The sequence below is a fragment of the Methylobacterium sp. R2-1 genome (assembly GCF_014191355.1).
Classification (GTDB): Bacteria; Pseudomonadota; Alphaproteobacteria; order Rhizobiales; family Beijerinckiaceae; genus Methylobacterium.
Genome location: NZ_JACHWM010000017.1, coordinates 54,035 through 108,755, shown reverse-complemented (window position 1 = coordinate 108,755; position 54,721 = coordinate 54,035). Strand labels below are relative to the sequence as shown.

The following is a 54,721-nucleotide window of genomic DNA, read 5'->3' as shown; positions in this document are numbered from 1 at the left end:
TCGGCGCCCAGGTGACGAGCTTGGCGATCATCGGATCGTAGTGGATCGCGATCTCGCCGCCCTCCTCCACGCCGGTATCGTTGCGCACGATCGCCCCGCCAAGCGGGCCTTCCTCCGGCGGCTGGTAGGTCGTCAGCCGGCCGATCGAGGGCAGGAAGTTGCGGGTCGGATCCTCGGCATAGACGCGGCTCTCGACCGCCCAGCCGTTCAGCTTCACCTGTTCCTGCGTCAGCGGCAGCTGCTCACCGGCGGCCACCCGGATCATCAGCTCGACAAGATCGAGCCCGGTGATCATCTCGGTGACCGGGTGCTCCACCTGGAGGCGGGTGTTCATTTCGAGGAAGTAGAAAGACTTGTCCTGACCGGCGACGAACTCGACCGTGCCGGCGGAGTCGTAGTTCACGGCTTTGGCGAGCGCGACCGCCTGCTCGCCCATCTTGCGGCGGGTCTCCTCGTCGAGGAGCGGCGACGGGGCCTCCTCGATGACCTTCTGGTTGCGGCGCTGGATCGAGCACTCGCGCTCGCCGAGATAGATCACGTTGCCGTGCTTGTCGCCGATCACCTGGATCTCGATGTGGCGCGGATCGGTGATGAACTTCTCGATGAAGACGCGGTCATCGCCGAAGGAGGACGAGGCCTCGGACTTGGCGCGGGCGAAGCCCTCGGCGACCTCGTCGGCCGACTCGGCGATGCGCATGCCCTTGCCGCCGCCGCCGGCGGAGGCCTTGATCATGACGGGATAGCCGATCTCGTCGGCGATCTTCACGGCATGCTCGGGGCTCTCGATCACGCCGAGGAAGCCCGGCACCGTCGAGACCTTGGCCGCAGCCGCAGCCTTCTTCGACTCGATCTTGTCGCCCATGGCGGCGATGGCGCCCGGATTCGGCCCGATGAAGACGATGCCGGCTTCGGCCAGCGCCTTCGGGAAGGCCTCGCGCTCGGAGAGGAAGCCATAGCCCGGATGGACCGCCTGCGCTCCAGTCTGCCTGCAGGCGTCGATGATCTTGTCGATCACGAGATAGGACTGCGCAGCGGGTGCCGGGCCGATATGCACGGCCTCGTCGGCCATTGCCACATGGACCGCGTCACGGTCGGCGTCGGAGTAGACGGCCACCGTCTTGATGCCCATTTTCCGGGCCGTCTTGATGATACGGCAGGCGATTTCGCCCCGGTTGGCAATCAGGATCTTATCGAACATCGCAGCCGCTTCTCGAGGGAGACTGTCCTGGCCTGCCCCTCCCGAAGGCAAGCCCGAACGCATCCCGATAAAGCAGTTATGCGAGAGACGGAAGCTGTGCCGCACAGCCCAAAAGGCCAGCCTCGGTGAAATCCGATTGAGGGGCTGTCAATTCGAATTTCGGCGATGCTCAGTTGCTGGCTGCGACGCCGATGCCGATGGCGCTGCTGACCTCAAAACTGAATTCATCATGCAGCGCAAGGCAGGCGACCGGCGCGGCATTCGACGGGCTTGGCCGTCGCGCTCTTGGCCTTGAGGGCGAAAGCGATCAGCACCTCGTCGCTGGTCTCGGCCTCGCGCACGATCTCCATGGCGATGCGGCCGCCCAGCGCGGTCGGACCCTTGCGGCCGGCGATCGAGGCAGAGAGCCACGCGGACATCTCGCGGGTGATGATCCCGGTCGGGCGCTCGCCATAGACGGCGAAGTTCACGACTTCCGCCGTAACGAAGGCAGCAAAGCCCTCGTGGGTGTCGGCGACGGCGCGGTCGAGCGCCAGCAGCAGGTCCGCCTCGTCACGGCCCATGATGCCGTCGGGCAGGATCTCGCGGGCGAGCTCGCGAACGTCGTCCTGGGTCAGGCGGCCGGCATCGACGATGCGGGTGCAGAACAGTTCAAGCGCAGTGTTGGTCATGGTTTGATGCCTCCCCGGCCCGTTGTTGCCGGTGTTTGTCCGTGTCTGTGCTGACAATACGGACCGCAACGCTCGAAGAGGTTAATGGCCAAATCTGAACCCGTGTTCAGGTAAACGCCTGCTCACGATTGAGCCTTTCGGAATTCTTGCCTTCGAGAAGTAAGACTCTCTTCATCGCACCACGACCTTCGTCCCGACCGGGACGCGATCGTAGAGGTCCATCACGTCCTCGTTGAGCATGCGGATGCAGCCCGAGGAGACCGCCTGTCCGATCGTCTCCGGCTCGTTGGTGCCGTGGATGCGGTAGAGCGTGTCCTTTCGATTCTGCGCGAGATAGAGCGCGCGGGCGCCGATCGGGCTGAAGGGGCCGCCTTCCAGGCGTGGCGGCAGGTCGGGATGGCGGCCGATCATTTCCGGGGCCGGGTTCCAGTCCGGCCATTCGAGCTTGCGGTCGATCTCCGCCCGTCCGGTCCATTCCACACCCGCCCGGCCGACCGAAACGGGGTAGCGCAACGCCTTGCCGCCGGGCTGCACGAGGTAGAGCCGCCGCTCGGTCGTATCGACGACGATGGTGCCCACGGCCTCCCGCGTCGCAAAATCGACCGTGGAGCGGGCGAGCGCCGGATCGATGGGCGCTTTCGGCGCGAGCTTCATCCAGGCCGCGTCGCGCTCCGGCCCCGGCGGCAGCGGCGGAACGGCGGGCAACGCGGCCACCGCCTGAACCGGCGCCGTCTGCGACTGACAGGCGGTCAAACCGGCGGCCACCGGGAGGAGGCCCGCGAGGAGAACGAGGGCGGGCGATGGACGCATGGCGGGTGGCCGGTCGTACGAGGAATCGACCGCAGGTTGAGCGAGCGTTTATGGCCAAGCTTGGGCTGGCAAGCGGCCTGTTGTGGAAGAAGGCGATCCGGGCCGTCGTCCCGGTTTGCCCTGTTGCATGCGGGCGACAAGATCGACAAGTTCGAGACAACAAGAACGGTCGCTCCGGCGAAAGCCTGAAGCGCCGCATCGGCAACAACAAGGTCGCCCTGCCTCCGCAGGGCGGCGCGTGACGAGGCGGGAGCGCCGAGGCTCGGCATCACCGTTTCGCGCACCCGGGAGAAACGGCCCTGAGCACCCTGTACGTCACCCATCCGAGCGCAATCGAACACGCGGTCCCGACCGGGCATCCGGAGCGGCCCGCCCGCATGCAGGCGGTGGAGCGCGCCCTTGAGAACGAGCGCTTCGCCGCCCTCGTCCGCTGCCACGCCCCAAAGGCGGAGGCTTCTGTCGCCGAACTCGTCCACGCGGCGGCCTTCGTCGAGACCATCGTCGCCGCTTCGCCCGACGACGGCTTCTTCCAGATCGACGGCGATACGCTGATGTCGCCGGGCTCGCTCAACACCTGCCTGCACGCGATCGGCGGATCGAACCACGCCGTCGATGCGGTGATGAAGGGGGAGTGCACCAACGCCTTCGTCGGTATGCGCCCGCCCGGCCACCACGCCGAGCGCGACCGTGCCATGGGCTTCTGCCTGTTCAATCACGCGGCCATCGCTGTGCGCCACGCTCAGAAGGCGTTCGGCGCCTCGCGCGTCGCCCTGGTGGATTTCGACGTCCACCACGGCAACGGCTCGCAGGACATCTTCTGGGCCGACAAGAGCGTGATGTACGCCTCGACCCACCAGATGCCGCTGTTTCCCGGCTCGGGCGGGACGGGGGAGCGGGGCGACCACGACACCATCGTCAACGCGCCGCTCAAGGCCTTCGACGGCAGCGAGATCTTTCGGGAAGCCTTCGAGGCGCGGATCCTGCCGCGGCTCGACGCCTTCGCGCCGGATCTCATCGTGATCTCGGCGGGGTTCGACGCGCACAAGCTCGACCCGCTGGCCAACATCCAGCTTGAAGAGGCGGATTTCGGCTGGGCCACGCGCCGGCTGATGGAGGTTGCCGACCGCCACGCGGGCGGCCGGGTCGTATCGATCCTGGAGGGTGGCTACAGCCTCGACGGGCTCGCCCGCTCGGTCGCCGCGCATGTGGACGCGCTGATGGGGCGGTGACGGGCACTGCCCCTACTGGGCAGCCTATCGGTGCGTCAGGATCAGGGTGATGAGCACGGCCGCGAAGCTGACGAACATCACGCTACCGAGGATCGCCCCGGTGATCGCGTTGGCGGAGACGTAGGTCCCGGCGACGCGACCGAGGGCCGGCACGAGCCCGTGCCGGTCGGTCTGGCGGCCGGGATGCCCGCAGGACGGGCAGGCGACGGCCTTCTCAGAGATTCGGTGATCGCAGGCGGGACAGGCGACGAGGACCATGCGCGCTCCTTTTCCGCAGACGGCAGCCGGAGGGGCCGCCTCAGAAAGGAACTGGGAACGGCCGCGCTTGTCCGCAAGGGGCAGCGCCGCCGCTGTCCTCAGCCCTCCAGCGGCTCCTCGCTGACCAGCTCGATGCCGAAGCCCGACAGGCCGACATAGGCGCGGGACGACGAGGACAGGTTGCGGATCGAGACCACACCGAGGTCGCGCAGGATCTGCGCGCCCAGCCCGACTTCGCGCCATTGGCGCACGCGCTGCGCCTCGGCGCCCTCCTCCGCGTAGCGGTTGAGCGGCACGCCCGCCGTTCCGTCGCGCAGATAGACGAGGATGCCCCGGCCTTCCTTGGCGAAGCGGCGCATCACGCTCTCGATCTGCCCGCCGCCCTCGATCACGTCGGCGACGACGTTGGAGCGGTGCAGGCGCACTGGCACGTTGCGGCCGTCGCCGATGGCGCCGTGGACGAAGGCGAATTGCTGGATCGGCTCGAACGGCGTGACGTAGGCGTAGCCGGTCATCGCGCCGAACTCGGTCTTGACCGGGAAGGTGCCGACCCGCTCGACCAGCCGGTCGCGGGCCTGACGGTAGGCGATGAGATCGGCCACCGAGACCCGCTTGAGGCTGTGCTGCTCGGAAAACGCGTCGATCTGCGGCCCCTTCATCACGGTGCCGTCGTCGTTGGCGAGTTCGCAGATCACGCCGACCGGGGGCAGGCCCGCGAGCTTGCACAGATCGACGGCCGCCTCGGTATGGCCGGAGCGCATCAGCACGCCGCCATCGCGGGCGATGAGCGGGAAGACGTGGCCGGGCCGCACGAAGTCGCCCGCGCCCATATTGCCGTTGGCCAGCGCGCGGACCGTGTTGCAGCGCTGTTCGGCCGAGATGCCGGTGGTGAGGCCGTGGCGCACGTCCACGGTCACGGTGAAGGCGGTGCCGAGCGGCGCGTCGTTCGAGGCCACCATCGGGTCGAGATGGAGGCGGCGCGCCTCGTCCAGAGTGATCGGCGCGCAGACGATGCCGCAGGTGTTGCGGATGATGAACGCCATCTTCTCCGGCGTGCATAGCGAGGCGGCGACGACGAGATCGCCCTCGTTCTCGCGATCGTCGTCGTCGGTGACGACCACGATCTCGCCGCGGGCGAAGGCCTCGATGGCCTCGGTGACGCTGCAATGGGGCACGGGCTTCGTCTCGTTCAGCGGTTCGAAAGGGGCAGTCAGGCGCGCTCGCCGTTCTGCCCGCGATGGCGAAGATAGTGATCGGCCAGCACGCAGGCCATCATCGCCTCGGCGACGGGTACGGCGCGGATGCCGACGCAGGGGTCGTGGCGGCCCTTGGTGATCAGGTCGATCTCGTCGCCTTCGCGGTTCACGCTCTGGCGCGGCGTTAGAATCGAGGAAGTCGGCTTCACGGCAAAGCGCACCACGATCGGCTCCCCCGACGAGATGCCCCCCAGGATGCCGCCGGCATGGTTGGCGAGAAAGCGCGGGCGGCCGTCATTGCCGGCGCGCATCTCGTCGGCGTTGTCCTCACCGCGGAGCGCCGCTGCGGCGAAACCATCGCCGATCTCGACGCCCTTGACCGCGTTGATCGACATCATCGCGGCGGCCAGATCCGCGTCGAGCTTGCCGTAGATCGGTGCACCGAGGCCGGGCGGCACGCCTTCGGCCACCACCTCGATCACCGCACCGACTGACGAGCCGTCCTTCCGGATCCCGTCGAGATAGGTCTCGTAGAGCTGCGCCGCCTTCGCGTCGGGACAGAAGAATGGGTTGTTGCCGACCTGCTCCCAATTCCAGTTCGCGCGGTCGATCGCGTGCGGCCCCATCTGCACCAGGGCGGCGCGGATGGTGATGCCGGGGATCACCTTGCGGGCGATGGCACCGGCCGCGACCCGCGCCGCGGTCTCTCGCGCCGACGACCGGCCTCCGCCGCGATAATCGCGAAAACCGTACTTGGCGTCGTAGGTGTAATCGGCGTGGCCGGGGCGATAGCTGTCGCGGATCTCGGAATAATCTTTTGAGCGCTGGTCGGTGTTCTCGATCATCAGCGCGATCGGCGTGCCGGTGGTGAGCTGGCGTCCGCCGGTGCGGTCGTCACTGAACACGCCCGACAGGATCTTCACCTGATCGGGCTCGCGCCGCTGCGTGGTGAAGCGGGACTGGCCGGGCTTACGCCGGTCGAGTTCCGCCTGAATCTCGTCGGCTTCCAGGGCGAGGCCGGGCGGGCACCCGTCCACCACGCAGCCGAGTGCTACCCCGTGGCTCTCGCCGAAGGTGGTGACGCGGAACAGGTGGCCGAAGGTGTTGTGCGACATGGCGTGCGTGCCTTAGCGCGGGATGCCGGGCGGTACAAATTCCCCCCGATCTTCGCTCCACCGAACGCAGTCGGGTATCAGGTCGACCGGAATGCCTGTTGCAGGAATGTAGCCCATAGGCTACGTTCCGATATGCCGGAGATTGTCCGAACCCGCTTCTTCGCGGACTGGCTCAGAGGTCTTCGGGACGATCGTGCCAAGGCACGGATCGCCTTGCGGCTCGACCGCCTCGCACTCGGCCATGAAGGTGATTCGAAGCCTGTTGGCGGAGGCGCCAGCGAATTGAGGATCGATTACGGGCCGGGCTATCGGATCTACTTCACGTATCGCGAGAGAACCCTCGTCATCCTTCTTTGTGGAGGGGACAAGGCCACTCAGAAGCGCGACATCGCCCGTGCACAATCCCTCGCGGCGGCGCTGAAAGAAAAACCATGACAGAGATGAGCCCCTACGATTCGGCTGAATTCCTCGACAGTGACGAGGCCGTCGCCGAATATCTCGCTGCGGCTATCGAGGAGGGCGATGCCGCGCTGTTTCGCCGGGCGCTCGGTGTCGCGGCGCGTGCCCGCGGCATGACCCAGATCGCGCGCGAGACAGGGCTATCGCGGGAAAGCCTCTACCGGGCGCTGTCAGATGACGGCAATCCGAGCCTCGACACGGCGTTACGCGTCCTCAACGCGCTGAATGTTCGCCTCACGGCCTCCGTGATCTCATCCCACTGACGCTTCAGCGTTGCACTGGAAGATCGAGCCCGCCTCGCACCTTCAGAGCCCGGTAGGCGGCGACGCTCGTGGCGAGGTCGGCGTGCAGCCGCCGCTCGTCGGCCAGCGCATCGAGATCATAGGTCCGGCCGAGAATGTGGGCCGCTTCGTAGCCCTCGGGCAGCTCGCCCGCGCTGCCGAGCGTGATTGCCGTCACCGGCAGATCGGCGGCGAAATCCGAGAGGCGTTGCCGCAGCCGCACGCCGCTGTCGCGCAGATAATCGCCCGAGCGCGGCCCGTGCTCGCGGATCGCCGCCACCGTCCCCTGGGCCAGCGAGAGATGCACCGCCTCCTGGTGTGCCGGGAACAGGTAGACGAGGTAGTAGCCGCGGGTGGCGCTCGTCGTCACGGCGGGGTCGAACACCGCCAGCCACGGCACCGTTGCCCAATGACTGCCGCGGCCAGAGCTTCCCTTGACGAGGAACGGGCCTTGCAACGGCGCGAGTGCCTGGCGCAACTCGTCCGGCGCTCCCTTTCGGATCACGTGCGCGAGCGGATGCCCGGCCGGCGGGTCGGTGCGCGCGAGCGGGTATTCCTCAACGATGCGGCGCAGGGCGTGACCGAGACTCACGGCTCGGAGACGATCCCGCCCGTGACCGGCGCGCTCACCCCCGTGGTCGTCGGATAAGTGAGGGGCAGCCCTTCCAGCGAGCGGAGCGCGAGATAGGCGAAGGCCTGGGCTTCGAGGAAGTCCGAGGACCAGCCGATCGCGTCAGCATTCAGCACCTCGGCGTCGAGGAGCCGCTGCAGCATCGCCATCAGTGTCCGGTTCTTCGCGCCCCCGCCCCCGACGATCCAGCGGGTCGGGCGCTCGCTGGCGAAGGCAAGGCTGCGGGCAACGGCATGGGCGGTGAAGGCAGTGAGCGTCGCCGCCCCGTCCTCGACCGTCAGGTAGCCGGCGAGCCGATGCGAGAACCAGTTCCGATCGAGGGATTTCGGCGGCGTGCGCAGGATCAGTGGATGGCCGAGCAGGTTTTCGAGCAGGCCTGCGTCCGCCGTGCCGCGTGCGGCGGTCGCACCGTCCGCGTCGAAATCCTGGCCGACGCGCTCCTTCATCCAGTCGTTGATCGGCCCGTTGCCCGGGCCCGTATCGAAGGCGAGCATGTTGCCGCTCGAGTCGATCAGGGTGGCATTGGCGAGCCCGCCGATGTTGAGGATGCCGAGCGGGCCGGCAAAGCCCGCAGCCTCGGCCAGTGCCTTGTGGAACACCGGCACCAGCGGCGCGCCCTGGCCGCCCTGCGCGACGTCGTTGGCACGCATGTCGGACACGACCCGGATGCCGAGTCGCTCCGCCAGGGCCGCGCCGTCGCCGATCTGAACCGTGATGCCGAGCCTCGGCCGGTGGATCACCGTCTGGCCGTGGAAGCCGATCACGTCGATGTCTTCCGGCCGGAGGCCGCTCTCGGCCAAAAACGCTTCGACGGCTTCGGCATGGGCGCGGGTGACGAAGGCTTCCGCCTCGCCCAGGCGTCCGGGCCGGTCGCGGCGGCCGCCGATAGCCTCGGCGTCGCGGGTCGCCTCGCGCAGCAGTGCCTTCTCATCCTCGCCGTAGGCGCGGTAGCCCGTCGGTCCGAGCGGTGCGATGAGGCCGTTGGCGGATTTGACGATTCGGATGCGCTCGCCGTCGCTCTCGATCAGCGCCACGTCGATCCCGTCCAGCGACGTGCCGCTCATCAGGCCGATCGCGCGCTTCATCGCCATGGCCGTCCCCCTCCGATGCGCCGGCTCGTGCCTTTCGCACGCCGCCCTGCTAAGAGCGCGCGCGAGCGCTTCCCCTCGCGGGATAGCATTCCGGCCGCGCTCCTGTCGCGCCGCCAAACAATCCGAGACCGATCACGATGACCGCCGAGAGCTTCGCGCCGAAATCCGACTTCATCCGGGTGCTGCAGGAGCGCGGCTATATCCATCAGGCGTCCGACCTCGCCGGCATCGATGCGCTGGCGGCGGAGGGTGGTCTCACCACCTATACCGGCTACGACTGCACGGCGGCCTCGCTCCATGTCGGCCACCTGCTCTCGATCATGATGCTGCACTGGCTGCAGAAGACCGGCGGCAAGCCGGTCGTGCTGATGGGCGGCGGCACCACCCGCGTCGGCGACCCCTCGGGGCGCGACGAGGCGCGCAAGATCCTGACGCTGGAGCAGATCGAGGCCAACAAGGAGGGCATCAAGAAGACCTTCGCGCGCTTCCTCTCCTTCGGCGAGGGCGGCAACGATGCCGTGATGGTCGACAACGCCGAGTGGCTGACGAAGCTCAACTACATCGAGATGCTGCGCGACATCGGCCGTCACTTCTCGGTCAACCGCATGATGTCGATGGACAGCGTGCGGATGCGGCTGGAGCGCGACCAGGAACTCTCGTTCCTGGAGTTCAACTACATGATCCTCCAGTCCTACGATTTCGTGGAGCTGAACCGCCGCTTCGGCACCCGTCTGCAGATGGGCGGCTCGGACCAGTGGGGCAACATCGTCAACGGCATCGATCTCGGCCGCCGCATGGGCACGCCGCAGCTCTACGCCCTGACCTGTCCGCTCTTGACGACGTCGTCGGGCGCCAAGATGGGCAAGACGGCGGCCGGCGCCGTCTGGCTCGACGCGGAGATGCTCTCGCCCTACGACTACTGGCAGTTTTGGCGGAACACCGAAGACGCCGATGTCGGGCGCTTCCTCAAGCTGTTCACCCTTCTGCCGCTTGCCGAGATCGAGCGCCTCGCCGCCCTTCAGGGCGCCGAGATCAACGAGGCTAAGGCGATCCTCGCCACCGAGGCGACTGGCCTGATGCACGGAGCGGACGCCGCCGCCGCCGCCGCAGAGACCGCCCGAAAGACCTTCGTCGAGGGCACGCTGGCGCAGTCCCTGCCGACGATTCCGGTGCCGTCCGCATTGCTTGAGGCGGGCCTCGGCGTGCTCACTGCCTTCGGCCCGGACTACGCGAAGCTCGTGCCTTCGACGAGCGAGGCCCGCCGCCAGATCAAGGGCGGCGGTCTTCGGATCAACGACGTGCAGGTGAGCGACGAGAAAGCGGTGCTGCGCTTCTCCGACCTGACGGCGGAGGGCGTGATCAAACTCTCATTCGGGCGCAAGAAGCACGTGCTGCTGCGGCCGGAATAGCCGTTTTCACAGCTCGCGACGCAGGTATGGGTCAACCTCGCATCATCGCAACGTTCCGGCGGCGCGTTCCGGCGCCGCCTCGTCCGGAAATGTATCTGGACGTTCGATCCTGCAGGTTGCGATGACCGAAGAGGATGGGGGAGCGAGACCTCGGGGTGAACCCGCAACCGAGAGGTCCGCGCGTTCGAAGCACTTGATCCGTTGTCGGTCCGAAATGTCGCGCGACCGGCACTTAAGGGCGCGACAGCGCAGCATCTGCCAATCCCCTGCGGCAGCTGTCCATCAGGTCAAGTGGACCGAGTACTGATCCTAGCGCTCCGGCCCGTCCTGCGCCGAACCGTTGGTGAAGGCGTCGCCGCTGCCGGCGCCGAAGAGCTTGCGCAGGAAGCCCGGCGCGACGGCCGAGAGCGGGTTCACGTTGACGGTCGGCTTGGCGATTGGTCCCGAGACGTTGAAGTTCACCGCGAACAGGCCCTCGTTGCTGCCGCCCGCGAGCAGCGGCCCGAACAGCGGCACCTGCGCCACCACGTTGTTGAGGCCGTAGAGCGGGACGAAGGTGCCGTCGATCTGCGTCCGCTCCTTCGCGGTGTCGAGCCAGCCGGCGGCGGTGAAGCCCATCGCCGGGTTGGAGATCGCCGCGTCCGAGAAGCTCACCCGCGGACCGTTGCGGGTGAAGTTCGCCCGCATTTTGTCGAAGCCGACATCGTTGGCGTTCGGGGCCATGCGCCGGCCGTCCGCAGGCGGCGGTGCCTGGGCGACGATGCTCGATAGGGCCGGCTCGTTGCGCAGGGCAAAGTCCTTGATCTGGACGACGCCGGCCTGCGGGCCGTCGTTGAGATAGACGTTGAGCGCGAGGCGCCCGCCATACATCCGCTTGTAGATGTCGAGGAAGCGCAGGGTCGCACCGGAATCGGCGGAGTCGAGGGTGAGCAACGGCGCGCCGCGCTCGTTCCGGACCACGGCGCTGAGCGGGGCAGCGCCGAAGCGTCCCTTGAACTGGGCGGCGCGCAGGTCGCCGCCCTTGAAGGTCGCCTTGAGAGTCGCATTGGTCAGCGACTCGCCGTTGAAGCCGGAGACGATGCTGGCGGCAACGTCCGCCTCGATGTCCTTGCCCGGATCCTTGCCGGCCTTGCTGTCGTCCGTCATGCCCTTGAGGAAGGGCCGCGCGTCCACGACTGCGCCCTTCACAGCCACCTTGTAAGCCGAGCCAGCCCGATCGAGGCTGACGCGCATGTCGTCGCCGGGCGAGAGTTTGAGCGCGGTGAGATCCGCCCGCTCCAGGTTTCCCTCTGCCGAGATCATGGCGCTGCCGCGGGCGAGTGCGGGGGCGGCGTCGAGGGCGATGTCGCGCAGCTCCATCCCGCCGCCTGCCGCCTCCACCAGGGTGAAGCCGAGACGCCCGGCCTTCCCCGCGGGTTTGGTCCAGCCGGGCAGCAGGCCGTTGATCGAGGCTCGGGTCAGATCCGCCTCGACCCGAGCCGGCGGCTTGCCGGCGGAGGTCGGGCGGCCTACCGGCACCACGACGCGGGCGGGGATCACCCCACCGAGTTGCGGTGCGGTCGGCAGGCCGCGCTTGGCCCGGAACGCGTCGTCGAGGTTGAGGCTCAGCACCGCCTCGCCGGGGCTGCCGGGCTTGGGCTGCTTCAGGTCGATGGCGACAGCCGCTCCGAGCAGCTTTCCGTCGCCCTTCAGGGCAAAGCCGCCGCGGTCGAACGAGATGGTGAAGCGGCCCGCCTCGAAGCGGTCCTTGCCGACCGCCCTGTCCATGCTGAACTCGGTCAGAGTCCCGGTGAGCGTCACCGGCATCTCGGCCAGAGCGGGCACGTGCTTGAGATTGATCGGCACGTCGAGCCGGAGGTCCGCCTTGCCTTTGATCGCGGCCGGGTCGATGTCGGCCCCAGTGAGCCCCTTGAACATCGGGGTTTCGAGGAGCGCGGCCAGCGAATCGGCCGATCCGGACAACCGCAGGCCGAGCTGGGCGATGATCTTGTCCGGCTGCGGATCGCGGATCAGGAAGGAGCCGTCCGAGATCGTCAGGGCCCGCGTGTCGGAGAGGCGGATCTCGGCGGTCGCGTTCTGGATCGTTGTGCTGCGACCGGTGATCGTGCCGGTCACCCGGCCGCGGCTCAGGGGCGGTGCGTCCTGCGAGACCGTGAGGCTCGCGTCCGAGACCGCAAAGGCGACATGGAGCGCCTGATCCGGCATCGGGTCGCCGCGGGTCGCGGCGGCGAGTTCCGGGCCGCTCATATCGATCTGGATGTCGGCCTGATCGAGCTGTCCGCCGCGGAGCTCGTCCACGAGGTAGTTGCGCACGCCGGGCGCGATGTTCTCGGGCCAGAGCCGCATGGCCTTGCGACCGTCAGTTTGCGTGGCGACGATGTGCAGGGTGATGCCGTCATCGTCGGCACGGGTGCCGACCGTTCCGCTCAGGCGGCCCTGCAGGCCGTCGCCGGCGATCGCGATCGAATCGATGTTCACGCCGCCGGCCCGGCCGGTGATCCGTCCGCTGATCTCGCCGATGCGGAAGGACGGGTCGCTGCGGGCGGCGCCGCGCAGCAGGGCATCCTTACCGGCAAAATCTAGGGTCCAGGCATCCTCGGCACCGGGTGGGCCGATGGCGAAGGCGCCGGTGAGGTGGGCGTCGTTGCCGCCACCCTTGTAATCGATCGCCGAGATCGCGAGGGCACGCCGCCCTTCGTCCCAGGCCGCCTCGGCGCGCAGTTCGTCGATGACGACGGGGTTGAAATCCTTCTCGTCGATGAGGAGCGTGCCGCCGCCAGTCTTCACCTCGGCTTTCATCGTCTCGATGCGTCCGCCCGACAGCGCCACGTCGGCCTTGGCCGAGAGCTTGAGGTCGGTGTCAACCGGCATCTTCGAATGCCCGGACAGAAGGAGCAGATCGGTCACGGGCAGGTCGTCCAGGGTGATGACGCCTGCGCGTCGCCCCTCCCCCGCCTCGTGGACGCGCCCACCGAAGCGCCACTCCCCGTTGGGCCCGTCGATACGCAGCTCGAACACCCGCGAATCGTCGCTCGTGCCGCGGCGGAACAGCCCGTTCACTCTCTCGAAGCTCGCCTGGTGCTGGGCGTCGTCCACGAGGGTCAGACGTCCGTTGGTGATCCGCGCCCGGTCGAGGGCGCCGATGACCCCGGCGGGATCGAGCACGACGCCGAAGATCGAGGCGACGGCCGCCGAGACCGGCGAGACGGTGCCGCGGGTGGCGTCGACGCTCGGCAGCGTGTGGGGCTTGGCGGCCTCGCCCTGTGTCGGCGCGGAGGCGGCGAAAGCGATGGAGCCGTCGTCGTGGACGAGGGCGGTCATCTGAATGTCGCGGAACTCGATGGAGCGGGGCTGCACCGAGAGGCGCAGCAGGCTCCAGGTGTCGAGGCTGACCACCGCGAGCGGGGCGCGTACCACCAGCGCGCCTTCCGGATTGTAGATGTCGAGCCCGCCGACCCGCAGCGCGAGCGAGGCTTCGCCGTCGAGTTCGAGCGCGCTGTCTCGCAACGCCACGCGCCAGCCCGGACCGAAGCGGCCCGCCACTGCCTCGGCAACCTGGTGGGTGAGACCGTCGATGCGCAGCGGTCCCTGCGAGAGCCGCAGGACGACAAGTCCGCTGCCGAGTCCGAGCAGGAACAGGAGGAGCAGCGCACACCAGAGGGCCGGCCGCCGCCGACGACGCGCTTGGCGCGGCGCAGGCGTCTCGATTGCCTCCTGGAGCAGGGTCCTGGCCGTTTCCTGATCCATCACTCGTTCGCTGCTGCACCCATAGGGTTCGGGCGGAGGTCCGTTTGCGGCGGCGTCTGTCCTCAGGATTCAAGCCGCTCCGGCATGGCGTCCCGGGAGGTCTGCGTGCATCAGGTCAGGCACACCATCAATCGGCCGAAAGGAAGGCGAAATGCCGCTAGAGACCGGCAATGCCGCACCCCTGTTCTCGTTACCGGGGGCGGGCGGGGAAACCATCTCTCTGGAGAGCCTGCGCGGGCACAAGATCGTGCTTTATTTCTATCCTAAGGACGACACGAGCGGCTGCACACTGGAGGCGCAAAACTTCAATGCCCGGATCGAGGCTTTCGCCGCGGCCGAAGCGATCGTGATCGGTGTCTCGCCCGATTCCGTCAAAAGCCACGATAAGTTTCGGACGAAGTACGGCCTGACGTTTCCGCTCGCCTCCGATGAGGCGAAAACTATGTTGGAGGCTTACGGGGTCTGGGTCGAGAAGAGCATGTACGGCCGGAAATACATGGGTGTGGAGCGCACGACCCTGCTCCTCGACCGCGAGGGGCGGATCGCGCGGATCTGGCACAAGGTCAAAGTGCCGGGCCACGTCGAGGAGGTTTTGGCAGCGGCCCAGGCTCTCGCGTGATGGCGAAGCTCGTCCTTGAGCATTCTCCAGGATGAGGGACTTCGTCATTTAAGAAATGACGCTTCGAAAACGGAAAATTCGTGCGTCGCCTCGGCTTCCGGATCGAGGGCGACGCGCTCGTTTTCCGGCTTTGCGCGGTCCTTCTCGAAATCCGTCAGCGACCTTTCCGGATGACGCGCTAAGCTTCCTTAACCTTAATGGTCTGTCATCGGCCGCGTCACCGAACGACCGACGTGCCATGCCTTCGACTGCTCAGGCCCGCCACAGCGCCGGCTTCTCCCCCCTCTTCCAGCGCCGTCTCCTGGTCACACTCAGCCTCGGGCTCGCCGCCTCGATGCTCTGGGCGGCGGCCGCGAGCTACTATCTCGTCTTTCACGACGAGGTGCTGGCCCGTTTCGTCTCGCGCCAGAGCGCGATGCAGTTCGCCTACGAGGAGCGGATCGGCACGCTCCAACGCGCGCTGGACCGCGCAGCGGCCGAGCGCAACGCGGAGCGCGGCAGCGTCGAGAACCGGCTTTCCGCGCTGGCCGAGCGGCAGGCCTTGATCGAGAAGCGCCAGGGGCTGCTCTCCGGTCTGGGTGGAGCGGCTGTGCAGGTCGACGTGCCGACGCCCGCTGCGGTCCCGGTCTCGGAGCCCGCAGCGCGCGTCCAGAAGCCGTTCCCGACGCCGGAACTGCGCATGGGAGGCGAGGATCGTGCCGACGCCGCCGGCCGCGCCTCGGCCGCGCGCCTGTCGCGCCTGGAGGACTCGCTTCAGCGTGTCGCCGAGGCGCAGTCGCGCACGGTCGCCGACATCGCCGTGCAGGTCGGGCGCAGCGCCGAGCGGTTTCGAGACTTGATCGCCCGCACGGGCCTCTCACCGGCCCGGTTCGATCCGCCTCCGGGTGGTGTCGGCGGTCCGCTCGTTCCGCTTGGGCCGGACGCTTTCGAGCAGGCCCTCGCCGAGGCCCGGCGCCAGATCGAGGAGGAGACGCATCTGCGCCGCGTGGCTGCCGCCCTGCCCTTCCGCCAGCCGCTGCCGGGCGAACTGGCCTTCACCAGCACCTTCGGTGCCCGGCTCGATCCGTTCACCCGCGGCTACGCGCTCCATACCGGCGTGGACATGCGCGCCGAGACCGGCGCCCCGGTCCGCGCCACCGCCGCCGGGCGGATCACGGCGGCCGAGTATGCAGGTGGCTACGGCAACATGGTCGAGGTCGATCACGGCCGCGGCCTCGTCACCCGCTACGCCCATCTCTCGGCGGCCGCGGTTTCGGTGGGCCAGCGGGTCGAAGCGGGCAACGTCGTGGGCTTTGCCGGCTCGACCGGCCGCTCCACCGGCAGCCACCTGCATTACGAGACGCGCATCGACGGCGAGCCGGTCGATCCGCAACGGTTCCTTCGGGCCGGGGCCCAGCTCGTCTTCGCGGATTGAGACCGGATGTCCCCTCCCCGCGAGGGGAGGAGACATGGGCGTCAGTCGATGTCGGCGACGTCTTCGCTGCCGCCGAACACGCGTTGCGCCAGCGAGGCTTCCATGAACGGGTCGAGGTCGCCGTCGAGCACCTCGTCCGGGTCGGTCGATTGCGTGCCGGTGCGCAGGTCTTTCACCAGCTGATACGGCTGAAGCACGTAGGATCGGATCTGATGACCCCAGCCGATCTCCGTCTTCGACGCGGCCTCGGCGTTGGCCTTTTCCTCGCGCTTTTTCAGCTCGGCCTCGTAGAGGCGCGCGCGCAACATGTTCCAGGCTGTGGCCCGGTTCTTGTGCTGCGAGCGCTCCTGCTGGCAGGCCACGACGATGCCGGTCGGGTTGTGCGTGATGCGCACCGCCGAATCGGTCGTGTTGACGTGCTGGCCACCCGCACCCGACGACCGATAGGTGTCGATGCGGCAGTCCGATTCCTTGATCTCGATCTCAATCCGGTCGTCGATGACCGGGTAGACCCACACGCTGGCGAAGCTGGTGTGCCGCCGCGCGTTCGAATCGTAGGGCGAGATCCGCACCAGCCGGTGCACGCCCGACTCGGTCTTGAGCCAGCCATAGGCGTTGTGGCCCTTGATCAGGAGCGTAGCGCCCTTGATCCCGGCCTCTTCGCCGTCGGTCATTTCGACGATCTCGACCTTGAACTTCCGCCGCTCGGCCCAGCGCGCATACATGCGCTGGAGCATGTTGGCCCAGTCCTGACTCTCGGTGCCGCCGGCACCGGCATGGACTTCGAGATAGGTGTCGAAGCCATCGGCCTCGCCCGAGAGCAGGGTCTCCACCTGACGGCTCGCGGCCTCCTTCTCGACCGCCTTGATCGCGGCCTCGCCCTCGTTGATGGAGGCTTGGTCGCCCTCCATCTCACCGAGTTCGATCAGGGTCGCGGCGTCCTCGAGATCCTGCTCGAGCTTCTTGATCGCGGTGACGGCCTCGTCGAGCTCCTGGCGCTCGCGCATGACCTTCTGCGCAGCCTCCGGATCGTTCCAGAGGTCGGGGTTTTCGGACGCGGCGTTCAGCTCCGCGAGGCGTTTATCGACGGTGTCCCAGTCAAAGATGCCTCCTCAGCAGTCCTATAGACTGCTTGGCGGCATCCGAGGCCTGCTCGATCTCGGCGCGCATCTGGTGTGAAACTCGTATGTCGGTGTGGCCGGGGGTGATACCGGGCGGCTCCCGCCCTGTAAACTGCTGCGCCGCGATGCCGAGCTCCCGATCCCGCCGCCTCCCACTCTTCGCTGCCATCCTCGCTGTGATCGCGGCGGGCGTCGGCGTGCGCCTGCTGCCGCTCGGCTTGCCGAAGGAGATCGTGAAGTACGCGGGCTCGGTGCTGTGGGGCGCGATGGTCTACGGGCTCGTCGCCTTCGTCCGCCCGGCGGCCGCGACCGGCCGGCTCGTGTTGGTCGCTCTGATCGTCGCGATGCTGGTCGAGCTGTTCCGCCTCGTTCATACGCCGGCGCTCGACGCGTTCCGGCTGACGCTGGCCGGGCAGTTGCTGCTCGGGCGGATCTTTTCGCCGTGGAACATTCTTGCCTACGCCGTCGGCATCGGGTCGGCGGCGGCGTTCGATGCGGCGACGCGACGGCGTTGATCTCGTCTCAGCGCCCGGCGATCGCCCGCACCACCGTCTGGTTCGGTGCGATGTAGCGCTGGAAGTACGTCTTCCCTCGCGCCTGCGCCTCCTGGATCTGCGCGCCGTCCAGCATGCTTGCCGCCTGGATCGCGTTGGCCATGGCGGACGGGTCCATGATCGAGGCGTGGGTTGCCGGGTAGATCCAGGCCATGCCCTCGACCGGATCGCGCGGCACGCCCCTCCCCTCGATGTAGAGGATGCCGAGTTCGTTGCCGGCCTTGTAGTGGCCGCCCTTGGCCGCCTGCTCGTACCAGCGCGCCGCCTCGGCCGGGTCGGCCGCAACGCCCTGCCCTTTCCGGTAGGCCTGCCCGAGATTGAAGGCGGCGAGCACGCTGCCGCCCTCCGCCGCCTGCCGGTAGCAATAGAGGGCGCGCGCCGGATCGGCCGGCACGGCGCGGCCCTCTGCATAAGCGACGCCGAGATTGTAGCGCGCTTGGGCATCACCCTTCGCCGCGCCCGCCTCGAAGGCGCGCATCGCCGTCGGGTAATCACCCCGCGCATAGGCCTTGATGCCCTGCGCGACCTGTGCCGAGGCCGAGGCGCCGAACAGGGCAGAGAGAACGCCGAGGATGCCTGCCAACGCCCTCATCCTCCGCATCCGCCCCCGGCTCACGCCGCCGCCGCAGCCTTGCGGCTCTCGAGGAAAGCCGCGTGCTCGGCCACCAGCGCGCCGCTCAGCGCCTTCTCGATCAGCGCCCGCGTACCCGCCACGCCATAGAGCGCGATGAACGAGCCGAAGCGCGGCCCCTGCGCCTCGCCGAACAGCACGTTGTAGATCGAGGCGAACCATGTCTTGGAGACGCCCGGTCGCCCGTCCGGGCTCTTGGCCTTGCCCGACAGGTCGGGGAAGTGGCGCCGGCCGACCTCGTAGACGACCGCCTGCAACGCCTCCGGATCGGTCGAGTCCTCGTGCTCGGCCAGCGTCTGTGACAGGTCGCGCAAAGCCGCGGCCTCCTCCTCGGTCGGGGCGCGGTACTGCTTCTGCGGGCGCACGAAGTCCCTGTAGTAAGCGAGCGCCCGCGTCACGAGGCCGGCGAGCCTCGGGTGCGTCTCCGGTCCGACATTGGGCGCGTAGCGGCGGATGAAGCCCCACAGCACCGTCTCGTCCTCGGCATTGGCTACCGCCACGAGGTTCAAGAGCATGCCGAACGACAGGGTCGTGCCGGCTTCATCGATGGTCTCGACCGCCGGCGGCGCGCCCGCGTGCAGGTGCCAGACCGGATTGCCGAGCCGGTGCTTCGCCTCCTGGCCGGCGAAGCGGCCCAGGAAGTTGTCATACTCATCGACGTGGCGCGGAATCACATCGAAGAACAGGCGCTTGGCCTCGCGCGGCTTGTTGTACATGAACAGTGCGAGCGATTCAGGGGTCGCGTAGGTCAACCACTCGTCGATGGTCAGGCCGTTGCCCTTCGACTTTGAGATTTTTTGGCCTTTTTCATCGAGGAACAGTTCGTAATTGAACCCCTCAGGCGGTTCCGCGCCCAAAGCCCTCGCGATCTGGCCCGAGAGCTTGACCGAGTCGATCAGGTCCTTGCCGGCCATCTCGTAATCGACGCCGAGCGCGACCCACCGCATCGCCCAGTCGGGCTTCCATTGCAGCTTGGCGTGGCCGCCGGTCACCGGTGTCTCGTAGCGCTCGCCGGTCGCCGGGTCGCGCCAGACAATGGTGCCGGAGGCCGGCCGCACCTCGTCGATCGCCACCTGCATGACGTGGCCGGTGACGGGGTGGATCGGCAGGAACGGCGAGTAGCTCGCCGAGCGCTCGGCCCGCAGCGAGGGGAGCATGATCGCCATCACCGCGTCGTAGCGCTCTAGGACGAGGCGCAACGCGTCGTCGAAGACGCCCGACTTGTAGCACTCGGTGGCGGAGCGGAATTCGTAGTCGAAGCCGAAGGCATCGAGGAAGCGGCGCAGTTCCGCGTTGTTGTGGGCGCCGAAGCTCTCATGCGTGCCGAACGGGTCGGGGACCTTGGTCAGCGGCAGGTTGAGCGCCTCGCGCAGCTGCTCACGGTTCGGTACGTTGTCCGGAACCTTCCGCAGGCCGTCCATGTCGTCCGAGAAGGCGATCAGCCGGGTCGGCACTGCGTCCTTCGTCAGAACGCGAAAGGCGTGGCGCACCATCGAGGTGCGGGCGACCTCGCCGAAGGTGCCGATATGCGGCAGGCCCGAGGGGCCGTAGCCGGTCTCGAACAACACCTCGCTCTTCGGCTTCTTCTCCAGCCGCGCCACGAGCTTGCGCGCCTCCTCGAAGGGCCAGGCGGCGGCGGAGGCGGCGGCCTCCAGAATATCGGGATCGAGACGAAGGGGCGCGGACATCGAAGGGGCTTTTCGGGGTTCAGGACGGGCGCCGCACCGGCCGATCGGGCCGGGGCGCAAGAGCGGGCAACCTATGGAGCGGGGGAGCCGGGGTCAACGCAGCCATCCTGTCCGACGACGCGAGATCCTGCTTGCGAGCAAGCATCCCATCCCCCGCCCTCATCCTCCGAGGCTTGCGCTAAGCTTCGGCACTTCAGGATGAGGGCGAGGGTTGGTTCGAGCCAATTCCGAAAATCATCCGCGCCCGAGCAGCATCAGCCAGCCGATCGTCGTCGCGGTCGCGGCGAGCGTCGAGACCAGCACGGCGGCGGCGACCAAGCCCTGCTCGCTCTTGTAGCGCGCGGCGAGCAGGTAGGCGTTGATGCCCACCGGCATCGCCGCGAACAGCACGGCGACGCCGGCATAGGCCGGCGGCATGGCGAAGACGTGGAAGGCCAGGAGGTAGACCGCGAGCGGGTGCAGCCCGAGCTTCAAGGCCGCGACCATGCTGGCACCCGGCAGGTCGTGCAGCACCTTGTAGCGCGTGAGACCGGCGCCAAGCGCGATCAGCGCGCAGGTCGAGGCCGAGCCGCCGAGCGAATCGACCAGCGCCTTCGGGATGCCGGAGAGCGAGAGCCCGGTGGCCTTCATCGCCATGCCGACGGCGAGCGCCAGGAAGATCGGGTTCTTCGCCAGAACGAGGCCGAGCGCCTTGAGGCGCTGGCTCAAGGGCCGCTCGCCCTCCGATTCGATCAGGAAGGTCGCCGCACCCATCATCAGCGGAAGGTGGACGGCCAGCAGCATGAAGAGCGGAAAGGCTCCGGCCTCGCCATAGGCCTGGAGAATCATCGGCACGCCGACGAAGACCGTGTTCGACTGGCTCGCGGCAAAGCCGTGCAGCACGGCGCCGCGCCTGTCCACGCCCTCGGTGCGGCGCCCGATCAGCGAGCCGGTGGCCCAGGCGATGGCCGCGCCCCCGAAATAGCTCGCCCAGTAGCCCCAGGCGATCTCGCCCGACAGGCCCGGCCGCGTCAGCGTCGAGACGATCAGCGCCGGCACCGCAAGGGAGAAGACGTATTCCGACAGGCCGTCGCCGACCCGCTCGGAGATGATCTTGGTGAGCGAGGCGAGCCAGCCGATCAGGACGAGGCCGAAGATCGGGATGATGAGGGTGAGCGCCGTCATCCGCCGCTTGTGCCTTGTCGAACGGAAAAAGCCACCGGGCGCAATCCGCGCATCCGATGGCCTTCCAATTCACTGGAGAGAAGACGCTCGGGCCTCGAACCGGCCCAAACTGCTTACGCGGCGGCGGGCGCCGCCGTCTCGGCGATCTTCTTCTCGATGTCGCGCTTGAGCAGGCGTGCCGTCTGCGAAAGCTCGATCTCGCGCGCCTTGATGAGGAAGGCGTCGAGGCCGCCGCGGTGCTCGACCGAGCGGAGCGCGTGGGCGGTCACGCGGAGACGGACGCGACGGTTGAGAGCATCCGACTGCAGCGTGACGTTGCAGAGGTTCGGCAGGAACCGGCACTTGGTCTTCCGGTTCGAGTGGCTCACGAGGTGACCGACCTGGACGGCCTTGCCCGTGAGTTCGCAGCGACGCGACATCGTTACAGTCCTGTCAACGTTAGGCCGGGTCTCGGCGCTGAAGCGTTTCGGCAATGCCACACGGCTCTCGCGCCGAGGGCGTCGAACCCTCGCGACAATCGATACCGGCGGAGTCCTATGGGAGTGGCGAGCCTATAGGGGAGACATGCCGGATTCGTCAAGGTCGGAGGGCGAAGATCCTCTGCTTACTGGATCGCCGTCCGCGCGAGCTGCCGGCCCGGTGTGTGGATCGGTGCCTGGGCCGTCTTCGGCGCTGTGCGCCGGGACGCCATGGCGCGCAACTCCCGCACGTTGGCCGCCGCCTCGGCCGGGCCGAGATCCTGAGCGAGGACCTGCTCCGCCTCGTCGTAGCGGCCCTTCAGGCCGAGCACCAGGGCGAGGTTCTGGCGCACGCGGGCATCCGCCTTGGGCTGGGTGACGGCAAGGCGCATGGTCGTCTCGGCTTCATCGAGACGGCGAGAGAGAGCGTAGGACAGGCCGAGGTTCGACAGCACCCGCGGCTCGTTCGGCGCGATCTTGAGGGCGGCGTCGTAGAGGCTCTGCGCCCGGGCGTGGTCGCCGGTCTCGTCCGCCACCATCCCCTGCGCGGAGAGCACCCGCCAATCGGGCTGGGCCGGGCTGTGAGCGTTCTGGAGAACCTCGTTGGCCTCCTGGTAGCGGCCGGCATCGGCGAGGCTCTTGCCGTAGGCGGCGAGCACCGCCTTGTCCTTCGGGTTGCGCAGGGCCAGTTGCTGCAGCACCGCCACCGCCTGGGATTTCTGGTCGGTCGCCCGGAGTGCTGCGGCGTAGCGTAGCGCGTTGCGCGCGTCGCTCGGGTCGGCGCTGTAGCGTTCCGCTAGGGCCTCGACCTCGGCGCGAGGCGAGCGCTCGGAACGAGTCTTGCCGAACGGGTTGAGGCTACTGATCGAGCCGGTGGTCTCCGGCGATCGGGTTTGGCACCCGGCGAGCCCGAGGCCGATCAGGGCCAAGGCGAGCAGGCGGCGTGTCCGGACCGTTCCAGGCTGGCTCGTGGCCCTGCCGCAGATGCCGGTCATGTCGTCCTCTCCCCCCGATGTCCCGTCCGGCGCTTGCGCCGTACCGATGGCGGGGTGATAGAGCGTTAACCCTAATGGCCGGTTAAGCTTATTTTCCATGACCTCAGACCCGACTCGGCACGGCACCGTCCTCCTCGATGCAGCCGCGGACGCGGTCCCGATCCGCTGCGTGACGGCGGAAGGATGGCAGGCGGTCGAAGCTGCCCTGCCGCCGCTCCAACGCGGATTTGCCGCCGCCACCGGGTTCGCCCCGAAGGCGGGCCGCGTTGCGCTTCTTCCGGACGAGGCCGGGGGGCTCGGTCTCGTGCTTCTCGGCCTCGGCGAGGTGAAGGAAGGACATCGCGACCGGTTTCTCGCCGGCAAGCTGCCGGGCGCCCTTCCCGCCGGCGATTACCGTCTCGAGCCCTGCGATGCGCTCGATCCGAGTGAGGCGGCGCTGGCGTGGTTGCTCGGCAGCTACCGGTTCGACCGCTACCGGAAGCCGGGCGAGCCGCGCCCGCGCCTCGTCGCCCCGAAGGACGTCGATGCGGCAGCGATTGAGCGGATCGCGCTCGCAGTCGCGGCCGGGCGTGACCTCATCAACACGCCCGCCAACGATCTCGGACCGGCCGAGGTGGAAGCCGCCATGCGTGCCCTGGGCGAGCGGTTCGGCGCGGCGGTGGCCGTGACCATGGGCGCGGAGCTGGAAAAGGAATTTCCTCTCGTCCACGCGGTCGGCGCGGCCTCGCCAAGGGCGCCCCGGCTGATCGACCTGACCTGGGGCGCCGAAGACGCGCCGCGGGTGACGCTGGTCGGTAAGGGCGTGGTGTTCGACACCGGCGGGCTCGACATCAAGCCCGCCTCCAACATGCTCCTGATGAAGAAGGACATGGGTGGTGCCGCGGCGGCCATGGCGGCGGCCGAGATGATCATGGGCTCCGGCCTGCCCGTGCGGCTGCGGCTGATCGTGCCGAGCGTCGAGAACGCCATCGCTGGCGATGCCTTCCGCCCCGGCGACGTGATCCGGTCGCGCGCCGGCCTCACCGTCGAGATCGGAAACACCGACGCGGAGGGGCGCCTGATCCTCGCCGACGCCCTGGCGCTGGCCGATGTCGAGTCGCCGGACCTCATCCTCGATTTCGCGACGCTGACCGGAGCGGCGCGCGTTGCCCTCGGCCCCGACCTGCCAGCCTTTTTCACAGAGGACGAGGGGCTGGCGAGCGCCGTCGCGGAGGCGGGCCTGCGCGTCAACGATCCGGTCTGGCGCATGCCGCTTCACCCGCCCTACGCGGCCTTGCTCGATTCGAAGACCGCCGACCTCAACAACGCGCCGGGCGGCGGCTTCGCTGGGGCGATTACGGCGGCGCTATTCCTGCGCCGCTTTGTGCGCCGGACGCGTGCCCATGTGCACTTCGATCTGTACGGTTGGAATTCCTCCACCAAGCCCGGCCGGCCGGAGGGCGGCGAGGTGCAGACCGCCCGCCTCGCCCATGAGCTGGTGGCCGAGCGCTACCCGCCGAATGGCTGAATGAGCCCCCGGGCGGCGTCAGCGCCGTTCGGCCTGACGCCCCGGCGCCGGCGACTGTCGCTCCTGAATCCGCGCCACGCTCGGCGGAAGCCCCTCGTCTCGCCGCGCCGAGCCCGGTGCTCCCGGTGGCGAGGGATCGCGGTGACCACCGCGCTCGAACGCCCAGCCCGCATTCACACCGGCATAGACGCCAGTGAAATCCTCCGCTGCGGCCGGTCCCGCACTCAGGAGGAGCAGTCCGAGCGCTCTCACTGTTCGACGCATCGCCTGTCCCATCATGACGTCCGCTGACCGGAGGCGGTCCGTGAGGCATTCGCGCCAAAAGAAAACGGCGGCCGTGAGGCCGCCGCTTCCGTCATTCCTTCGTAGCGTCGATCAGTATTCGACGGTGATGCTCGACGCTTCGCGGCCCTTCTGGCCCTCGACGACACCGAGGGTGACCTGCTGGCCCTCGGCCAGGGAGTCGAGACCGGCGCGGGAGAGCGCGGAACGATGGACGAACACGTCCTTGCCGCCGTCGTTCACCGAGACGAACCCGAAGCCCTTAGCCGGGTCGTACCACTTCACGGTGCCGGTCATCTCGACAGATGGGCCGGAGGCGAAGCGTCCACCGCCGCCACCACCGCCGCCGCCGAAGCGATCACGGCCACCGCCGCCGAACCGGTCGCCGCCACCGCTGAAGCGGTCACCACCGCCGCCGAACCGGTCGCCGCCACCGCTGAAGCGGTCACCACCGCCGCCAAAGCGCGGGCCCTCGCGCCGGGGCGGAGCCGCCTCGGCCGTAGAGGTGTCAACGCTGGTCACCGCAGTGACCTGCGGGCCCTTCTGCCCCTGAGCGGTCTGAACCATCAGACGCGTGCCGGGCAGGAGGTCGTCGTGACCGGCGGCTTCGACCGCGCGGATGTGAAGGAAGGCATCGCCGGAGCCATCGCCCAGCTCCACGAAGCCGAAGCCCTTCTCCTTGTTGAACCACTTCACCGTCGCGTCACGCTCCGGGCCCGACGGGGCCGCCGGGGCGCGAGCCGGACCGCGATCGAAGCCGCCACCACCGCCGCCACCGCCACCGAAGCGGTTGCCACCGCCGCCGCCGCCGAAGCGGTCACCGCCGCCGGGGGGCAGTTCGTCCGGCCACCGCGGCTCGGCACCACCCTCGTCGAAGCCGCGCTTCTGCGGCCCCCTGAAATCACGACCACGTCCCATTGAAAGCTCGCAAAAACCGTCCGCCCGCCAAGTCTCGAATACCGCGTGCGCGCTATCTCGAGACAGCCGACGCGCCGCACTATCATCCCCCCGGCTGCGGCTACCGGGAGCGATGCCTCAGGTCTGACGCAATCCCGTCCATACCGCAAGGATCTTCTAACCGATCCGTGCTCCGGGCTCCGCATTTTCGCGGTGAAACTGCGTACGTACCCCTTTTGGGAGGGTGTGAGCGTCGGATTGGCTTGCACGCAAGAGAAGTAGACCAGAACGATTCTCGCGCATGATTCCCGCAGTTCGACGCCGCTTTAGGGAAACGCAAACCGGACAGGGCGTAAGACTCGCCGCGAAACGCTCCGGATCTGAACCGGGCGCCGGCCGCCGATGATCGCAACTCCGACTTTCCCGGACCTCTCTGCCCTTGTCGTGGACGAGAGCCTCTACATCCGCCGCATCGTGCGCGACATGCTGATGCGCGTCGGCATCAAGCGCGTGCTTGAGGCGCCCGACGGCGCGGAAGCGCTCGGCGTGCTCGCCGAGAGCAAGCCAGACCTCACGATTATCGATTGGGATTTGGCAATCCTGTCGGGCGAGGAGTTCATCCGGCTTGCCCGCACGCCCGCCACCTCACCCTCGCCGACGGTGCCGATCATCCTCATGCTGGCTCAGCCGCGCCGCAACGTCGTCGACCGGGCGATCGCGCTCGGCGTCAACGAGATCATCGCCAAGCCGTTCTCGCCCAAGACGCTGTGGTCGCGCCTCGACGAAGTGATCAACCGGCCGCGGCCGTTCTCGCAGGTGAAGAGCCTGCTGCGTCCGCTGCCCCGAGCCAGCGGCCTGTCGAAGATGGGCGCGATCTGACCGGAGAAGGTCGGGGCGGAATCAGGGTCGGCGCAAGCGGCGCCGATGAACGATTCCGATCCGGTCCGCGGGCGGCATCTCGATGTCGAAGCCCGACAGCTCGCCGATGCCACCCGCCGCGTCGAGGCCACGCTCGGTCACGGCGATCCGGAAGCCGTTTGCACCGGGCGTGACCGTGTAGAGGTAGTAGGAAGCGCGCCGGTTCGTGAGGAGCGTGCGTGCGGAGGCCGAGGGCGCGCCCACCACCGGCACGGGCCGTCCTTCCGGCCCGGTGATCTGGGCCACGGTGCCGACATGGTTGTGCCCATGCAGAATCAGATCGGCCCCGGCCCGTCCGATCATCGCGGCGAAGGCGGCGGCGTCCTTCAATTCCCGTCCCGAGGCCGCTCCGCCCGGATGGGGCGGGTGGTGGATCATCACCACCCGGCAGGGCCGGTCCGGCGCCGCCGCAAGGTCGCGCAACAGGCGCTCGGCCGCCTCGATCTGCACCGGGCCGAGGCGCCCGCTCGCCACGAAGGGCTTCGTCGGGATCGCTGAGGACAGTCCGACCAGGGCGAGCGGCCCGCGCCGCCGCAGGTAGGGGAAGAGGCGGATCTGCCCGTCATCGGCTTCCGTCCAGCCCCCGCAGGCAGCAAGCAGCCCCTCCAGCGAGCCGCGGACATAGGCGTCGTGGTTGCCCGGCACGAAGCTGACCCGGTCGGACGGTCCAAGCGCCTCCAGGAAGAGCCGGGCGCTCTCCCACTCGTCTGGAAGACCGAGATTGCACAGGTCGCCCGTGCAGGCGACGTGGTCGGCACCCTGGCCGTGCAGATCGGCGACGAGGGCACCGAGCAGGTCCATGTCGTGGTGGCGCCCGCGGCCCCGCCGCCAGTTCACGTAGCCGGTCGCCCGCTTGCTGAGAAGCTGGCGCAGGCGCGGCCGCGGCAGCGGCCCGACATGGGGGTCGGTGAGGTGGACAAGACGGAACATGCGTCGTTCCGCTTCGCGGCAACACGTGCCGGCGTCAATATCGGGCAGTTTGCCGCACCGAGGGGATGTCCGGCCGGACAAGGCCGGAAACCAGCTTAAGTTAAACAAAAGCACCAGCTCCGTTGCGTCCGCCACATGGTCGGGGCTAGACAGCCGCCGGTCCGGCCGGCTCGACCCGCGAGGCGAACCGGTCGGTCGACGAGCGAATCGGGACAGAGCGGTCGGAAGCCATGGGCCTGATCAAGACCGTCGGCCGCAAGCCGGGCGTGCAGTGGGTGCTCAGCCATGTGGCCTCGGGCTATCTGCGGCTCGTCCGGCGCACGAACCGCTTCGCCATCGAGCCGGCGGATGCTTATGCGCGGCTCGACGCCCACGGGCCGTTCATCGCGGCGATGTGGCACGGCCAGCACATCATGATCTCCTTCATGCGCCGGCCGCAGGACCGGGTCGCCACGATCATCTCGCGCTCGCCCGACGGCAATATCAACACCATGGCCCTGACGCGGATGGGCGTACGGGTGATGCGCGCCTCCGGTGCCCGTGGGCGCGTGGTCAAGGACGCCCGCGCCAAGGGCGGCGCCGAGGGGCTGCGGGCGATGGTCAGGGCGCTGAAGGGCGGCGAAACCGTCGCCTTCTCCGCCGACGTGCCGAAGGTCTCCCGCGTGTGCGATGCCGGGATCATCATGCTCGCCCGCTTCTCCGGCTGCCCCATCGTGCCTGTCGCGGTGGTGACGAGCCGGCACATCCGCTTCAATTCCTGGGACCGGGCCTGCCTCGGTCTGCCCTTCGGCCGCGGCGCCATGGTGTTCGGCGAGGCGACCTTCGTCCCACGCGAGGTCTCGCCCGAGGAGATCGACGCCCTGCGCCACCGGGTGCAGGCCGAGCTGAACCGGGTCCACGACCGCGCCTACACCCTCGTCGGCCGGCCGGACCGGGTTGGCGGCGTTCCGGCGGCCGCGTCGCAGGGCAGTCCGGCATGAGGGTGCCGAAGCTTCCCGTCGCGCTGCGCGCCTATCGCTACGGGCTCTATCTCGGTGAGCCCGCCGTGGCGGGCCTGCTGGCGTGGCGTTCGCGTCGGGGCAAGGAGGATCCGGGGCGGCTTCCGGAGCGCCGCGGCCTGCCCGGACGGGCGCGGCCGGTGGGACATCTCGTCTGGATGCACGGAGCGAGCATCGGCGAGGCGCTCTCCCTCGTCGGCCTGATCGAGGGCATGATCGCCCGCGGCTGCTCGGTCCTCGTCACCACCGGCACGCGCAGTGCGGCCGACCTGCTGAGCAAGCGCCTGCCGGCCGGCGCCGTGCACCAGTACATGCCGCTCGACGCGCCGCGCTGGATCGAGCGCTTCCTCGCGCATTGGCGGCCGGATCTGGCCATCGTCGCCGAATCCGAGATCTGGCCCAACACCATCATCTCGCTTCACCGCCGAGGCATCCCGCTGGTGCTCGTCAACGGTCGGATGTCGGAACGCTCGTTCAAGGCCTGGACGCGCTCACCCGACACCGCTCGGGCGCTGTTGGCACGGATCGCGGTTTGTCTCGTTCAGACCCGGGAGGACGGAGAACGCTTCGCCCGGCTCGGCGCGCCCCGCATCAACGTTGTCGGCAATCTCAAATATGATTCGGCGGTGCCACCCGCCGACTCCCAGCAGCTTGCCTATCTCGGCGACATGATCGGTGACCGGCCAATCTGGGTCGCAGCCAGCACTCATCCCGGCGAGGACGAGGTGATCGCCCGCGTTCATGCCGGCCTGAAGGAGCGATTTCCGCGTCTGCTGACAGTAATCGTGCCGCGCCATCCACGCCGAGGCGAGGAGGTGTCCCGAATCGGCGCCGCCGCCGGCCTGCGGGTGAGCCGGAGGTCCAAGGGCGGGCGCCCGCTGCCAGCCATCGATCTCTACGTCGCCGATACCCTGGGTGAACTCGGCCTCTTCTATCGGCTCTGCCCGCTCGTCTTCCTCGGCGGCTCGTTGGTGCCGCACGGAGGCCAGAATCCGATCGAGCCGGTGCGCCTGGACAGTGCGATCCTGCACGGACCCCACACCGACAACTTCCACGAGCCCTACGGCGCGCTCGACGCCGCGGCCGGGGCGCGCATGGTGGCGGACGAGGCGGCGCTGCTGACGGCCGTGGGCGAGCTCGTCGCCGATCCGCGGGCGCTGGCGGTGATGTGTGCCAAGGGGCAGACGGCGCTCCGGCCATTCGAGGGCGCAGTGGCACGCACGTTCGCGGTACTCGAACCCTACGTCGCGCAGATGAAGCTGTCCGCGCGCGAGCGCGACTGAGGCCGCGATGCGCCCGCCCGGCTTCTGGTCCCGGCCGCCCTCGCACCCGCTCGCCCGGCTGCTGGCCCCCGCCGGCCGCTTCTACGGCGGATTGACCGCCGACCGGATGGATCGAGCCGGCGCGCCGCCGCCCTGCCCGGTCCTGTGCGTCGGCAACTTCACCCTCGGCGGTGCCGGCAAGACTCCGACGGCATTGGCGCTGGCCGGCCTCCTGCGCGAAACCGGCCGGGCGCCTGCCTTCCTCAGCCGCGGCTATGGCGGCCGACTCGCCGGACCGCTGGTCGTCGATCCCGCCTGGCACGCGGCAGCGGAGGTCGGCGACGAACCTCTGCTCCTGGCACGGGCGGGAACCACCATCGTCGCCCGCGACCGACCGGCCGGCGCCCGCCTCTGTGCCGCGTCCGGCGCCGACGTGATCGTCATGGACGACGGCCTGCAGAATCCGAGCCTTACCAAAACCCTCTCGCTGGCGGTGGTCGATGGCGGCTCGGGTGTCGGCAACGGCCTGCCCTTCCCTGCCGGGCCGCTGCGGGCTGCGCTGGCCCGGCAATGGCCGCACGTCGCCGGCCTTGTGCTTGTCGGCGAGGGCGAGCCGGGTGCAGCTCTGGCGAGGGAGGCGGAACAGCGGAGCCTCCCGGTCCACCGCGCCCATCTCGTGCCCGAGGCAGGGCCGGATTGGGTCGGGAGCCGCGTCGTCGCCTTCGCCGGGATCGGACGCCCGCAGAAATTCTTCGAGACGCTTCGGCGCCTAGGGGCCGAGATCGTGGCGGAGCGGGATTTTCCCGATCACTATTCCTTTCGGCCAGAGGATCTGACGGCTCTGTCGGCCCTCGCCGCGCGCGAGGGTGCCGGCCTCGTCACGACGGAGAAGGATGCCGTCCGTCTTCCCCCAGAGGCGCGCGCGGCGGTGCGGGTGCTACGGGTCGCTCTCGCCTTCGCCGACGAGGAGAGCATTCGCCAGCAGCTCGCGATGGCATTCCCACGCGCCTGACGCCTGACGCTCAATGGCAGGGCCTGGAAGTCGTTCGATGCCGACGGTACACGGCGCGCCGACGCGTAGCCGCCGTTTCGCGCAGCGCATAGCTGCGATCGGTCAGCACCGTCCGCCATGCCAGCAGGCCGAGGCCGACAAAGTCGGTCGAGGTGGTCCACGGACGGAGAGCCGCGCCCTCAACGGGCCGCGCCGATCTCCTTCAGCCGCTGCATCGCGGCCTCGGGGGTGGCGTAGGCCTCCTGGCGATCGACGTTCCAGTAGCGCAGGGCATCGAGCGGGATCGGCTCGCCGGTCACCGCGCAGCGTACGTAGGTGCCGGGCTTGACCACCCGCATGGTGCCGTCACCGTACTCGACCTTGGCTTCGCCGCCGGCCGATCCTCGATCGAAGCGTCCGAGCATTGTGTGGGCTCCCGGTGCCGCGCCCGCGCGCGCTCGACCTGCCTTAGAAGCCCCGCACGGCTCTGTCGATGGTATGCCCCTCGACATGCCCCCGCCCTCGGGCCAAACGAACCCTGCGCCTCACGTCGCTCCGGGATTGTCCGTGACCGAACCCGATCTCGATGCCCTGTTCGAAGCCGCCGATGTGGTGCGTCGCCGAGCGCACGCGCCCTATTCCGGCTTCCGTGTCGGTGCCGCGCTGGTGGATGAGGCCGGACATATCCATGCCGGCTGCAACGTCGAGAACGCCGCCTATCCGGTCGGCACCTGTGCCGAGGCCGGCGCGATCGCTGCGATGATCGCGGCCGGCGGCCGACGCATCCGTGCAATCCTCGTGCAGGCCGATAGCCCGGAGCCGGTCACGCCCTGCGGCGCCTGCCGCCAGCGGATTCGTGAATTCGCGGGCCCCGGCACGCCGATCCACTCGGCCGGACTCGATGGCCTGCGGTCTCATTACACGCTGGAACAGTTGCTGCCCGCCTCTTTCGGTCCGGAGCATCTTGTCCATGGCGCCTGAAGACGCGGCGATCGCCCATCTGCGGGCGGAGGGCTTCGCCGGGCCCTATGCCCTGGCGATCGTCACGGGGACCGGGCTCGGCGCCCTGGTCGAGGCGGTGGAGGACCGCCGCAGCGTCGCCTACGCGGCGATCCCCGGATTTCCCGCCCCCGGCGTCAGCGGCCATGGCGGTCGATTGTATCGCGGACGCCTCGCCGGCCGACCGGTGCTCGTCTTCGAGGGACGAGCCCACGCCTACGAGCGCGGCGACGCCGCGGCCATGCGCATCCCGCTCGCCGCGGCGCGGGCACTCGGCGCAAGGAGGCTCCTGCTCACCAATGCCGCCGGTTCGCTGAGACCGGAGATCGGCCCCGGCCGGCTCGTGATGCTGGCCGACCACATCAACCTGTCGGGCCTCAACCCGCTGATCGGCGAGGCGAGAGACGCCCGCTTCGTGCCGATGACGGAGGCCTACGACGCCGGTCTGCGTGCGCACCTGAGTGCGGCGGCGGAGGAGATCGGGCTGCCGCTGTCGTCAGGTATCTATGCGTGGTTCTCCGGTCCGAGCTTCGAGACCCCAGCCGAGGTGCGCATGGCCGGGATCCTCGGCGCGGACCTCGTCGGCATGTCCACCGTGCCCGAAACGATCCTCGCTCGGTTCCTGGGTCTTCCCGTGGCTGCGATTTCGGTGGTGACCAACCTCGCGGCGGGAATTGCGGGGGGTGACCCCCACCATGCCGAGACCAAGGCCGTCGCGGCCCGGGCCGGGGCGGATCTCGCCCGGCTCGCCGCCGTGTTCGCCGGCCGCCTGCCCGAAGCGTAAGGACCGCGGATGACCGCTCCAGTTCCCCTCACCCCGCAGGATGCGGTCCAAGCCAGGGCGGATCTGGCCCGGCGCGCCCTGCCACTGCTCGACCTCACCGATCTGAGCGACACCTGCACCGCCGCCGCGGTCGCGGGACTCTGCGAAAAGGCCCGCGGGAGCGGGGTCGCGGCCGTCTGCGTCTGGCCGGATTTCGTCGCAGGGTCCGTTCGGACGCTTCGCGGCAGCGATGTGCGGGTCGCCACGGTGATCAACTTCCCGGAGGGCGGCGAGGTGGTGGAGCTGGCGGTCGCGGACACCCTCGCCACCCTCGCCGATGGCGCCGACGAGATCGACCTCGTCCTGCCTTATCGCGCGCTGATGCGCGGCGATGCGGAGACCGCCCGCGCGATGGTCTTGGCCGTGCGCGACGCCTGCGCCGGCCGGCTCCTCAAGGTGATCCTGGAGACCGGCGAACTCGAAGAGCCGACGCTGATCGAACGGGCGAGCCACCTGTCGCTCGAGGCCGGCGCCGATTTCATCAAGACCTCCACCGGCAAGACGCCCGTCTCGGCCACGCTGCCCGCCGCCGAGATCATGCTGGAGGCGATCCGCGCGCACGCCGACCGGCCCGCGGGGCTCAAGGTTTCCGGCGGCTTGCGCCGGGTCGAGGATGCGGGCGCCTATCTCGCGCTGGCCGACCGGATCATGGGGCCGGATTGGGCGAGTCCAGAAACCTTCCGGATCGGGGCAAGCGCGCTCCATGCCGATCTCGTCCGCGCCCTGGAGGCCGCCCCGTGAGGCTTCCCCAGGAGATCATCCGCGACAAGCGCGACGGGCGCGCCCTGTCGGAGGCCGACATCGCCGGCTTCATCGAGGGCCTAGTGCAGGATCAGGTCACCGAGGGGCAGGCCGCAGCGTTTGCCATGGCGGTGTTCTTCCGCGGCCTCTGCCTCGACGAGCGCGTGGCGCTGACCCGTGCCATGACCCATTCGGGCACCGTGCTCGCATGGGACTTGCCCGGCCCCGTCCTCGACAAGCACTCGACCGGCGGCGTCGGCGACACGGTGAGCCTGCCGCTCGCCGCGATGGTGGCGGCCTGCGGCGGCTACGTGCCGATGATCTCCGGGCGCGGCCTCGGCCATACCGGCGGCACGCTGGACAAGCTCGCGAGCATCCCGGGCTACGACGTGGCGCCGGGTCTCGACCGCTTCCGGCATGTCACGACTGAGGCCGGCTGCGCCATCATCGGCCAGACCGCCGACCTCGCGCCGGCCGATCGGCGCCTCTATGCCATCCGCGACGTGACCGGGACGGTCGAGTCCCTCGACCTCATCACCGCGTCGATCCTCTCGAAAAAACTCGCGGCGGGTCTCCAGGGGCTCGTCATGGACGTGAAGACCGGCTCGGGCGCCTTCATGGCGGGCCGCGCCGAGGCGCGGGCCTTGGCCGAGAGCATCGTCACCGTCGCCAACGCCGCGGGGCTTCGCACCCGCGCCCTCGTCACCGACATGGACGCGCCTTTGGCCTCCTGCGCGGGCAATGCGGTCGAGGTGGCCTACGCCGTCGATTACCTCACCGGCCGCGCCCGCGAGCCGCATTTCCACGCGGTGACCCTGGCGCTGGCCGCCGAGATGCTCGTGATCGGCCGCCTCGCCGCGGATGTTGCCCAGGCAGAAGAGCGGCTGACGGCAGCGCTCGAATCGGGGCGCGCCTGCGAGGTGTTTTCGCGGATGGTGGCTGCGCTCGGCGGGCCAAGCGACTTCGTCGAGGCAACCGACCGGTACCTGCCGCGGGTGCCCGTCGTGCGGCCGGTGATGGCGCAAGCATCGGGCGTCGTCGAGAGCATCGAGACGCGCGCCATCGGTCTCGCTGTGATCGGCCTCGGCGGCGGCCGAACCCGGCCGCAGGACACGATCGATCCGGGTGTCGGCTTCACCGGCCTCGTAGGGCGCGGCGCACGGCTGGAGACAGGCGATCCCATCGGCGTGGTCCATGCGGCGAACAACGCCGCCGCCGAGCGAGCCGAGACGGCTCTGCGGGACGCCTTTCGGATCGGTGTAACCGCACCAGCCGCGTGCGAGCCCGTGAAGGACCGTCTCGGCTGAGCGGGTTGCGGTCGTCGCGATGTCCGGACCACTCGGCCGACACGTGCAGTTGCCTTGCAGGCGTCTGCGTCTCCGCCAGGCGTGAGAGCAGAGAATTCCGTCGTGGCGAGAGGGCCGGATGAGGCTGTCGCCTCCTCCGACCGCTTCAACGTTCGCTGTGCCTACCAGTGATGATGGTGGCCCCAGTGGCGGCGATGCCCCCAGTGGCCGTGGTGGTGATGGCGGTGGCCCCAGCCATGGTGACGATGGCCCCAATGGCGGCGGTGATGACCCCAATGCCCGTGATGGTGGTGGCGATGACTCCAGTGGCGAGGATGGTGGCGATGACCGAAATGGTGGTGCTGCCACTGCACCGTCTCGACCGCCGCCTCCGAGGCCAGAGCCGTCGCCGGGGCCGGTGCGAGCGGGGCGGCGTTGGCGATGCCCCCGCCGAAGAGGCCGCCGGCCATCAGCGCGAGGGCGGCGAGCGCGAAGCGAGAGCGACGCGGTGAGGATGGTTCCGACATCGTATGACCTCCGTTCATCGGGCCGTTCTGACGGCCTTGAGAGCGAAGCTAGAAGCCACCGGATGAATGTGTACTGAGCGGAATCCGTACAATGAGAAACAAGGACGTGCATGATCGCGAATCAGGCTGCAATCCGGATACTGCCGGCCCGTTGTCGCAATGGGACGCCTGGTTGCTCGGTCGCGGTCTATGTCCGGAAGCTCGTCGGCCGTGCACGTCGTCGCCGGCACGCATTTCGGCCCATTCGGGCCACGTCCTGAACGTCAGACGGCGCCGGTCTTCGGCTCGGGGCGCCGATAGACCCAAACGCGGGCCGGAGGCAGGTTGAGCCAGACCTTGTTGGAGCGGCTCGCTGTGTAGCTGCCCGCCTCGCACTTGGCCGGGATCGGCGGCACCACCGCGTAGGTGAACTGCACGAAGGGTGCGCCCGGATGCATCAGGTCGTGGGCACCTTGGAGAAGGTCGAGGCGCTGCTCCAGCGGCTTGGTGAACAGCGGCAGGCTCGAGATCGTCGCCGCGCAAGGGCCGTCGAGCTTGTCGCGCAGCGTCTCGCGGATCCGGTAGGCGTCGCCGCAGATCACGGTTACGCCGGGGAAGCGTCGGCGCAGCAGCGTGCAGAAATCGGGATTGAACTCGACGAGGACGAGGCGTTCTGGATCGAAGCCGCGGCGGATGAGGGCCTCGGTCACCGGACCTGTGCCCGGCCCCAGCTCGATCACGGGGCCAGCGACGTTCGGGTCGGCGTAGGCGGCCATGGTGCGTGCCAGCATCCGGCCGGATGGCGTCACCGCACCGGTGACGAGCGGGCGCTCGAACCAGGAGCGCAGGAAGCGCGCCTCGTCCTCCAGGGGGTCCTTGCGCTCCCGGATGACGCGTGCGGCGGCGACGGCTCGGGCACTGGAACGGCGAAGCGGCGGCACGTCCGAAGGTCCTCGGCTCATCATGGTTGGGACAGGCTAGACGACGAAAACCCGCGGGCAGTCAAGCTTCGCTGGACGGCGTCGGGCACATGACCGCAGCGATGAGCCGCGGTCATAACCGGCGGAGCGGCGGGTTTGATCCCGCAAGCACGGAGCGGATCACGCCCGTGTCGAACCGCTCACGAAGAAGTCACGCACCTTGGAGAAAAATCCGGCGCTCTCCGGGTGATTCTCGTCGGAGGCGCTCTGGTCGAACTCCTGCAGCAGCTCGCGCTGGCGCTTCGTGAGGTTCTGCGGCGTTTCCACCGAGACCTGGATGTAGAGGTCGCCGACCTCCCGCGAGCGGAGCACCGGCATGCCCTTGCCCTTGATGCGGAACTGCTTGGCGGTCTGCGTGCCGGCCGGGATGCGCACCTGCGTCTGCGACCCGTCGATCACCGGCACGGTGATTTCGCCCGAGAGCGCCGCCGTCACCATCGAAATCGGCACGCGGCAGAACAGGTCGGCTCCGTCGCGCTGGAAGAACGGATGCGGCTTGATCGAGAGGAAGACGTAGAGGTCGCCCGGCGGTCCGCCACGCAGGCCGCTCTCGCCCTCGCCCGCGAGGCGGATGCGCAGGCCGTCATCGACGCCTGCCGGCACGTTGATCGACAGGGTCCGCTCGCGGTTGACACGGCCGGCGCCGGAGCAGGAGGGGCAGGGATCGTCCACGACTTCGCCGCGGCCGTGGCAGTTCGGGCAGGTCCGCTCGATGGCGAAGAAGCCCTGCGCCGCCCGCACCCGACCGTAGCCGCCGCAGGTCGAGCAGGTCCGCGGCTTCGAGCCGGCCTTGGCCCCCGTCCCCGAGCAGGTCTCGCAGGCGATGGAGGTCGGGATGCGGATGGTTTCCGTCTTGCCGGCAAAGGCCTCTTCGAGGCTGATTTCGAGGTTGTAGCGCAGGTCCGCGCCGCGCTCGCGGCCCGGCGCGCCGCCGCGTCCGCGCCCGCCGCCCGGCGCCCCGCGTCCATCCCCGAAGAAGTTCTCGAAGATGTCCGACATGAAGTCGCCGAACTCGTTGCCGAATCCGGGCCCGCCCGCCCCGCCCTGGCTGAACGCGGCGTGGCCGAAGCGGTCGTAGGCGGCGCGCTTCTGGCCGTCGGCGAGGCACTGATAGGCCTCGTTGACTTCCTTGAACTTGATCTCGGCTTCCTTGTCGCCGGGATTGCGGTCCGGATGATGCACCATGGCCAGCTTGCGGAAGGCGACCTTCAGCTCGCTCTCCGAGGCCGTCTTCGCGACGCCCAAGACCTCGTAATAGTCCCGCTTCGACATTCCCGGCCTCTGGAGCCTCTCGTTCGCGCCGGCTGCCGGCTGTGGTGCCAGGCTTCGGCCGCGCCGCGATCCGCCTCCCGACTCGAACGGGACAGGCCGGATCGACCTTCGCTTCTATCGGACGCCCGGCATGGTTGATCCCCGAGCTATGCTCGAGGATCAAGCCGTCCGTGCCGCTGACGAATGAAAATTTGTCGGGAGCGGCGCTGGTGCACCGCTCCCGAATCGACGTTGCGGACTTACGCGCGCTTCTTGCGCTCGTTCTCGTCCACTTCCTGGAAGTCGGCGTCGATGACGTCGTCCTTCTTCTCGCCCGAAGCCGCAGCGCCGTCGGCGCCCGGCGCGCCCTCGGCCTGGGAGGCGGCGTACATCGCCTCGCCGAGCTTCATCGAGGCCTGCATCAGGTCGTTGGTCTTGGCCTTGATACCCTCGGCGTCCTCACCCTCGAGCGCGGAGCGCAGGGCGGTGATGGCGGACTCGATGGCACCCTTGTCGGCGGCCGAGACCTTGTCGCCGTACTCCGCGACCGACTTCTCGGTGGCGTGGATCAGGCTCTCGCCCTGGTTCTTCACCTCGACCAGCTCGCGGCGCTTCTTGTCGGCCTCGGCATTGGCCTCGGCGTCCTTGACCATCTTCTCGATGTCGGCGTCGGAGAGACCGCCCGAGGCCTGGATGCGGATCTGATGCTCCTTGTTCGTCGCCTTGTCCTTGGCCGTGACGTTCACGATGCCGTTGGCGTCGATGTCGAAGGTCACCTCGATCTGCGGCATGCCGCGAGGCGCCGGCGGAATGCCGACGAGATCGAACTGGCCGAGCAGCTTGTTGTCGGCCGCCATCTCGCGCTCACCCTGGAAGACCCGGATGGTGACCGCGTTCTGGTTGTCCTCGGCCGTCGAGAAGACCTGGGACTTCTTGGTCGGGATCGTGGTGTTGCGATCGATCAGGCGGGTGAACACGCCGCCCAGCGTCTCGATGCCGAGCGAGAGCGGGGTCACGTCGAGGAGCAGCACGTCCTTCACGTCGCCCTGGAGCACGCCGGCCTGGACTGCGGCGCCGATGGCGACGACCTCGTCCGGGTTGACGCCCTTGTGGGGCTCCTTGCCGAAGAACGCTTTGACGACCTCCTGCACCTTGGGCATGCGGGTCTGGCCGCCGACGAGCACCACCTCGTCGATCTCGGCAGGAGAGACGCCGGCATCCTTGAGCGCCTTACGGCAGGGCTCGATCGTGCGCTGCACGAGGTCGTCGACGAGCGACTCGAACTTCGCGCGGCTGAGTTTCAGCGCGAGGTGCTTCGGGCCGGAGGCGTCGGCGGTGATGTAGGGCAGGTTGATCTCGGTCTGCGTGGCCGAGGACAGCTCGATCTTCGCCTTCTCGGCGGCCTCCTTGAGGCGCTGGAGGGCGAGCTTGTCCTTGGTCAGGTCGATGCCCTGCTCCTTCTTGAACTCGCTGGTGAGGTACTCGACCACACGGTTGTCGAAGTCCTCGCCGCCTAGGAAGGTGTCGCCGTTCGTCGACTTCACCTCGAACACGCCGTCGCCGATCTCGAGGATCGACACGTCGAAGGTGCCGCCGCCGAGGTCGTAGACCGCGATCGTGCCGGACTTTTTCTTGTCGAGGCCGTAGGCGAGCGCGGCGGCCGTCGGCTCGTTGATGATGCGCAGCACCTCGAGGCCGGCGATCTTGCCGGCATCCTTAGTGGCCTGGCGCTGGGCGTCGTTGAAGTAGGCGGGGACGGTGATGACGGCCTGCGTCACCGGCTGACCGAGATGCGACTCGGCGGTCTCCTTCATCTTCTGAAGGGTGAAGGCCGAGATCTGCGAGGGCGAGTACTTCTTGCCGTCCGCCTCGACCCAGGCGTCGCCGTTGTCGCCGCGGGCGATCTTGTAGGGCACGAGGCCCTTGTCCTTCTGCGTCAGCGGATCGTCGTAGGTCCGGCCGATCAGACGCTTGATCGCGAAGAAGGTGCGTTCCGGGTTGGTCACGGCCTGCCGCTTGGCCGGCTGGCCGACGAGGCGCTCCCCGTCGTCGGTGAAGGCGACGATGGACGGGGTGGTGCGGGCGCCTTCCGCATTCTCGATGACCCGCGGCTGCGTGCCTTCCATGACGGCCACGCAGGAATTGGTGGTGCCGAGGTCGATACCGATTACTTTACCCATGGTGGGATCCCTCTGTTGGATTTTTCAAGCAGACCGCCGAGCCCCGAAGCAGCTCGACCCATGGCGGTACAAAACATCATGTTTGAGAACGGGATGGATCCGAAGCGCATCGCCCTTGCGGGTTGTGCTTCCCAGGCTTCGTCCCGTGTCCCGCCGCATATAAGAAGACGGCTACGCCGCCGCAAGAACGCGCGCCGAACGGTTGAGCGACGGTGGTCATCCTCCACCGCCCTGTGGCCTTTTCCGATTTCGGCTTCCCGAGAAAGACTTGTTTGTTGCCAGGCTGCCACGTCCGCGCCACGGGTGGCATGCTAGGACACCGGTGCATGGCCCGTCGTGAGGACGGTGCCTGACGAGAGCGCCCATGAAGGAGCGCCCAACCGGGAGGCCGACCGCCTGATGTTCCTGCCCGTCTCCGAGAGGGTTTTCGCGAAGAAGGCTCGTCCGTCGCGCGTCGCGACGGCGGCGTTGCTCGCGCTCGCTGGCCTGACCGGGGTCGCGGCCACACCCGCGCACGCGCAAAACTTTTTCGAGGAGCTGTTCGGAATCGGGCGGGCGGCCCGTCCCCCGCAACCGCCGCGCAACGTGCCCGTGCAGCCGCCGCCGCAACCCGCGGAGCCGGGCTCTCCTCCGCCGGGCGAAGGCGCCGAGACGCGGCCGAGCGTTCCGGCCCAGCCGCGCCAGCCGGTGGTGCTGCGGGTGCCGGCCGAGGACAACGTCGCGGGTCAGGACCTGCTGCTGAACGGGTTGAACGGCTCCCTGAAGATCGAGCGGAGCGGATCGGCCTACACCGCCCAGATGACTTTGCCGGGCACCAAGATCTCGCAGCCGACCGAGAACTGCACGGTCAAGCTCAATGGCGGCAAGCCGATGCCGCTGAGCCCGGAGGGGCGCGCACAGGGTGTTTCCCGCTTCTCGGCGGCGAGTGCCGAGTGCCCTCTGCGCTTCGAGATCCTCGACGGCAGCGTGCTCGCCACGCCGCTGGGCGCGGGATCGGCCTGCACCTTCACGGCGGCCGATTGCGAGACGACGCCGACGGGCCTGTGGGGGCCCGCTGCGGCGAGCCTGATCCCGCAGGCGGGCGAGTTCGACACCGCCCGCGGTATCGCCGACAAGGCGGTGCGCGACAATTACAAGATCATGAGCCAGCGGGCGCGCGGCGGTGACATGCGTCCGATCGTGCAGGAGCAGGCGGCCTTTTCCTCCGACCGCGAGCAGGCCTGCCGGACCTACGCTCGCGAGGGAGCGCACGGCTACTGCCACTTGCGCTTCACCGAGGCGCGGGCGATCGCCCTGGCGGCGCGGCTCGGCGCCAATACCGCAACCCCGACCGCCTCAAACACGCCGCCGCGGCCTCGCCGCAGCCGCAGCCCGGTGGAGGGCATGAACCCGGATGCTCCCGGGGCGGAGCCTTTCGCCGACCAGTAGCTGCGAGACGTTCCTCACGGCACCGTAGGCATCGTCGCACGGGCGGAACCGCGTGTTTGATGCGGATGTTGGCCGAAGGTTCACGCGCAGCGAGCCCGGCCATGCCCGACGAGAAAATCGAAGCCTATACCGACCCGGCTGGCGGATGGGGTTCGGCCCGGTCCCTCGTCGACATTCTGACCCGCGAGGAGATTCCGGCCTCCGGTGCGGCGATGCTGATGAAGCAGAACAAGCCGGGCGGCTTCATGTGCGTGTCCTGCGCGTGGTCGAAGCCGGCCAAACCCTCGACCTTCGAGTATTGTGAGAACGGCGCCAAAGCGACCGCCTGGGAGCAGACCCGCAAGCGGGTCCGCCCCGACTTCTTCGAGCGCCACTCGGTCACCGAGCTTCTGACCTGGGCCGATTACGACTTGGAGGAAAAGGGGCGTATCACCCATCCGCTGCGCTACGATCCGCAGCGCGACCGCTACCTTCCCGTTTCCTGGGAGGAGGCCTTCGAGGAGATCGGCCGCGAGCTGAAGACGCTGCGCGAGACCGATCCCAAGGGAGCGGTGTTCTACTCTTCGGGCCGGGCCTCTCTGGAGACCAGCTACATGTACGCGCTGTTCGCGCGCATGTACGGCAACAACAACCTGCCCGACTCCTCCAACATGTGCCACGAGTCGACCTCGAAGGCGCTGCCACAATCGATCGGCGTGCCGGTCGGGACGACAGTGCTGGAGGATTTCGAGGCCACCGACCTGATCCTGTTCTTCGGCCAAAACGTCGGCTCGAATTCGCCGCGGATGCTACACCCGCTGCAGGATGCCCGGCGCCGGGGCGTTCCGATCATCACATTCAACCCGCTACGGGAGCGTGGGCTCGAGCGCTTCACCAACCCACAATCCCCCATCGAGATGCTGACGCATTCCTCGACTCAGATCTCGACCCAGTACCATCAGGTGAAGGCGGGCGGCGACATCGCGGCGATTGCCGGGATCTGCAAGGCGCTGTTCGCCATGGACCGGCAGGCGCAGGATGAGGGGCGCCCACGGGCCCTCGACATCGATTTCATCGGTGAGCACACGCATGGCTTCGAAAAATTCGAAAAATTCTGCGACCGGCTCGAATGGCCGTCGCTGGAGGCGAAGTCCGGACTGAAACGCGAGGGCATGGAGGCCGCCGCTGCCGTCTACGCCCGCGCGCGGGCGGTGATCGGCATCTACGGCATGGGCCTGACCCAGCACCGCCGCGGCACCGAGACGGTGCAGATGTTTGTCAACCTGCTGCTCCTGCGCGGCAATATCGGCCGTCCCGGCGCCGGTATCTGCCCCGTGCGCGGCCACTCCAACGTACAGGGCCAGCGCACCGTCGGCATTGCCGACGAGCCGTCGCTGGTGCCGCTCGACAAGCTCAAGGAGATGTACGGCTTCGAGCCGCCCCGTGAGAAGGGGATGAACACGGTCGAAACCTGCGAGGGCGTTCTCTCCGGCAAAGTGAAAGCGTTCTTCGGGCTCGGCGGCAACTTCATCCGTGCGGTCCCCGACACGCGGCGGATGGAGGAGGCGTGGCGCGGGCTCCGGCTCACTGTACAGGTCTCGACAAAGCTCAACCGCTCGCATCTCGTCCACGGCGAGATCGCCTACATCCTCCCCTGCCTCGGCCGCATCGAGATCGACGACCAGGCGAGCGGCCCGCAGGCCGTGTCGATGGAGGATTCGACCTCCTGCTTCCACGGCTCACGGGGCGTGGCCTCGCCGATCAGCGAGCATGTCCGTTCCGAGCCCTGGATCGTGGCGCAACTCGCCAAGGCGACGCTGCCCCCCAATCCGAAGGTCGATTGGGACGCTTGGGTCGGCGACTATGCCAAAGTTCGCGACGCCATCGAGGCGACCTACCCGGAGAAATTCAAGGACTTCAACGCGCGCCTGTTCGAACCCGGCGGGCTGCACAAGCCGCTCGCCGCCCGCGAGCGCAAGTGGGAAACGCCGACCGGCAAGGCGAATTTCGTCGTGCCGCCGGACGGGCTCGACATGGACCCGGACATGAAGAGCGATCGGCGCGACGTGCTCGACCTCATCACACTGCGTTCGAACGACCAGTTCAACACCACGATCTACGGATATCACGACCGCTTCCGCGGCGTGAAAGGCACGCGGCAGATCCTGTTCATGAACGAGAACGACATTGAGCGCCTGCAACTCGCGGACGGCGAGACGGTCGATGTCGTGACAGAGGCCGCCGACGAGTTCGCCCGCGAGGTGAAGGGCCTGAGGATCGTCAAATACGACATCCCCGAGGGCAATTGCGCCGGATACTATCCGGAGCTGAATGTGCTGATTCCGCTCTGGCATCACGACGCGCAAGCGAAGGTCCCCGCGGCCAAGGCGATTCCGGTGCGCATCGCCAAGGCGGCGGAACTAGCCGTTCAGGATTGAGGCCGGAGCACTCAGCTCCCTCGATTCCGTGTCACTCGAAGGCTGGCGGGGCGCGCACTGACCTGCCAGGGAAAGCCGAAGGCCGGGCTATCGATTGCACGGCGTGCAAAAGATCACTTGTACACTGTGCAAACCGGGCGCATCCCTGGGGGCGTGACGAAGCGGTCATGCCACAGGAGCGATGCCATGTTGACGCTGTTTCGAACTCTCGCCCGCGGTGCGGCCGCGCAGGCCTGCGAGGAAGCCCGTGACCGCCACGCCCTCCTCGTGCTCGATCAGCAGATCCGCGAGACGGCCGCCGATCTGGAGCGCGGCCGTCGGACGCTGGCCGCAGCCATAGCCGGGGACAGTGCGGAGGCGCGACGGCTGGCGGAGGTCGAGGCGCGCGCCGCCGATCTGGAGTCTCGCGCCGTCGCTGCCCTTGCGGCAGGTCGCGAGGATCTGGCCCGCGAGGCGGCTGAGGCGATCGCAAGCCTTGAGACGGAGCGAGATGCCCTGCGCACCGCGCGGGCGACTTTCTCCGGGGAGGTGGCCCGGCTGCGCGCCGTGCTCGCCGACGCGACGCGGCGCCAAGCGGCTCTGGAGCGAGGGCGGCGGGTGGCGGCAGCGTCCGAGGCCGTCCGCCGTCTCCGCCTGACGGAGAGCGTGGGCGAGCGTGCCAACCTCAGGCAAGCCGAGGCGACCCTGGCTCGGCTTCAGCGGATCCAGGCCGAGGCGACAGCGACCGATGAGGCGCTGGTCGCGATCGAGACCCCCGAAGAGACCATCGCCGACCGCCTCGAACGCGAGGGATACGGCCCACGGACGCGCCCCTCCTCCGGCGATGTGCTCGCCCGCCTGCGCAGCCGCGTCGAAGCCGTCCGCTCTGCCTCCGCCTGATCCGCCGTCACCCCGAACCCCTCTCGAAGGAATCGCACCATGTCCCAAGAGAATGCGCAGCATACCGGCGCCTGGGTTGTCTTCACCCAAGCCTCCTTCTTCGCCTCCGCCGCGCTGGTCGGATTCGGCATCCTGTTCATGCCCCTGGACTTCTGGATGAAGGGCTATCTCGCCATGGGCACGGTGATGCTGGTTCAGTCTTGCATCACCGCCACCAAGACGCTCCGCGACGTCCACGAGGGGCGCCGTATGCTCAACCGCATCGAGGATGCCCGCACCGAGCGCCTGCTGATGTCGGTGGGTAAGGAGTAACGAAAGACGGCGGCCGAGAGAGACTCGACGCGCGCCCGCGCCGGTCCATATTCCGTGGCATGGACAGTTCGGACGGAGCTCACGCGCGGCGGCAGGCGATCATCGATCGCCTGCTCAGCGACGCCTTGCGCCCGGCCGGCGGGATCGTGCTGCCGAGCCACGACGCCCTGCCGGCCGACATCCGCATGACGGTCGATCGCCTGCTCGCCAAGGCGGATGCGGAGCGCCGCCGCTCGCTGACCTATGACGACCTCGAAGAGGCACTGCCGCCGCGCGACGTGACCGCCGACGATCTGGAGGCGATCTTCTGGGTGCTGGCGGAATACGGGATCGAGCTCGACGAGGGCGATTAGTGCATCGTCCCGAAAGGTGGCGCCGGCTTGTCAGAAAATGACGCTGCGCCGGAGGCTCAGCCCTCCGCTCCCTGAAGCAGCCGCGCCGCCGCCGCGCGGGCCTCGTCGGTGACGGTGGCGCCGGCCAGCATCCGGGCGATCTCTTCCCGGCGCGCATCCGCCGCGAGCCCGACCACCCGCGTCGTGACCCGATCGGCCCCCCTCTCCGCGCCCTTGGTCGTGCTCCCCTTCACGCTGTCCTTGGCGATGCGGAAATGCGTCGAGGCGCGGGCGGCAACTTGCGGGGCATGCGTCACGGCCACCACTTGGACCTGCTCCGAGAGGCGTCCGAGCCGCGCGCCGATGGCATCGGCCACCGCGCCGCCGAGGCCCGTATCGATCTCGTCGAAGATCAGGGTCGGCGCCGAGCCCTTGCCGGCGAGCACCACCTTGAGAGCCAGCATGAAGCGTGAAAGCTCGCCGCCGGAGGCAACCTTCATCATCGGCCCGGCGCGGGTGCCGGGATTGGTCTGCGCCCAGAACTCGACGCGCTCCGTGCCCGCAGCATCGCGCGAGGCCTCGTCCACAGTGATCTGGGTGATGAAGCGGGCGCCTTCCAGCTTCAGCGGCGGAAGCTCGGCCTGCACTGCCGCGTCGAGGGCTTTCGCCGCCTTTCGCCGGCCGTCGCCGAGCTTCTTGGCGGCCTGAGTGTAGGCCGCCTCCGCCGCTTCAAGTTCGGCTTCGAGCCCCACGAGCGCCTGTTCGCCGGCATCGAGAGCGGCGACATCCGCGTCGTAGCGGCTGCGCAGATCGGCAAGGTCGTCGGCCGGGACCGAATACTTTCGCGAGGCGGCGCGCAGGGCGAACAGGCGCTCCTCGACCCGCTCCAGCTCGCGCGGATCGAACTCGGCCGCGAGAACCGCGGCGTCGAGGGTGGCACGGGCCTCGTCCAGCGCAACGAGGGCGGCATCGAGAGCGGCGATGCTCGGGTCGACCAGGGTCGGAACCGTGGCGCTGCGTCGTTCCAGGCGGCGCACAGCGGAGGACAGGTGCGGCACCAGCGAGCCGGAGCCGCCGACGAGGTCGAGCGCCTCGTTCAGCTCGCGCGCCACCTTCTCGCCCTGCTGCATCACCGTGCGGCGCTCGGCGAGCGTCGCCTCCTCACCCACTTGCGGATCGAGGGTGCCGAGTTCCTCCAGCGCGTGGCGCAGGAAGTCGGCCTCCTTCTGCGCCGCCTCGACCCGCGCGCGCTGCTCGGACAGGGTCGAGCGCGCAGTGCGCACGCGTTTGGCTGCGGCGGCGACTTGGTTCAGCGGTCCCTGGAGGCCGCCGAAGGCGTCGAGGATGGCGCGGTGGGTGGTGGGATCGGCGAGCGCCCGGTCGTCGTGCTGGCCGTGGATCTCGACGAGCGCCGTGCCGATTGCCCGCATGGTTTGTACGCCCACCGGCTGGTCGTTGACGAAGGCGCGGGTGCGCCCGTCGGCGAACTGAGTGCGGCGCAGGATGAGGTCGCCATCGGTGTCGATCTCGGCCGCCGTCGCGACGGCGCGCGCGGGATGGTCGAGGGGAACGTCGAACACGGCGGTGACGCCGCCCTGCGCCTCGCCCTGTCGCACGAGACCGCCGTCGCCGCGCCCGCCCAAGGCCAGGGCGAAGGCGTCGAGCAGGATCGACTTGCCCGCACCGGTCTCGCCCGTGAGGACGGTGAGCCCGGCGGAGAAGGTCAACTCGAGCTTGTCGATCAGAACGATGTCGCGGATTGCGAGCTGGACGAGCATGAAGCGGCGCCAGAGCCCCTTATTGGATTGTGCGCGGGTTTAGCCGTAAGCGGAGAGGACTTCATCCGGAAAGTGCTGCGAGATTCGTGACGACGATCGGCCGCGCGCGTGTTCCGCCGTGGGCCGCTTCGCCCACCGGGTCGGATGTGTCTGGGGAGCCGGTGCATGCGTATCGTTGCAGTGAGTCGAGTGCTCGATGAGGTCGACATCATCGAGGCCTTCATCCGGCACGCCGCTGCCTTCGTCGATCATCACATCATTCTCGACAACGGGAGCCGGGATGGAACCATCGAGGTCATCAGAAGCCTCGCCGAAGAAGGGCTGTCCCTGACGGTCTACCAGTCACGGTCGATCTGCTTCTCCGAGCGCGACATGAACAACTGGCTCTACAACGAGGCGGTTGATCGGCACGACGCGGACTGGGTCGCCTGTCTCGACAGCGACGAGTTCTACGACGAGCGCCAGTTGCCGGGGGGATTGCGGGGCTATCTCCAGGGGCTGGAGAATTCCCCTGAGAACGTCGTCGCCGTCCGGATTCCCTGGGCCCACTACAACTACAGGACCCACGACGACACGACCGAAAACCTCGTCCCGCGCCGCATCACCCACCGCACGGAGATCGCTGCCGACGGCAAGGTGATCGTGAGTTGGCGGCTGTCGAAGGAGCGGGGCCTCGTGCTGGAAGGGCAGCACGACGTGTCTTTGCCGGAGGGCAGCGGCGGCACGGTCGTCACCGAGCGGCGGCTCTGGATCGCGCATTTCTCGGTGAGAAATGCCGCGCAATACGTCACGAAGGTCGTCCGAGGATGGGCGAAGATCCTGACGGCCGGTCAGGCGTGCCTGGATCGTGGCTTCTCGACCCATTACCGCGGGCCGTTCGAGCTTCTCAGAGACCATCCCGAGAAACTGCTGAGGTCCGAATGGATCCTCGAGAGGGAGAACGAGGATCGCTGCGTCATCGATGACCCGATGGATTATCGCGGCGGACCCCTCCGCTACACGCCACCGAACGACCCCGAGATGCAGTCGGTTCGGGCGCTCATCGGGTTCCTCTCGGAGGTGTGCACCCGCTACGGCGAACTCACGGACGCCCTGCCTGTAGCGAGGGCGTATTCCGAGCGGATCGAGAGGCGGATCGACCGACTCATCTGAAGAAGCACCCTCCTCTCCGCCAAGCCGAGCCACGGCTCGATTGGCAACGACAGGGAATGGCTTCGCCGCGCGCGGAGATTGGCCAGGCCCTGCGCGGATGACCGAACGCGCCTGCGTCGAAACGAAAACAGCGTCCCGGATCTCGGATCCAGGACGCTGCTCGAACACTTCGTCTGCGTCGCTCTTCGACAAGCCTGCCGCGGGAGAATGGCGGGCCGGTGCTACTCGGCGGCGGCGGTCCGGCCGATCACGCCGCGATAGATCTTGCTGAGCCAGGAGGACTTCTCCTCCCGCGGCTCCAGACCGCCGGTCTGCAGGAGCTTGTAGGCATCCTGATACCAGGGGCTGTCGGGGAAGTTGTGGCCGAGCACGGCTGCGGCGGTCTGCGCCTCGCCGGTGAGGCCGAGGGCCATATAGGCCTCGACCAGGCGCTCTAGCGCCTCTTCGGCATGGCGGGTCGTCTGGTACTTGCTGACCACGTCGCGGAAGCGATTGATCGCGGCCGGGAAGGCGCGCTTCTCGAGGTAGAAGCGGCCGACCTCCATCTCCTTGCCGGCGAGCTGGTCGCGGGTGATCTGGATCTTGGCCTTGGCGTCGGCGGCGTATTCGGAGGTCGGGTACTTCTGCACCAGCTCCTGCAGGGCGACGAGGGCGCGCTCGGAGCGCTCCTGATCGCGGGTCACGTCCGGGATCTGCTTATATTGCGACATCGCCATCAGGTACTGGGCGTAGGCCGCGTCCTTGCTCGCCGGATGGCGCTGCAGGTAGCGCTTCGAGGCGTTGATCGCGTCGTCGTACTTCGCGCCCTCGTAGTTCGCGTAGGCCGTCATCAGCAGGCCTTTCCGCGACCAATCGGAATAGGCGTACTGCTTGTCGAGCTGCTCGAACTGCTTGGCGGCGTTCTCGTAGTCCTTGTCCTCCATCTTCGCCAAGCCCTCGCTGTAGAGCTTGTCCGCAGGCGTGTCCGGAACCGCCTCGGGCTTGTACTTCTCGGCGAAGAGGTTGGTCGGGTCGAGGGCGTCGCAGCCGCCGAGCCCGAGGCCGAGGCTGAGGAGCACGGCCGCCATCGCGCCACGGGTCGGGAAGGTCAGAGGCATCGCGATCAAATTCCCTGTCAGGCCCGGCCGCCTCGAGGCGGACCGCGACCTACGCGCAGGCTTTCACGGGTGGAGGCCGATTCGGGCGTCAAAACGGCAGGGCGGCGGAAACGGTTAATGGATTCCGTCCGGAACGTGGATCGCGAGCCGATGTGGCGCGACGGTTACAGTTCCGCGGCGAAGGCAGCGATGCCGAGGCCGAACTCGGCCCGTGTCGGCTCGCGGCGGGTGCCTTGCCCCTCGACGATAGCGTAGTTCGCGCGGTCGGCGAACAGGGCTTCGAGGATGCCGACATTCATGCGGTGTCCGCCGCAATAGGAGCGGTAGGCGCCCTGGATCGGCAGGCCGGCCAGCGCGAGGTCGCCGACCGCGTCGAGGAACTTGTGGCGGACGAACTCGTCCGCGAAACGCAGGCCTTCCGGGTTGACGACAGCGGTCTCGCCGACGGCGACCGTGTTGTCGAGGGAGGCGCCGAGCGCGAAGCCGGCCTTCCAGTACCGCTCCACGTCCTTCATCATGCCGAAGGTACGGGCGGGAGCGATCTCTCGGCGGTAGGCGGCCGGGGTGAGGTCCATCGCCTTGCGCGAGCGGCCGATCACCGGGGATTCGAAGTCGATCTCCACATCGAGGCGGAAGCCGCGGTCGATCGGACGGAGTTCGGCGAAGGCGCGGCCGGCCTCGATGCGGACGGGCTGGAGCACCTTGATCCAGCGGCGCGGCGCGCCGCAGGGGCTGAGGCCGACGCTGTCGATGGCAGTGACGAAGGGGCGAGCGCTGCCGTCGAGGATCGGCATCTCGGGGCCGTCGATCTCGATCAGCGCATTGTCGACACCAAGGCCGTAGAGGGCCGACATCAGGTGTTCGATGGTGGCGACGGCGCCGGTCTCGACATCACCGATGACGGTGCACAACTCGGTGGCGGAGACGCAGGCGAAGTGGGCCTTGATGAGCCGGTCGTTGCCGGTGGTCGTGCCCGTTCGGAGGAAGGCGATACCGTGGTTGGCTTTAGCGGGGTGGATCGTGATCTCTGCCGGGTTTCCGGAGTGGACTCCGATTCCGGTGAGGGTCACGGACGTTTTGAGCGTTGTTTGTTGGTTCGTCCGCATACCTTAGCCCTCGGCCAGGATCCTTCCCGCGCATCCCCGGTTTGGGGCGCGGAATGGGAAAGTCCGTCCGCTGCTTGAAGCCTCTGCGAGCGCTGCCGGTCGGTCGACCAAGCGCGCCTTCTGTCGTTCCGGCATGGTGTATAGCTGTGGCAAACGGGGCGGCCAAATCACGGATTCTTACGATCTGTTACAGCCACGGTTTCGCCACGATCCTTGAAAAGGATTTTGTGTTCAATGTCTTAACAAGCAACTAAACCCGGGATCTTGCGATCCCGGGTCTGTTGCCGAAACACCTCACTGAGGGCCGATGGAGGCGTCGTCGCCCCCATCAATCCACAGCCGATCCGCTTGTCAGTCGGCGAGTCAGTTCGCTTGGCGGCGAAGGAAGGCGGGGATCTCGAGCTGGTCGTCTTCCATCATCCGCGGCGGCAGGGCACGGCCCTGCGCGTCCAGATTTCCCTGCGCGGGCCGGTACTGCGGCGCCTGGGGCGCGGGCGCCCGCAGGGCCGGCTCGACGCGCGGCACAGCGGCCGGGGCCGGAGCGGCGGCGCGAGCGGGCTGCGCCGGGGCGGGCTCGGCCTCCTCACGGCGACCGCCGAAACCGACCGTGGCGAGCCGGCGCAGCAGGGTCATCCGCTTGGAGTCCTGGCTCGGCTCCGGTTGGGGCTCCTCGCCGCGGCTCTTGAGGATCTGCGCCTGGGTGTGAGGCGGCAGGTCCGAGATCTGCGGCATGCGCGGCGGGCGGGCGAGCTGCGGACGCGGCGGCACGTAGGGGCCATTCGCAGCCTGGACGGGCTCCGGCGCCTGGACCGGGGCCGGCGGCTCATAGGCGGGGGCGGCGGCGCGGGCGGGGGCCTGGGTCAGCACCACATCGTGGTGGTGCATCGCCGGGGCGGGCTCGGCGCGCATCGGCTCCGGTGATACCGGCTCCGACAGCATGGCCCGCGGGCCCGCGTTCGGGGCGAGCAGCGGCTCGGGGCCCGCGCGGTGCGCCGGCTGATGAGCGGACTGCTGCACCGGCTGGTGCGTCGAGGCCGGGCTCAGTGCGGCGGAAGCCCGGGCCCGGGCCTCGGAGCGCAGGCGCTCGGCGACCTCTGCGATGCGCTGCTCGGTCTGGGCGATTTCCGGGTTGTTCGGGGAATCGGCCGAGATCAGCGCCGGCTCGATGCCGGTGGCGACGACCGAGACGCGGATGATGCCGTCGAGGCTCTCGTCGAAGGTGGCGCCGAGAATGATGTTGGCATCGGAATCGACTTCTTCGCGGATCCGGGTCGCGGCTTCATCGAGTTCATAGAGGGTGAGGTCGGAGCCGCCCGTGATCGAGATCAGCAGGCCGCGCGCGCCCTTCATCGACACGTCGTCGAGGAGCGGGTTGGCGATGGCCGCTTCCGCCGCGCGGTTGGCGCGGTTCTCGCCGGACGCCTCGCCGGTGCCCATCATCGCCTTGCCCATGCCGCGCATGATCGCGCGCACGTCGGCGAAGTCGAGGTTGATCAGGCCTTCCTTGACCATGAGGTCCGTGATGCAGGCGACGCCCGAGTAGAGCACCTGGTCAGCCATCGCGAAGGCGTCGGCGAAGGTGGTCTTCTCATTGGCGACCCGGAACAGGTTCTGGTTCGGGATGACGATCAGGGTGTCGACCGCCGCCTGAAGCTCCTGGATGCCGGCCTCGGCGGTGCGCATGCGGCGCATGCCCTCGAACTGGAACGGCTTCGTCACCACGCCGACGGTGAGGATGCCCATGTCACGCGCCGCGCGGGCGATGACGGGAGCCGCGCCGGTGCCGGTGCCGCCGCCCATGCCCGCGGTGATGAAGGCCATGTGCGCGCCCGAGAGCTGGTCACGAATCTCGTCGATGACCTCCTCGGCCGCCGCCGAGCCGACCTCGGGGTGCGAGCCGGCGCCGAGGCCCTGCGTCACGCCGATGCCCATCTGGATGACCCGCTCGGCCTTCGAAGAGGTGAGCGCCTGGGCGTCGGTGTTGGCGACGACGAATTCGCAGCCGAGAAGCCCCGACTCGATCATGTTGTTGACGGCGTTGCCGCCCGCGCCGCCGACGCCGAAGACGGTGATGCGGGGCTTGAGTTCCCGGATGTCCGGAGCCTGAAGAGAGATGGCCATGTGGTCGAACCCTTCGTGACTTTCGATTGCCTGAACGACGCCTTTCGACGCCTGCCCTGTCTTGCTTGTCCCGCGCTGGCCTCGCCCCGACGCGGGTCGTTCTTCAGAAACTTTCCCGGATCCAGCGACCGACCCGCGAGAAGTATCCGTCCGTTCCCGTGCCGGCGAAGGCGCCTTGCCCCCGCGGCTCGAAATGCTCCGCATGCGCCACCTGCGGGTAGACCAGCAGGCCGACCGAGGCCGAGAAGGCGGGCCCCTTGGCGGCTTCCGGCAGGCCGCGGATGCCGAGCGGGCGCCCGATCCGGACCTGTCCTTGAAGGATGCGGCGGGCCGTTTCCGGCAGGCCGACGAGCTGGCTCGCGCCGCCCGTGAGCACCACCCGGCGGCCGGCCTGGGCGCCGAAGCCCGCGTTGCGCAGGCGATCGCGCACCAATTCGAGCACCTCCTCGACCCGCGGCTTGACGATGCGCACGAGCTGCGAGCGCGGCACGTGGCCGGGCGCCTCGCCCTCGTCCTCGCCGACGCCGTGCACGGCGATCATGTCCCGCTCGTCGGAGGCCGTGGCAATGGCCGAGCCGTAGAGGGTCTTCAGCCGCTCGGCGACGGAGACCCGGGTCGAGAGCCCGCGGGCGATGTCCATCGTGACGTGGTGGCCGCCGACCGCGACGGCGTCGCAATGGACGAGGTGGCCGCCCATGAAGACGCCGACGCTGGTGGTGCCGCCGCCCATGTCCACGACAGCGCAGCCGAGTTCGGCCTCGTCGTCCACGAGCGCCGAGAGGCCGGCGGCGTAGGGCGTGGCGATCACCGCATCGACGCCGAGATGGCAGTGCTCGACCGCCAGCATCAGGTTGCGCGCAGCGGCCGCCTCGGCGGTGACGACGTGGAGGTCAACACCGAGCGCGTTGCCGATCATGCCGGACGGGTCGATCACGGCCCCCTGCCCGTCCAGCGCGTAGCCGGTCGGCAGGGCGTGAAGCACCGCCCGGCCTGGGCTGACGCCGTGGGCGCTCGCGGTCTCCAGCACGCGCTCGACATCGGCTCCGGTGACCGTGCCGGAGCGGACGTTCACACGCGCCTCGAAATGCTGCGAGGCGATGCGCCCGCCGGAAATGTTGACGATGACCGACTGGACCTCGGCCTTGGCCATGCGTTCGGCAGCGTGGACCGCCTGACGGATCGCGCCCTCGGCGGCCTCCAGATCGACGATGGCGCCGCCCTTCAGTCCGAGCGAGCGCTGGTGGCCGATGCCGATGATCCGGGCGAGATGGGTGCGCCCGCGCAGGGTGGACATCGCCTCGGCCGGCTGCAGCTCGGCGATGAGGCAGACGACCTTGCTGGTGCCGATGTCGAGCACCGACATCGTCGCGCTCCGACGGGCGGAGAGCGGTTTCAGGCGCGGCGTGAGGCCGTGATGGGTCTGCATCGGACGCTACTCGGCGGATACGCGACAGGACACGGAGGAGAGTGCGGCGGGGCGGAGCGCGATCATGTCGCCGTCCCCTTCTTCGGCTTCTTGCGGCTCTCGGCCCGGGCGGCCGCGGCCTCCTCGGTCAGGCGCACCACGACGCGGTCGGCCATGCGCAGGTCCACCGCGATGATGTCCTTCTCCAGAATCTTGCTCTCCCGCTCCAGGCGGACGAGGCGGGCCAACGCCTCGGCGGGGTCGGCCTCCGGCAGGCGGACATCGACGCCGTCGAGCTTGAGCGTCCAGCGCCGGCCGGAAACGTAGGTGCCGGCGCGGATGCGCGAGCCGAGCGGGCCGGCCGCCTCGATCAGGTCGAGGTATTCCTTGAGGCGCTCATTGGCGCCCGCACCGACCACGAGCGGCAGGTTGACGTAGCGCTCGTCGCGCAGGTCGTCGATCACCTTGCCGTCGGCGGCGATCACCTGGATCTCGCCGTTCTGCTGCCAAAGGGCGGCGGGCTCCCGCTCGACCTGGTTGATGACGATCTCATTGGGGTAGAGCTTGCGCACGGAGGCGCTGGCGATCAGCTTCTCGGTGAGCAGGCGATCACGCACCCCGTCGACGTCGAGGAACGGCACCGAGGAGCGCCAGTCGATACCGGCGGTGCTCAGCACCTCCCGCTCGTACATCCGGGACAGGCCGGTGATGGTCACCCGCTCGACGCCGAAGCCGGCGATCCGCGCGAGGATGTCGAGCGGACGGCCATTCTCGGCGACGAAGCTGTCGTAGCGCCCGCTCATGACGAAGCCGGTCAGCGCGACGGTGCCGGCGAGCCCAGCCACCAGCGCGGTGCCCGCGAGCCGCGGCACGCGCGCCTCGATCGGCACCGCCGGCCGGAGCCGACGCGCCGACGAGAACCGCCTGAGGATCCGGGGAAGCCGCAGCCCCGCAAGGATCCCGCCGCTGCCGGGGTTGCCGGCTGCGTTCAGCGGTTGAGAGAAGCGTCCTCCACCATCCATCGGACGAGTTCACCGAAACTCAGGCCTGCGTGGGCCGCGATCTCCGGCACAAGGCTCGTCTGGGTCATCCCTGGCTGCGTGTTGACCTCCAGGACGACGAGAGCACCGGTTCCCCCCGGCGTGTCGTCGTAACGAAGGTCGGCACGGCTGACGCCACGGCATCCCAGTGCTTGATGCGCCGTTAACGCCAACTCTTGGACACGCTGGTAAATATTTAGTTTAAGATCGGCGGGGAGGACGTGGATCGACCCCCCTCCGGCGTACTTGGCGTCGAAGTCGTACCACTCCCCTGAGACGGGCTTGATCTCGGTCACACCGAGGGCCCGATCCCCCAGCACCGCGCAGGTCAGCTCACGGCCGGCAACGTAAGTCTCTGCAAGGA

52 protein-coding genes (2 of these 52 cut by a window edge) are annotated in these 54,721 nt (G+C 68.6%); 23 read left to right on the top strand and 29 right to left on the bottom strand.

From position 1 onward, the window contains the following. The 3 genes from FHU13_RS22335 to FHU13_RS22325 form a co-directional block, all read right to left on the bottom strand. A protein-coding gene (locus FHU13_RS22335; protein WP_183438042.1) for an acetyl/propionyl/methylcrotonyl-CoA carboxylase subunit alpha crosses the window boundary here: on the bottom strand, positions 1–1,198 show its 5' portion. Its footprint begins 806 nt before the window's first position; 1,198 of the gene's 2,004 nt are visible here — the first part of the coding sequence; it begins with the start codon at positions 1,196–1,198; its stop codon lies beyond the left edge, outside the window. A gap of 227 nt (positions 1,199–1,425) precedes the next feature. Beyond that, positions 1,426–1,869: a hypothetical protein gene (locus tag FHU13_RS22330; protein ID WP_183438041.1), complete on the bottom strand. Its 444-nt coding sequence runs from the start codon at positions 1,867–1,869 to the stop codon at positions 1,426–1,428. A gap of 171 nt (positions 1,870–2,040) precedes the next feature. Beyond that, positions 2,041–2,679 carry a L,D-transpeptidase gene (locus FHU13_RS22325; RefSeq protein ID WP_183438040.1) on the bottom strand — a complete coding sequence of 213 codons (639 nt, stop codon included), beginning with the start codon at positions 2,677–2,679 and terminating at the stop codon, positions 2,041–2,043. 50 nt (positions 2,680–2,729) lie between these two features. On the opposite strand from FHU13_RS22325, the gene FHU13_RS22320 reads away from it, so the two are divergent. Both FHU13_RS22320 and FHU13_RS22315 read left to right on the top strand, forming a co-directional pair. Next, a complete protein-coding gene (locus tag FHU13_RS22320; RefSeq protein WP_183438039.1) occupies positions 2,730–2,921 on the top strand; it encodes a hypothetical protein in 192 nt (63 codons plus the stop codon). A 135-nt stretch (positions 2,922–3,056) separates the two neighbouring features. Next, complete coding sequence (locus FHU13_RS22315; RefSeq protein WP_246714789.1) at positions 3,057–3,908, top strand: histone deacetylase family protein; 852 nt, start codon at positions 3,057–3,059, stop codon at positions 3,906–3,908. Between the two features lie 24 nt (positions 3,909–3,932). On the opposite strand, the gene FHU13_RS22310 is transcribed toward FHU13_RS22315, so the two are convergent. The 3 genes from FHU13_RS22310 to aroC form a co-directional block, all read right to left on the bottom strand. After that, on the bottom strand, positions 3,933–4,166 hold the full coding sequence (locus tag FHU13_RS22310; protein WP_183438038.1) for a zinc ribbon domain-containing protein: 234 nt from the start codon (positions 4,164–4,166) through the stop codon (positions 3,933–3,935). Positions 4,167–4,264: 98 nt separating this feature from the next. Further along, positions 4,265–5,341, bottom strand: a complete 1,077-nt coding sequence (ribB, locus tag FHU13_RS22305; RefSeq protein ID WP_183438037.1) for a 3,4-dihydroxy-2-butanone-4-phosphate synthase — start codon at positions 5,339–5,341, stop codon at positions 4,265–4,267. Between the two features lie 35 nt (positions 5,342–5,376). Beyond that, the gene (gene aroC / locus FHU13_RS22300) at positions 5,377–6,477 is read right to left on the bottom strand and encodes a chorismate synthase (protein WP_183438036.1); all 1,101 of its coding nucleotides are present in this window, start codon (positions 6,475–6,477) and stop codon (positions 5,377–5,379) included. A 132-nt stretch (positions 6,478–6,609) separates the two neighbouring features. Between aroC and FHU13_RS22295 the strand changes: the two genes are divergently transcribed. Then, positions 6,610–6,912, top strand: coding sequence for a type II toxin-antitoxin system RelE/ParE family toxin (locus FHU13_RS22295; RefSeq protein WP_183438074.1), 303 nt, complete (start codon positions 6,610–6,612; stop codon positions 6,910–6,912). Continuing rightward, on the top strand, positions 6,909–7,199 hold the full coding sequence (locus FHU13_RS22290) for an addiction module antidote protein (RefSeq protein WP_183438035.1): 291 nt from the start codon (positions 6,909–6,911) through the stop codon (positions 7,197–7,199). Before FHU13_RS22295 ends, FHU13_RS22290 begins: the two co-directional genes overlap by 4 nt. Positions 7,200–7,203: 4 nt before the next feature. On the opposite strand, the gene FHU13_RS22285 is transcribed toward FHU13_RS22290, so the two are convergent. Beyond that, positions 7,204–7,809: a DUF3578 domain-containing protein gene (locus FHU13_RS22285; protein WP_183438034.1), complete on the bottom strand. Its 606-nt coding sequence runs from the start codon at positions 7,807–7,809 to the stop codon at positions 7,204–7,206. Further along, positions 7,806–8,939, bottom strand: a complete 1,134-nt coding sequence (locus FHU13_RS22280; protein WP_183438033.1) for an anhydro-N-acetylmuramic acid kinase — start codon at positions 8,937–8,939, stop codon at positions 7,806–7,808. The genes FHU13_RS22285 and FHU13_RS22280 overlap by 4 nt, the downstream gene beginning before the upstream one ends. Positions 8,940–9,076: 137 nt before the next feature. Between FHU13_RS22280 and tyrS the strand changes: the two genes are divergently transcribed. Next, positions 9,077–10,348, top strand: a complete 1,272-nt coding sequence (tyrS, locus tag FHU13_RS22275) for a tyrosine--tRNA ligase (protein WP_183438032.1) — start codon at positions 9,077–9,079, stop codon at positions 10,346–10,348. 309 nt (positions 10,349–10,657) lie between these two features. Here the strand turns inward: tyrS and FHU13_RS22270 are convergent, their stop codons facing one another. Continuing rightward, positions 10,658–14,095, bottom strand: coding sequence for an AsmA-like C-terminal region-containing protein (locus FHU13_RS22270; protein ID WP_183438031.1), 3,438 nt, complete (start codon positions 14,093–14,095; stop codon positions 10,658–10,660). Positions 14,096–14,246: 151 nt separating this feature from the next. On the opposite strand from FHU13_RS22270, the gene FHU13_RS22265 reads away from it, so the two are divergent. Next, the gene (locus tag FHU13_RS22265) at positions 14,247–14,714 is read left to right on the top strand and encodes a peroxiredoxin (protein WP_183438030.1); all 468 of its coding nucleotides are present in this window, start codon (positions 14,247–14,249) and stop codon (positions 14,712–14,714) included. A 238-nt stretch (positions 14,715–14,952) separates the two neighbouring features. Then, on the top strand, positions 14,953–16,128 hold the full coding sequence (locus FHU13_RS22260; RefSeq protein WP_183438029.1) for a M23 family metallopeptidase: 1,176 nt from the start codon (positions 14,953–14,955) through the stop codon (positions 16,126–16,128). Between the two features lie 41 nt (positions 16,129–16,169). On the opposite strand, the gene prfB is transcribed toward FHU13_RS22260, so the two are convergent. Beyond that, positions 16,170–17,298, bottom strand: a protein-coding gene (prfB, locus tag FHU13_RS22255) for a peptide chain release factor 2 (RefSeq protein ID WP_183438028.1) whose coding sequence is annotated in 2 segments (ribosomal slippage) — positions 16,170–17,228 and positions 17,230–17,298 — 1,128 coding nt in all. Because the reading frame shifts where the segments join, the coding sequence is not laid out codon by codon here. A 148-nt stretch (positions 17,299–17,446) separates the two neighbouring features. On the opposite strand from prfB, the gene FHU13_RS22250 reads away from it, so the two are divergent. Continuing rightward, a complete protein-coding gene (locus FHU13_RS22250; protein ID WP_409518527.1) occupies positions 17,447–17,764 on the top strand; it encodes a DUF2809 domain-containing protein in 318 nt (105 codons plus the stop codon). A 7-nt stretch (positions 17,765–17,771) separates the two neighbouring features. Here FHU13_RS22250 and FHU13_RS22245 read toward each other — a convergent pair whose 3' ends face one another. The 5 genes from FHU13_RS22245 to FHU13_RS22225 form a co-directional block, all read right to left on the bottom strand. Continuing rightward, on the bottom strand, positions 17,772–18,395 hold the full coding sequence (locus FHU13_RS22245) for a tetratricopeptide repeat protein (RefSeq protein ID WP_183438026.1): 624 nt from the start codon (positions 18,393–18,395) through the stop codon (positions 17,772–17,774). Positions 18,396–18,415: 20 nt separating this feature from the next. Further along, a complete protein-coding gene (locus FHU13_RS22240) occupies positions 18,416–20,122 on the bottom strand; it encodes a lysine--tRNA ligase (protein ID WP_183438025.1) in 1,707 nt (568 codons plus the stop codon). A gap of 234 nt (positions 20,123–20,356) precedes the next feature. Beyond that, a complete protein-coding gene (locus tag FHU13_RS22235; RefSeq protein ID WP_183438024.1) occupies positions 20,357–21,286 on the bottom strand; it encodes an AEC family transporter in 930 nt (309 codons plus the stop codon). 113 nt (positions 21,287–21,399) lie between these two features. Then, a complete protein-coding gene (rpmB, locus tag FHU13_RS22230) occupies positions 21,400–21,705 on the bottom strand; it encodes a 50S ribosomal protein L28 (RefSeq protein WP_183438023.1) in 306 nt (101 codons plus the stop codon). A 185-nt stretch (positions 21,706–21,890) separates the two neighbouring features. Beyond that, a complete protein-coding gene (locus tag FHU13_RS22225) occupies positions 21,891–22,739 on the bottom strand; it encodes a tetratricopeptide repeat protein (protein WP_183438022.1) in 849 nt (282 codons plus the stop codon). Positions 22,740–22,836: 97 nt separating this feature from the next. Between FHU13_RS22225 and FHU13_RS22220 the strand changes: the two genes are divergently transcribed. Continuing rightward, entirely contained in the window at positions 22,837–24,246 is a 1,410-nt protein-coding gene (locus FHU13_RS22220; protein ID WP_183438021.1) for a leucyl aminopeptidase family protein, read from the top strand. Between the two features lie 375 nt (positions 24,247–24,621). Here FHU13_RS22220 and FHU13_RS28285 read toward each other — a convergent pair whose 3' ends face one another. Further along, positions 24,622–25,446: a cold-shock protein gene (locus FHU13_RS28285; RefSeq protein ID WP_183438020.1), complete on the bottom strand. Its 825-nt coding sequence runs from the start codon at positions 25,444–25,446 to the stop codon at positions 24,622–24,624. 381 nt (positions 25,447–25,827) lie between these two features. Between FHU13_RS28285 and FHU13_RS22210 the strand changes: the two genes are divergently transcribed. Next, positions 25,828–26,304: a response regulator gene (locus FHU13_RS22210; RefSeq protein ID WP_108940816.1), complete on the top strand. Its 477-nt coding sequence runs from the start codon at positions 25,828–25,830 to the stop codon at positions 26,302–26,304. A 21-nt stretch (positions 26,305–26,325) separates the two neighbouring features. Here FHU13_RS22210 and FHU13_RS22205 read toward each other — a convergent pair whose 3' ends face one another. Then, entirely contained in the window at positions 26,326–27,273 is a 948-nt protein-coding gene (locus tag FHU13_RS22205; RefSeq protein ID WP_183438019.1) for a metallophosphoesterase, read from the bottom strand. A gap of 230 nt (positions 27,274–27,503) precedes the next feature. Here FHU13_RS22205 and FHU13_RS22200 point away from each other — a divergent pair, with 230 nt between their 5' ends. From FHU13_RS22200 to lpxK, 3 genes are read left to right on the top strand one after another with little or no spacing between them, the layout of a single operon-like run. Beyond that, on the top strand, positions 27,504–28,253 hold the full coding sequence (locus tag FHU13_RS22200) for a lysophospholipid acyltransferase family protein (RefSeq protein ID WP_183438018.1): 750 nt from the start codon (positions 27,504–27,506) through the stop codon (positions 28,251–28,253). Beyond that, the gene (locus FHU13_RS22195; RefSeq protein WP_183438017.1) at positions 28,250–29,554 is read left to right on the top strand and encodes a 3-deoxy-D-manno-octulosonic acid transferase; all 1,305 of its coding nucleotides are present in this window, start codon (positions 28,250–28,252) and stop codon (positions 29,552–29,554) included. Before FHU13_RS22200 ends, FHU13_RS22195 begins: the two co-directional genes overlap by 4 nt. A 7-nt stretch (positions 29,555–29,561) precedes the next feature. After that, positions 29,562–30,545, top strand: a complete 984-nt coding sequence (lpxK, locus tag FHU13_RS22190; protein WP_183438016.1) for a tetraacyldisaccharide 4'-kinase — start codon at positions 29,562–29,564, stop codon at positions 30,543–30,545. A 179-nt stretch (positions 30,546–30,724) separates the two neighbouring features. Here the strand turns inward: lpxK and FHU13_RS22185 are convergent, their stop codons facing one another. After that, the gene (locus FHU13_RS22185) at positions 30,725–30,949 is read right to left on the bottom strand and encodes a DUF2093 domain-containing protein (RefSeq protein WP_183438015.1); all 225 of its coding nucleotides are present in this window, start codon (positions 30,947–30,949) and stop codon (positions 30,725–30,727) included. Between the two features lie 142 nt (positions 30,950–31,091). On the opposite strand from FHU13_RS22185, the gene FHU13_RS22180 reads away from it, so the two are divergent. The 4 genes from FHU13_RS22180 to deoA are packed head-to-tail and all read left to right on the top strand — an operon-like array spanning position 31,092 to position 34,394. Next, positions 31,092–31,505, top strand: a complete 414-nt coding sequence (locus tag FHU13_RS22180; protein WP_183438014.1) for a cytidine deaminase — start codon at positions 31,092–31,094, stop codon at positions 31,503–31,505. After that, entirely contained in the window at positions 31,495–32,307 is an 813-nt protein-coding gene (locus tag FHU13_RS22175; protein ID WP_183438013.1) for a purine-nucleoside phosphorylase, read from the top strand. The genes FHU13_RS22180 and FHU13_RS22175 overlap by 11 nt, the downstream gene beginning before the upstream one ends. 9 nt (positions 32,308–32,316) lie before the next feature. After that, positions 32,317–33,087 carry a deoxyribose-phosphate aldolase gene (gene deoC / locus FHU13_RS22170; protein WP_183438012.1) on the top strand — a complete coding sequence of 257 codons (771 nt, stop codon included), beginning with the start codon at positions 32,317–32,319 and terminating at the stop codon, positions 33,085–33,087. Further along, a complete protein-coding gene (gene deoA / locus FHU13_RS22165) occupies positions 33,084–34,394 on the top strand; it encodes a thymidine phosphorylase (protein WP_183438011.1) in 1,311 nt (436 codons plus the stop codon). The genes deoC and deoA overlap by 4 nt, the downstream gene beginning before the upstream one ends. 161 nt (positions 34,395–34,555) lie before the next feature. On the opposite strand, the gene FHU13_RS22160 is transcribed toward deoA, so the two are convergent. From FHU13_RS22160 to dnaK, 4 genes are all read right to left on the bottom strand, one after another. Further along, positions 34,556–34,900 (bottom strand): hypothetical protein, encoded by a 345-nt coding sequence (locus FHU13_RS22160; RefSeq protein WP_183438010.1) that lies wholly within the window; start codon positions 34,898–34,900, stop codon positions 34,556–34,558. A gap of 263 nt (positions 34,901–35,163) precedes the next feature. Next, a complete protein-coding gene (locus tag FHU13_RS22155) occupies positions 35,164–35,820 on the bottom strand; it encodes a class I SAM-dependent methyltransferase (protein WP_183438009.1) in 657 nt (218 codons plus the stop codon). 159 nt (positions 35,821–35,979) lie between these two features. Then, on the bottom strand, positions 35,980–37,131 hold the full coding sequence (gene dnaJ / locus FHU13_RS22150; RefSeq protein WP_183438008.1) for a molecular chaperone DnaJ: 1,152 nt from the start codon (positions 37,129–37,131) through the stop codon (positions 35,980–35,982). A 239-nt stretch (positions 37,132–37,370) separates the two neighbouring features. Then, on the bottom strand, positions 37,371–39,290 hold the full coding sequence (dnaK, locus tag FHU13_RS22145; RefSeq protein WP_183438007.1) for a molecular chaperone DnaK: 1,920 nt from the start codon (positions 39,288–39,290) through the stop codon (positions 37,371–37,373). Positions 39,291–39,689: 399 nt separating this feature from the next. On the opposite strand from dnaK, the gene FHU13_RS22140 reads away from it, so the two are divergent. From FHU13_RS22140 to FHU13_RS22120, 5 genes are all read left to right on the top strand, one after another. Continuing rightward, a complete protein-coding gene (locus tag FHU13_RS22140) occupies positions 39,690–40,718 on the top strand; it encodes a hypothetical protein (RefSeq protein WP_183438073.1) in 1,029 nt (342 codons plus the stop codon). A 101-nt stretch (positions 40,719–40,819) separates the two neighbouring features. Beyond that, on the top strand, positions 40,820–43,135 hold the full coding sequence (locus tag FHU13_RS22135) for an FdhF/YdeP family oxidoreductase (protein ID WP_183438006.1): 2,316 nt from the start codon (positions 40,820–40,822) through the stop codon (positions 43,133–43,135). 186 nt (positions 43,136–43,321) lie between these two features. Beyond that, the gene (locus FHU13_RS22130; protein ID WP_183438005.1) at positions 43,322–44,014 is read left to right on the top strand and encodes a PspA/IM30 family protein; all 693 of its coding nucleotides are present in this window, start codon (positions 43,322–43,324) and stop codon (positions 44,012–44,014) included. 39 nt (positions 44,015–44,053) lie between these two features. Next, positions 44,054–44,326 (top strand): YiaA/YiaB family inner membrane protein, encoded by a 273-nt coding sequence (locus FHU13_RS22125; protein ID WP_183438004.1) that lies wholly within the window; start codon positions 44,054–44,056, stop codon positions 44,324–44,326. A gap of 59 nt (positions 44,327–44,385) precedes the next feature. Beyond that, entirely contained in the window at positions 44,386–44,679 is a 294-nt protein-coding gene (locus FHU13_RS22120; RefSeq protein WP_012254285.1) for an RNA polymerase sigma factor region1.1 domain-containing protein, read from the top strand. A gap of 56 nt (positions 44,680–44,735) precedes the next feature. Here the strand turns inward: FHU13_RS22120 and recN are convergent, their stop codons facing one another. Continuing rightward, on the bottom strand, positions 44,736–46,436 hold the full coding sequence (gene recN / locus FHU13_RS22115) for a DNA repair protein RecN (RefSeq protein ID WP_183438003.1): 1,701 nt from the start codon (positions 46,434–46,436) through the stop codon (positions 44,736–44,738). 165 nt (positions 46,437–46,601) lie between these two features. On the opposite strand from recN, the gene FHU13_RS22110 reads away from it, so the two are divergent. Continuing rightward, positions 46,602–47,588 (top strand): glycosyltransferase family 2 protein, encoded by a 987-nt coding sequence (locus FHU13_RS22110; protein ID WP_183438002.1) that lies wholly within the window; start codon positions 46,602–46,604, stop codon positions 47,586–47,588. Positions 47,589–47,809: 221 nt separating this feature from the next. Here FHU13_RS22110 and FHU13_RS22105 read toward each other — a convergent pair whose 3' ends face one another. The 6 genes from FHU13_RS22105 to FHU13_RS22080 all read right to left on the bottom strand — a co-directional run. Beyond that, complete coding sequence (locus FHU13_RS22105) at positions 47,810–48,685, bottom strand: outer membrane protein assembly factor BamD (RefSeq protein WP_183438001.1); 876 nt, start codon at positions 48,683–48,685, stop codon at positions 47,810–47,812. Positions 48,686–48,849: 164 nt separating this feature from the next. Next, complete coding sequence (gene lpxC / locus FHU13_RS22100) at positions 48,850–49,791, bottom strand: UDP-3-O-acyl-N-acetylglucosamine deacetylase (protein ID WP_183438000.1); 942 nt, start codon at positions 49,789–49,791, stop codon at positions 48,850–48,852. 363 nt (positions 49,792–50,154) lie between these two features. Continuing rightward, positions 50,155–51,912, bottom strand: coding sequence for a cell division protein FtsZ (gene ftsZ / locus FHU13_RS22095; protein ID WP_183437999.1), 1,758 nt, complete (start codon positions 51,910–51,912; stop codon positions 50,155–50,157). 103 nt (positions 51,913–52,015) lie between these two features. Continuing rightward, complete coding sequence (ftsA, locus tag FHU13_RS22090) at positions 52,016–53,338, bottom strand: cell division protein FtsA (RefSeq protein WP_183437998.1); 1,323 nt, start codon at positions 53,336–53,338, stop codon at positions 52,016–52,018. Between the two features lie 62 nt (positions 53,339–53,400). Further along, positions 53,401–54,339, bottom strand: coding sequence for a cell division protein FtsQ/DivIB (locus FHU13_RS22085; protein ID WP_183437997.1), 939 nt, complete (start codon positions 54,337–54,339; stop codon positions 53,401–53,403). Beyond that, positions 54,306–54,721, bottom strand: the 3' portion of a protein-coding gene (locus FHU13_RS22080; RefSeq protein WP_183437996.1) for a D-alanine--D-alanine ligase. 508 nt of this gene lie beyond the right edge of the window; the window shows 416 of its 924 coding nt (coding positions 509–924); its start codon lies beyond the right edge, outside the window — the gene reads right to left on this strand; it ends in the stop codon at positions 54,306–54,308. The genes FHU13_RS22085 and FHU13_RS22080 overlap by 34 nt, the downstream gene beginning before the upstream one ends.

Excerpts from the sequence above, each read along its gene's own strand:
- tyrS (WP_183438032.1), top strand. The coding sequence starts at position 9,077 with ATGACCGCCGAGAGCTTCGCGCCGAAATCCGACTTCATCCGGGTGCTG.
- FHU13_RS22240 (WP_183438025.1), bottom strand. The coding sequence starts at position 20,122 with ATGTCCGCGCCCCTTCGTCTCGATCCCGATATTCTGGAGGCCGCCGCC.
- rpmB (WP_183438023.1), bottom strand. The coding sequence starts at position 21,705 with ATGTCGCGTCGCTGCGAACTCACGGGCAAGGCCGTCCAGGTCGGTCAC.
- FHU13_RS22110 (WP_183438002.1), top strand. The coding sequence starts at position 46,602 with ATGCGTATCGTTGCAGTGAGTCGAGTGCTCGATGAGGTCGACATCATC.
- deoC (WP_183438012.1), top strand. The coding sequence starts at position 32,317 with ATGACCGCTCCAGTTCCCCTCACCCCGCAGGATGCGGTCCAAGCCAGG.
- FHU13_RS22185 (WP_183438015.1), bottom strand. The coding sequence starts at position 30,949 with ATGCTCGGACGCTTCGATCGAGGATCGGCCGGCGGCGAAGCCAAGGTC.
- ftsZ (WP_183437999.1), bottom strand. The coding sequence starts at position 51,912 with ATGGCCATCTCTCTTCAGGCTCCGGACATCCGGGAACTCAAGCCCCGC.
- aroC (WP_183438036.1), bottom strand. The coding sequence starts at position 6,477 with ATGTCGCACAACACCTTCGGCCACCTGTTCCGCGTCACCACCTTCGGC.
- FHU13_RS22135 (WP_183438006.1), top strand. The coding sequence starts at position 40,820 with ATGCCCGACGAGAAAATCGAAGCCTATACCGACCCGGCTGGCGGATGG.
- FHU13_RS22325 (WP_183438040.1), bottom strand. The coding sequence starts at position 2,679 with ATGCGTCCATCGCCCGCCCTCGTTCTCCTCGCGGGCCTCCTCCCGGTG.
- FHU13_RS22140 (WP_183438073.1), top strand. The coding sequence starts at position 39,690 with ATGTTCCTGCCCGTCTCCGAGAGGGTTTTCGCGAAGAAGGCTCGTCCG.
- recN (WP_183438003.1), bottom strand. The coding sequence starts at position 46,436 with ATGCTCGTCCAGCTCGCAATCCGCGACATCGTTCTGATCGACAAGCTC.
- FHU13_RS22105 (WP_183438001.1), bottom strand. The coding sequence starts at position 48,685 with ATGCCTCTGACCTTCCCGACCCGTGGCGCGATGGCGGCCGTGCTCCTC.
- FHU13_RS22175 (WP_183438013.1), top strand. The coding sequence starts at position 31,495 with ATGGCGCCTGAAGACGCGGCGATCGCCCATCTGCGGGCGGAGGGCTTC.
- dnaK (WP_183438007.1), bottom strand. The coding sequence starts at position 39,290 with ATGGGTAAAGTAATCGGTATCGACCTCGGCACCACCAATTCCTGCGTG.
- FHU13_RS22320 (WP_183438039.1), top strand. The coding sequence starts at position 2,730 with ATGGCCAAGCTTGGGCTGGCAAGCGGCCTGTTGTGGAAGAAGGCGATC.
- FHU13_RS22295 (WP_183438074.1), top strand. The coding sequence starts at position 6,610 with ATGCCGGAGATTGTCCGAACCCGCTTCTTCGCGGACTGGCTCAGAGGT.
- FHU13_RS22280 (WP_183438033.1), bottom strand. The coding sequence starts at position 8,939 with ATGGCGATGAAGCGCGCGATCGGCCTGATGAGCGGCACGTCGCTGGAC.
- FHU13_RS22245 (WP_183438026.1), bottom strand. The coding sequence starts at position 18,395 with ATGAGGGCGTTGGCAGGCATCCTCGGCGTTCTCTCTGCCCTGTTCGGC.
- FHU13_RS22205 (WP_183438019.1), bottom strand. The coding sequence starts at position 27,273 with ATGTTCCGTCTTGTCCACCTCACCGACCCCCATGTCGGGCCGCTGCCG.
- FHU13_RS22125 (WP_183438004.1), top strand. The coding sequence starts at position 44,054 with ATGTCCCAAGAGAATGCGCAGCATACCGGCGCCTGGGTTGTCTTCACC.
- FHU13_RS22220 (WP_183438021.1), top strand. The coding sequence starts at position 22,837 with ATGACCTCAGACCCGACTCGGCACGGCACCGTCCTCCTCGATGCAGCC.
- dnaJ (WP_183438008.1), bottom strand. The coding sequence starts at position 37,131 with ATGTCGAAGCGGGACTATTACGAGGTCTTGGGCGTCGCGAAGACGGCC.
- FHU13_RS22130 (WP_183438005.1), top strand. The coding sequence starts at position 43,322 with ATGTTGACGCTGTTTCGAACTCTCGCCCGCGGTGCGGCCGCGCAGGCC.
- FHU13_RS22315 (WP_246714789.1), top strand. The coding sequence starts at position 3,057 with ATGCAGGCGGTGGAGCGCGCCCTTGAGAACGAGCGCTTCGCCGCCCTC.
- FHU13_RS22210 (WP_108940816.1), top strand. The coding sequence starts at position 25,828 with ATGATCGCAACTCCGACTTTCCCGGACCTCTCTGCCCTTGTCGTGGAC.
- FHU13_RS22195 (WP_183438017.1), top strand. The coding sequence starts at position 28,250 with ATGAGGGTGCCGAAGCTTCCCGTCGCGCTGCGCGCCTATCGCTACGGG.
- FHU13_RS22265 (WP_183438030.1), top strand. The coding sequence starts at position 14,247 with ATGCCGCTAGAGACCGGCAATGCCGCACCCCTGTTCTCGTTACCGGGG.
- ftsA (WP_183437998.1), bottom strand. The coding sequence starts at position 53,338 with ATGCAGACCCATCACGGCCTCACGCCGCGCCTGAAACCGCTCTCCGCC.
- FHU13_RS22120 (WP_012254285.1), top strand. The coding sequence starts at position 44,386 with ATGGACAGTTCGGACGGAGCTCACGCGCGGCGGCAGGCGATCATCGAT.
- lpxK (WP_183438016.1), top strand. The coding sequence starts at position 29,562 with ATGCGCCCGCCCGGCTTCTGGTCCCGGCCGCCCTCGCACCCGCTCGCC.
- FHU13_RS22330 (WP_183438041.1), bottom strand. The coding sequence starts at position 1,869 with ATGACCAACACTGCGCTTGAACTGTTCTGCACCCGCATCGTCGATGCC.
- FHU13_RS22260 (WP_183438029.1), top strand. The coding sequence starts at position 14,953 with ATGCCTTCGACTGCTCAGGCCCGCCACAGCGCCGGCTTCTCCCCCCTC.
- lpxC (WP_183438000.1), bottom strand. The coding sequence starts at position 49,791 with ATGCGGACGAACCAACAAACAACGCTCAAAACGTCCGTGACCCTCACC.
- FHU13_RS22085 (WP_183437997.1), bottom strand. The coding sequence starts at position 54,339 with ATGGATGGTGGAGGACGCTTCTCTCAACCGCTGAACGCAGCCGGCAAC.
- FHU13_RS22160 (WP_183438010.1), bottom strand. The coding sequence starts at position 34,900 with ATGTCGGAACCATCCTCACCGCGTCGCTCTCGCTTCGCGCTCGCCGCC.
- FHU13_RS22235 (WP_183438024.1), bottom strand. The coding sequence starts at position 21,286 with ATGACGGCGCTCACCCTCATCATCCCGATCTTCGGCCTCGTCCTGATC.
- FHU13_RS22310 (WP_183438038.1), bottom strand. The coding sequence starts at position 4,166 with ATGGTCCTCGTCGCCTGTCCCGCCTGCGATCACCGAATCTCTGAGAAG.
- FHU13_RS22270 (WP_183438031.1), bottom strand. The coding sequence starts at position 14,095 with ATGGATCAGGAAACGGCCAGGACCCTGCTCCAGGAGGCAATCGAGACG.
- FHU13_RS28285 (WP_183438020.1), bottom strand. The coding sequence starts at position 25,446 with ATGGGACGTGGTCGTGATTTCAGGGGGCCGCAGAAGCGCGGCTTCGAC.
- FHU13_RS22290 (WP_183438035.1), top strand. The coding sequence starts at position 6,909 with ATGACAGAGATGAGCCCCTACGATTCGGCTGAATTCCTCGACAGTGAC.
- FHU13_RS22200 (WP_183438018.1), top strand. The coding sequence starts at position 27,504 with ATGGGCCTGATCAAGACCGTCGGCCGCAAGCCGGGCGTGCAGTGGGTG.
- FHU13_RS22225 (WP_183438022.1), bottom strand. The coding sequence starts at position 22,739 with ATGACCGGCATCTGCGGCAGGGCCACGAGCCAGCCTGGAACGGTCCGG.